The sequence below is a fragment of the Lentilactobacillus sp. SPB1-3 genome, assembly GCF_026913205.2.
Taxonomy (GTDB): domain Bacteria; phylum Bacillota; class Bacilli; order Lactobacillales; family Lactobacillaceae; genus Lentilactobacillus; species Lentilactobacillus terminaliae.
The window spans coordinates 1,211,099-1,268,769 of the sequence record NZ_CP168151.1; the positions used below are offsets into that span (position 1 = coordinate 1,211,099).

Annotated in this window: 55 protein-coding genes and 1 other annotated feature (2 of these 56 running past the window's edge); of the genes, 5 read left to right on the plus strand and 50 right to left on the minus strand. The window is 37.6% G+C overall.

What is annotated here, in order from left to right; genetic code table 11:
• From alaS to O0236_RS06260, 33 genes are all read right to left on the minus strand, one after another.
• Positions 1 to 619 carry the 5' portion of an alanine--tRNA ligase gene (gene alaS / locus O0236_RS06100; RefSeq protein WP_268913221.1) on the minus strand. 2,024 nt of this gene lie to the left of the window's left edge, so the window shows 619 of its 2,643 coding nt (coding positions 1-619); its start codon is at positions 617 to 619; its stop codon lies off the left edge, out of view.
• 275 nt (positions 620 to 894) lie between these two features.
• Entirely contained in the window at positions 895 to 2,253 is a 1,359-nt protein-coding gene (locus O0236_RS06105) for a DEAD/DEAH box helicase (protein ID WP_268913222.1), read from the minus strand.
• An 8-nt stretch (positions 2,254 to 2,261) separates the two neighbouring features.
• Positions 2,262 to 3,209: a DHH family phosphoesterase gene (locus O0236_RS06110; RefSeq protein WP_268913223.1), complete on the minus strand. Its 948-nt coding sequence runs from the start codon at positions 3,207 to 3,209 to the stop codon at positions 2,262 to 2,264.
• A gap of 70 nt (positions 3,210 to 3,279) precedes the next feature.
• Positions 3,280 to 4,368, minus strand: a complete 1,089-nt coding sequence (gene dinB, locus O0236_RS06115; protein ID WP_268913224.1) for a DNA polymerase IV — start codon at positions 4,366 to 4,368, stop codon at positions 3,280 to 3,282.
• Between the two features lie 82 nt (positions 4,369 to 4,450).
• Positions 4,451 to 4,846 (minus strand): preprotein translocase subunit YajC, encoded by a 396-nt coding sequence (gene yajC, locus O0236_RS06120; RefSeq protein WP_372791795.1) that lies wholly within the window; start codon positions 4,844 to 4,846, stop codon positions 4,451 to 4,453.
• A 90-nt stretch (positions 4,847 to 4,936) separates the two neighbouring features.
• Positions 4,937 to 6,079 (minus strand): tRNA guanosine(34) transglycosylase Tgt, encoded by a 1,143-nt coding sequence (gene tgt, locus O0236_RS06125; RefSeq protein ID WP_268913226.1) that lies wholly within the window; start codon positions 6,077 to 6,079, stop codon positions 4,937 to 4,939.
• An 18-nt stretch (positions 6,080 to 6,097) separates the two neighbouring features.
• Positions 6,098 to 7,153: a tRNA preQ1(34) S-adenosylmethionine ribosyltransferase-isomerase QueA gene (gene queA, locus O0236_RS06130; RefSeq protein WP_268913227.1), complete on the minus strand. Its 1,056-nt coding sequence runs from the start codon at positions 7,151 to 7,153 to the stop codon at positions 6,098 to 6,100.
• Between the two features lie 7 nt (positions 7,154 to 7,160).
• Complete coding sequence (ruvB, locus tag O0236_RS06135; protein WP_372791798.1) at positions 7,161 to 8,156, minus strand: Holliday junction branch migration DNA helicase RuvB; 996 nt, start codon at positions 8,154 to 8,156, stop codon at positions 7,161 to 7,163.
• Positions 8,157 to 8,193: 37 nt separating this feature from the next.
• Positions 8,194 to 8,799 (minus strand): Holliday junction branch migration protein RuvA, encoded by a 606-nt coding sequence (gene ruvA, locus O0236_RS06140; RefSeq protein ID WP_268913229.1) that lies wholly within the window; start codon positions 8,797 to 8,799, stop codon positions 8,194 to 8,196.
• A gap of 52 nt (positions 8,800 to 8,851) precedes the next feature.
• The gene (gene mutL, locus O0236_RS06145) at positions 8,852 to 10,816 is read right to left on the minus strand and encodes a DNA mismatch repair endonuclease MutL (RefSeq protein WP_268913230.1); all 1,965 of its coding nucleotides are present in this window, start codon (positions 10,814 to 10,816) and stop codon (positions 8,852 to 8,854) included.
• A gap of 9 nt (positions 10,817 to 10,825) precedes the next feature.
• On the minus strand, positions 10,826 to 13,438 hold the full coding sequence (mutS, locus tag O0236_RS06150; RefSeq protein ID WP_268913231.1) for a DNA mismatch repair protein MutS: 2,613 nt from the start codon (positions 13,436 to 13,438) through the stop codon (positions 10,826 to 10,828).
• A gap of 12 nt (positions 13,439 to 13,450) precedes the next feature.
• Positions 13,451 to 14,248, minus strand: coding sequence for a TIGR00282 family metallophosphoesterase (locus O0236_RS06155; RefSeq protein ID WP_268913232.1), 798 nt, complete (start codon positions 14,246 to 14,248; stop codon positions 13,451 to 13,453).
• A 101-nt stretch (positions 14,249 to 14,349) separates the two neighbouring features.
• Positions 14,350 to 15,930 (minus strand): ribonuclease Y, encoded by a 1,581-nt coding sequence (rny, locus tag O0236_RS06160; RefSeq protein WP_268913233.1) that lies wholly within the window; start codon positions 15,928 to 15,930, stop codon positions 14,350 to 14,352.
• Positions 15,931 to 16,142: 212 nt separating this feature from the next.
• Entirely contained in the window at positions 16,143 to 17,216 is a 1,074-nt protein-coding gene (gene recA, locus O0236_RS06165) for a recombinase RecA (RefSeq protein ID WP_268913234.1), read from the minus strand.
• Between the two features lie 93 nt (positions 17,217 to 17,309).
• Positions 17,310 to 17,780, minus strand: a complete 471-nt coding sequence (locus O0236_RS06170) for a nicotinamide-nucleotide amidohydrolase family protein (RefSeq protein WP_268913235.1) — start codon at positions 17,778 to 17,780, stop codon at positions 17,310 to 17,312.
• A gap of 68 nt (positions 17,781 to 17,848) precedes the next feature.
• Positions 17,849 to 18,430, minus strand: a complete 582-nt coding sequence (pgsA, locus tag O0236_RS06175) for a CDP-diacylglycerol--glycerol-3-phosphate 3-phosphatidyltransferase (RefSeq protein ID WP_268913236.1) — start codon at positions 18,428 to 18,430, stop codon at positions 17,849 to 17,851.
• A gap of 21 nt (positions 18,431 to 18,451) precedes the next feature.
• Entirely contained in the window at positions 18,452 to 19,456 is a 1,005-nt protein-coding gene (locus O0236_RS06180; protein WP_268913237.1) for a helix-turn-helix domain-containing protein, read from the minus strand.
• Between the two features lie 79 nt (positions 19,457 to 19,535).
• The gene (gene yfmH, locus O0236_RS06185) at positions 19,536 to 20,819 is read right to left on the minus strand and encodes an EF-P 5-aminopentanol modification-associated protein YfmH (protein ID WP_268913238.1); all 1,284 of its coding nucleotides are present in this window, start codon (positions 20,817 to 20,819) and stop codon (positions 19,536 to 19,538) included.
• The gene (gene yfmF, locus O0236_RS06190; RefSeq protein WP_268913239.1) at positions 20,806 to 22,083 is read right to left on the minus strand and encodes an EF-P 5-aminopentanol modification-associated protein YfmF; all 1,278 of its coding nucleotides are present in this window, start codon (positions 22,081 to 22,083) and stop codon (positions 20,806 to 20,808) included. Before yfmF ends, yfmH begins: the two co-directional genes overlap by 14 nt.
• Positions 22,084 to 22,208: 125 nt before the next feature.
• The gene (locus O0236_RS06195; RefSeq protein WP_268913240.1) at positions 22,209 to 23,066 is read right to left on the minus strand and encodes an amino acid ABC transporter substrate-binding protein; all 858 of its coding nucleotides are present in this window, start codon (positions 23,064 to 23,066) and stop codon (positions 22,209 to 22,211) included.
• Between the two features lie 4 nt (positions 23,067 to 23,070).
• Positions 23,071 to 23,709, minus strand: a complete 639-nt coding sequence (locus O0236_RS06200) for an amino acid ABC transporter ATP-binding protein (protein WP_268913241.1) — start codon at positions 23,707 to 23,709, stop codon at positions 23,071 to 23,073.
• 11 nt (positions 23,710 to 23,720) lie between these two features.
• On the minus strand, positions 23,721 to 24,374 hold the full coding sequence (locus O0236_RS06205; protein ID WP_268913242.1) for an amino acid ABC transporter permease: 654 nt from the start codon (positions 24,372 to 24,374) through the stop codon (positions 23,721 to 23,723).
• A 447-nt stretch (positions 24,375 to 24,821) separates the two neighbouring features.
• Positions 24,822 to 25,628, minus strand: a complete 807-nt coding sequence (gene minD / locus O0236_RS06210; protein WP_268913243.1) for a septum site-determining protein MinD — start codon at positions 25,626 to 25,628, stop codon at positions 24,822 to 24,824.
• Positions 25,621 to 26,310 carry a septum site-determining protein MinC gene (locus tag O0236_RS06215; protein WP_268913244.1) on the minus strand — a complete coding sequence of 230 codons (690 nt, stop codon included), beginning with the start codon at positions 26,308 to 26,310 and terminating at the stop codon, positions 25,621 to 25,623. The genes minD and O0236_RS06215 overlap by 8 nt, the downstream gene beginning before the upstream one ends.
• Positions 26,311 to 26,336: 26 nt before the next feature.
• Complete coding sequence (gene mreD, locus O0236_RS06220; protein ID WP_268913245.1) at positions 26,337 to 26,864, minus strand: rod shape-determining protein MreD; 528 nt, start codon at positions 26,862 to 26,864, stop codon at positions 26,337 to 26,339.
• Between the two features lie 15 nt (positions 26,865 to 26,879).
• The gene (gene mreC / locus O0236_RS06225) at positions 26,880 to 27,728 is read right to left on the minus strand and encodes a rod shape-determining protein MreC (protein WP_268913246.1); all 849 of its coding nucleotides are present in this window, start codon (positions 27,726 to 27,728) and stop codon (positions 26,880 to 26,882) included.
• Positions 27,729 to 27,799: 71 nt separating this feature from the next.
• Positions 27,800 to 28,804, minus strand: coding sequence for a rod shape-determining protein (locus tag O0236_RS06230; protein WP_268913247.1), 1,005 nt, complete (start codon positions 28,802 to 28,804; stop codon positions 27,800 to 27,802).
• Positions 28,805 to 28,941: 137 nt separating this feature from the next.
• Complete coding sequence (locus tag O0236_RS06235) at positions 28,942 to 30,264, minus strand: bifunctional folylpolyglutamate synthase/dihydrofolate synthase (RefSeq protein WP_268913248.1); 1,323 nt, start codon at positions 30,262 to 30,264, stop codon at positions 28,942 to 28,944.
• 88 nt (positions 30,265 to 30,352) lie between these two features.
• Complete coding sequence (locus O0236_RS06240; protein ID WP_268913249.1) at positions 30,353 to 33,004, minus strand: valine--tRNA ligase; 2,652 nt, start codon at positions 33,002 to 33,004, stop codon at positions 30,353 to 30,355.
• A 44-nt stretch (positions 33,005 to 33,048) separates the two neighbouring features.
• Positions 33,049 to 33,255: a binding site (T-box leader), on the minus strand.
• A gap of 26 nt (positions 33,256 to 33,281) precedes the next feature.
• Positions 33,282 to 33,791 (minus strand): thiol peroxidase, encoded by a 510-nt coding sequence (tpx, locus tag O0236_RS06245; protein ID WP_268913250.1) that lies wholly within the window; start codon positions 33,789 to 33,791, stop codon positions 33,282 to 33,284.
• A gap of 71 nt (positions 33,792 to 33,862) precedes the next feature.
• A complete protein-coding gene (gene thiI, locus O0236_RS06250; protein WP_268913251.1) occupies positions 33,863 to 35,080 on the minus strand; it encodes a tRNA uracil 4-sulfurtransferase ThiI in 1,218 nt (405 codons plus the stop codon).
• Between the two features lie 10 nt (positions 35,081 to 35,090).
• Positions 35,091 to 36,236, minus strand: a complete 1,146-nt coding sequence (locus tag O0236_RS06255) for a cysteine desulfurase family protein (RefSeq protein ID WP_268913252.1) — start codon at positions 36,234 to 36,236, stop codon at positions 35,091 to 35,093.
• A 109-nt stretch (positions 36,237 to 36,345) separates the two neighbouring features.
• Positions 36,346 to 38,049 carry a septation ring formation regulator EzrA gene (locus tag O0236_RS06260; RefSeq protein ID WP_268913253.1) on the minus strand — a complete coding sequence of 568 codons (1,704 nt, stop codon included), beginning with the start codon at positions 38,047 to 38,049 and terminating at the stop codon, positions 36,346 to 36,348.
• Positions 38,050 to 38,209: 160 nt separating this feature from the next.
• Between O0236_RS06260 and O0236_RS06265 the strand changes: the two genes are divergently transcribed.
• The 5 genes from O0236_RS06265 to O0236_RS06285 all read left to right on the plus strand — a co-directional run bounded on the left by O0236_RS06265 (position 38,210) and on the right by O0236_RS06285 (position 41,719).
• A complete protein-coding gene (locus O0236_RS06265; protein WP_268913254.1) occupies positions 38,210 to 38,668 on the plus strand; it encodes a GAF domain-containing protein in 459 nt (152 codons plus the stop codon).
• 197 nt (positions 38,669 to 38,865) lie between these two features.
• On the plus strand, positions 38,866 to 39,474 hold the full coding sequence (gene rpsD / locus O0236_RS06270) for a 30S ribosomal protein S4 (RefSeq protein ID WP_268913255.1): 609 nt from the start codon (positions 38,866 to 38,868) through the stop codon (positions 39,472 to 39,474).
• Between the two features lie 105 nt (positions 39,475 to 39,579).
• Positions 39,580 to 40,863: a replication-associated recombination protein A gene (locus tag O0236_RS06275; protein WP_268913256.1), complete on the plus strand. Its 1,284-nt coding sequence runs from the start codon at positions 39,580 to 39,582 to the stop codon at positions 40,861 to 40,863.
• An 11-nt stretch (positions 40,864 to 40,874) separates the two neighbouring features.
• Entirely contained in the window at positions 40,875 to 41,162 is a 288-nt protein-coding gene (locus O0236_RS06280; protein ID WP_268913257.1) for a hypothetical protein, read from the plus strand.
• 77 nt (positions 41,163 to 41,239) lie between these two features.
• Entirely contained in the window at positions 41,240 to 41,719 is a 480-nt protein-coding gene (locus tag O0236_RS06285; protein ID WP_268913258.1) for a universal stress protein, read from the plus strand.
• Between the two features lie 140 nt (positions 41,720 to 41,859).
• On the opposite strand, the gene O0236_RS06290 is transcribed toward O0236_RS06285, so the two are convergent.
• The 17 genes from O0236_RS06290 to atpA form a co-directional block, all read right to left on the minus strand.
• A complete protein-coding gene (locus tag O0236_RS06290) occupies positions 41,860 to 42,795 on the minus strand; it encodes a helix-turn-helix domain-containing protein (protein WP_268913259.1) in 936 nt (311 codons plus the stop codon).
• An 87-nt stretch (positions 42,796 to 42,882) separates the two neighbouring features.
• Positions 42,883 to 43,428, minus strand: a complete 546-nt coding sequence (locus tag O0236_RS06295; RefSeq protein ID WP_268913260.1) for a DNA-3-methyladenine glycosylase I — start codon at positions 43,426 to 43,428, stop codon at positions 42,883 to 42,885.
• A 32-nt stretch (positions 43,429 to 43,460) separates the two neighbouring features.
• Entirely contained in the window at positions 43,461 to 44,915 is a 1,455-nt protein-coding gene (locus O0236_RS06300; RefSeq protein ID WP_268913261.1) for a glycerophosphodiester phosphodiesterase family protein, read from the minus strand.
• Positions 44,916 to 45,057: 142 nt separating this feature from the next.
• Complete coding sequence (locus O0236_RS06305) at positions 45,058 to 46,182, minus strand: D-alanine--D-alanine ligase family protein (RefSeq protein WP_268913262.1); 1,125 nt, start codon at positions 46,180 to 46,182, stop codon at positions 45,058 to 45,060.
• Positions 46,183 to 46,282: 100 nt separating this feature from the next.
• A complete protein-coding gene (locus O0236_RS06310) occupies positions 46,283 to 47,140 on the minus strand; it encodes an SPFH domain-containing protein (RefSeq protein ID WP_268913263.1) in 858 nt (285 codons plus the stop codon).
• A 177-nt stretch (positions 47,141 to 47,317) separates the two neighbouring features.
• On the minus strand, positions 47,318 to 47,611 hold the full coding sequence (locus O0236_RS06315) for a glycine cleavage system protein H (RefSeq protein WP_268913264.1): 294 nt from the start codon (positions 47,609 to 47,611) through the stop codon (positions 47,318 to 47,320).
• 12 nt (positions 47,612 to 47,623) lie between these two features.
• On the minus strand, positions 47,624 to 48,823 hold the full coding sequence (locus O0236_RS06320; protein WP_268913265.1) for an FtsW/RodA/SpoVE family cell cycle protein: 1,200 nt from the start codon (positions 48,821 to 48,823) through the stop codon (positions 47,624 to 47,626).
• A gap of 19 nt (positions 48,824 to 48,842) precedes the next feature.
• Positions 48,843 to 49,067: a DUF2969 domain-containing protein gene (locus O0236_RS06325; protein WP_268913266.1), complete on the minus strand. Its 225-nt coding sequence runs from the start codon at positions 49,065 to 49,067 to the stop codon at positions 48,843 to 48,845.
• A 17-nt stretch (positions 49,068 to 49,084) separates the two neighbouring features.
• On the minus strand, positions 49,085 to 49,360 hold the full coding sequence (gene yidD / locus O0236_RS06330; protein WP_268913267.1) for a membrane protein insertion efficiency factor YidD: 276 nt from the start codon (positions 49,358 to 49,360) through the stop codon (positions 49,085 to 49,087).
• Between the two features lie 10 nt (positions 49,361 to 49,370).
• Positions 49,371 to 50,378 (minus strand): rod shape-determining protein, encoded by a 1,008-nt coding sequence (locus O0236_RS06335; RefSeq protein ID WP_329608916.1) that lies wholly within the window; start codon positions 50,376 to 50,378, stop codon positions 49,371 to 49,373.
• 128 nt (positions 50,379 to 50,506) lie between these two features.
• A complete protein-coding gene (murA, locus tag O0236_RS06340) occupies positions 50,507 to 51,817 on the minus strand; it encodes a UDP-N-acetylglucosamine 1-carboxyvinyltransferase (RefSeq protein WP_268913269.1) in 1,311 nt (436 codons plus the stop codon).
• A gap of 26 nt (positions 51,818 to 51,843) precedes the next feature.
• The gene (locus tag O0236_RS06345) at positions 51,844 to 52,074 is read right to left on the minus strand and encodes a DUF1146 family protein (protein WP_268913270.1); all 231 of its coding nucleotides are present in this window, start codon (positions 52,072 to 52,074) and stop codon (positions 51,844 to 51,846) included.
• Between the two features lie 128 nt (positions 52,075 to 52,202).
• Complete coding sequence (locus O0236_RS06350) at positions 52,203 to 53,996, minus strand: ABC transporter ATP-binding protein (protein WP_268913271.1); 1,794 nt, start codon at positions 53,994 to 53,996, stop codon at positions 52,203 to 52,205.
• 138 nt (positions 53,997 to 54,134) lie between these two features.
• Positions 54,135 to 54,551, minus strand: a complete 417-nt coding sequence (locus tag O0236_RS06355; RefSeq protein ID WP_268913272.1) for a F0F1 ATP synthase subunit epsilon — start codon at positions 54,549 to 54,551, stop codon at positions 54,135 to 54,137.
• Positions 54,552 to 54,564: 13 nt separating this feature from the next.
• Positions 54,565 to 55,977 (minus strand): F0F1 ATP synthase subunit beta, encoded by a 1,413-nt coding sequence (gene atpD, locus O0236_RS06360; RefSeq protein WP_268913273.1) that lies wholly within the window; start codon positions 55,975 to 55,977, stop codon positions 54,565 to 54,567.
• 26 nt (positions 55,978 to 56,003) lie between these two features.
• A complete protein-coding gene (locus O0236_RS06365) occupies positions 56,004 to 56,915 on the minus strand; it encodes a F0F1 ATP synthase subunit gamma (RefSeq protein ID WP_268913274.1) in 912 nt (303 codons plus the stop codon).
• A gap of 19 nt (positions 56,916 to 56,934) precedes the next feature.
• Positions 56,935 to 57,671: the final stretch of a F0F1 ATP synthase subunit alpha gene (gene atpA / locus O0236_RS06370; RefSeq protein ID WP_268913275.1), read on the minus strand. It continues 805 nt past the right edge of the window; only the last 737 of its 1,542 coding nucleotides appear in the window; its start codon lies off the right edge, out of view; the stop codon is at positions 56,935 to 56,937.

The window sequence follows — 57,671 nt, forward strand, 5'->3', positions numbered from 1 at the left end:
AGAATACAATGTTCCAAACTTCTAGATAGCGCTCATTTTCACCGCCAGGATAATTTTCTGGATCATCTGCGGCAAGATTGTTAAATGATTCTCCACGGTCATAGAAAATTTCTGAATCAGGCCCTGAAGGTCCTTGACCAATGTCCCAAAAATTATCTTCAACTTCGATGATGTGATCCGGAGAAACACCAACTTCTTCCCAGAATTTTTTGGCATCAGTATCTTTAGGATAAACAGTCATATAAAGTTTATCAGGATCCCAACCAAACCAATCAGGAGAAGTTAATAATTCAAATGCCCAAGTGATAGCTTCTTTTTTGAAGTAATCACCGACTGAAAAGTTACCAAGCATTTCAAATAAAGTGTGATGTCGGGGTGTCTTACCAACGTTTTCAATATCATTTGTACGAATTGATTTTTGAGAACTCGTCATTCGAGGATTCTTTGGAACAACAGATCCATCGAAATACTTTTTCATCGTGGCAACTCCAGAGTTGATCCACAATAATGTTGGGTCATCAACCGGAATCAGTGAAGCACTGGGTTCAATTGAATGTCCCTTTTCTTTGAAAAATTCCAAATACATTTGGCGAATTTGGCCACTCGATAATTCTTTCATTGTATAATTTCTCCTTACCAAAAATAAAACACCGTTGCATTTAGAAGAGACGCCTCATTAAGGACGCGGTACCACTCTAATTGCAACGATGTTTCGTAACCACTTTTTATTTCCTATAACGTAGGATTTGCGTTTGACATTAATTTGAAGATAGCATTCAACGAGGTCAGTAGTTTTTCTCATCAACCAAAACTTTTCTTAAAAAGACCATAGCTAAACATGTTCTTCAGTCACAAAAATTATACTTTTTTGCCAATAATCTGTCAATAATCGCTCTAACGATAACGCGTTGAGCTTTGCTTCTTTTGCTTTCGCTTAGCACGTTGTTCTTCACGCTTCTTAACTCGACGATCCATTTCGTCTTTACGAGCAAGATTCATCTTAATTCGGCGTTTATACCCAGGCTTGATGTTCTTTTTCTTCTTCTTGATCATTCCGATCATTGTGGGATCAAGTTTCTCTTGCTTCTTCTTATGAGTAGCACGACGATTACGATCATATGTGTCAATTACTTCATGATCCTTAACCGCTTTAGGCTTAAATTTGATACCCATAGTTTCCAATTCACTGATCTCATCCTCTTCATCAGGGGTGTAGAGAGTAATGGAAATTCCTGACATACCGTTACGACCAGTTCTTCCAACACGGTGAATAAAGAACTCTAAATCATCTGGAATATCATCATTGATAACGTGAGAAACTCCTTCGATATCAATTCCTCGAGAAGCCAAATCAGTAGCAACAACGAATTGAAATTCAAGTTTCTTGATTCGACGCATTATTTGTTTACGTTCTCGAGGTTGAATTCCACCATGAATCATGGCAACTTTTAAGCCCTGACCCTTCAAGAACGCAGCAATTTCTTCAACTCGATTTTTGGTATTAGCAAATACTAACGCTAAGTATGGTTCACCGATGGTCAACAATTCATAAATCAACCGGTTCTTATCTTTTCCCTTTGTAGAAATCAACCAGTTATCAATCGTTGGACTGATAATTGTGGAAACTGGAATTTCTTCTACGACCGGATTGTTCATGTACTTCTTCAAAAAGATGTTTACCTTTTGAGGAATAGTTGCTGAGAATACCATCATTTGAACTTCTTTACCGAAGCTGCTAGCAATCTTATCAACGATATCCAAGAATCCCATGTCCAAAGTCATGTCAGCTTCATCAACAACAAATTGATGAGCGTTATGAATATCGAGATGTTGACCAGCAATCAAGTCCCAGATTCTTCCGGGGGTACCAATAACGATATCTGGTTGTTCATGCTTTAATTTTTCAATTTGGCGATTCTTATCAGTTCCACCAACGTATGATCCGATGGTGATTTGAGTATCAGAATGATTAGCAAGTTGCTTAGCATCCTCGATTATTTGGTAAGCCAATTCCCGACTAGGTGTAGTAATAACGGCCTGAGTCTTATCTGAATTTGGATCCAATTTATTAAAAATAGGTAGTAAGAACGCATGCGTCTTACCACTACCAGTGGCTGATTGTCCCACTAAATCTCTGCCTGACATAACAATTGGAATTAACTTTGTCTGAGCAGATGTAGGTTGTTTAAAACCTTTTTCTTTTAAGGCTGCCATTAAAAATGGTTTGAGATTAAAATCTGAAAATTCTGTCATATATTCTCCTATTTGCTTTCGGAAACTAATGTATCTAACTTCTTCATAAATTCGTTAATTTGTTCTGCATTCTCTACGACTGCACCACTTGCTAATTCGTGGCCGCCACCGCCATACTCTTTGGCCAATTCATTAATTGCTGGTCCCTTTGATCTCAAGCGAATTCTAAATCCGCCATCCTTTTGTTGAACAAAGATTGCCCAAGCATCCACATCAGTAATTCTTCCTGGCAATGGCACAATAGCAGATGTGCTTTCATCCCCAAGATTAAATGGTTCGAGTACTTCATCAGTTAATACCAAATAAGCAGCACCACTATCAAGAATATTTAAATTCGAGTATACATATGCAGAAAGGCGAGCCAGCGGAATATCGATTTCATCCTCGATTTGATTTACTTCGGCTGCGCTGAAGCTATGACCGGTTAATTTACTAGCAACCTCGAATGTATGAGAAGAAGTGGCAGGATACATAAATCTACCTGTATCGCCAACAATTCCAGCATAAAGGACTCTCGCAGCGTTATCAGTCATTTTTAATTCATCACTATTAGCATCAAAGAAGTCATAGATGAGTTCCGATGTACTTGATGCTTGATCTTCGATCCATTGAATATCACCAAAGGCATCATCATTTGGATGATGATCGATCTTGATCATGGCCTTACCAGTTGAATAACGCTCATCATCAACCCGAGGCTGATTAGCGGTGTCAACTATAATTACCAAGGCATCTTTGTACTGATCATCTGTAACTTCATCAACTTTACCTATCCAGTCAAAACTGGCATATTGCTTACCAACACAGAAAATATTTTTTTCTGGGAAAGAAGCTTTCAAAATTTCAGCTAAACCCATTTGTGAACCGATCGCATCAGGATCGGGACGTTTATGTCGATGAATAATTATTGTCTGATATTGCTTAATTAATTCGAGAATTTGTTTTTTTTCAACCATCGTTATTACCTCTCGCCTTTTAATAGAACACTTTAGTATATCTTATTTGATTAAGAATGTTAAAGCAAACTTACTTAAATAAGTCTAAATTTTCATAACTTAAGTCATCAAGGTTTGTAATCGTAATTCCGAGTAGCCGAACACCCCTGTCAGGACTGACTTCCGGAACTTCTTCCAATAATTCAGTAGCCAGAGAAAAAAATTCAGTTTCATCATTATTAATATATCGGTCAAAGCTAATTCTTTTTGTATAAGTAACAAAGTCAGAGAATCTAATTTTTAATACTAATGTTTTGCCATGCTTTTTTTGTTTAATGACTTCCCTCGCAACCAGCTGAGAAATTTTGCTCAATGCAGTTTGCACCTCATCATCAGTAACTAGAACAGTTCCGTACGTTCTTTCCTTGCCGATTGATTTTCTAATTCGATTGGCCTCAACAGGACGGTTATCAATTCCGCGAGCCCGTTCATACAAAACGTGGCCGAATTTACCAAAATATTTAATTAAATCCAATTGCTCCCATTCTAACAAATCAGCCCCATTATTAATTCCTAACTCATGCATCTTAGGAACCGTTTTTTTACCAACTCCACGAAATTTTTTAATTGATAGGTTGGCCAAAAATTCTAAAGCATCTTTATGGTCAATAATCGTAATTCCCGCAGGTTTAGCATAATCAGAGGCTTCCTTAGCCAAAAATTTGGAATACGATACCCCCACTGAACAAGTTAGCTTAGTTCTTTGCCAAATTTTAGTTTGGATCTCTCTAGCAACTTGGATCGGATCATCTATTTCAAGCTTATTTTTAGTGACATCTAAATAAGCCTCATCCAGCGCATAAGACTCAACAATGTCAGTATACTCATTAAACACTTCATGAATAATTGCAGAGTATTTTCGGTAAAAATCAAATCCAGAAAATCGAAAAACTGCATTTGGGCATAACTTTAGTGCTTCCATGGAACTCATCGCAGAATGAATACCATACTTGCGAGCATTATAACTAGCCGTTGCCACCACACCATGACCACCAGTTTTTCTGGGATCTTGTGCAACAACCAACGGCTTATTTTTTAAAGTTGGATCCAACAACTCCTCGATTGAGGCATAGAAGGCGTCCATATCAACATGAATTATTTTACGATTTTTATTTTTCATTATCATCAACTCATAGTTAGTTTACAAGAACGTGTGTTCTTTTACAAGCAAAAAAAATAAGCATTTCTGCTTATTTTCTTAATTATTTAGTTTCATCTGAATTGTTGTCTTCTGGTTGATCAGAAGATGCTGTTTTACTGCTATCAGTTGATTCAGAATCATTAGCAACAGTTTGATCATCAGCAGGTTGTGCTGGTTCACTTACAGTGGCATTGTTGCTAGCAGCTGGTGCTGCAACAGCAGGTTGTTTGATTTGAGCAATTGCACTTAAATCAAATACCAAGTAGATACCATCACAATCAAGTGTAACTGTTTTTTCTGTATTATTTATTTCATCAACAACCCCGTGTAAACGGCCAATTGTAACAACTTGGTCCCCAGGCTTTACCCGAGAAAGTTCCTCACGACGCTTTTGTTCTTGCTTACGTTGTGGTCGAATCATAAAGAAATACATTAAACCAAATAACACAACAATCATTAAGATTGAGTATACTGAACTATTCAATTATTTCACCCCACTTATTCTCATACTTTCAACTTTAACAAATTAACTCGAAAAGGTCTACACCTAAAAGTTTTTTGGATTTGGTTCATTGTATCCATATTGTTCGAATACTTCCGCCCTTAAATCCAAAAGATTATCGTCAATAATGGCTTGTTGAACCCGCTTCATCAAGTTAATCAGGTAATGTAAATTATGCAAAGAACATAAACGCATACCAAATGTCTCATCCGCCTTGATCAAATGGCGGATATAAGCTCTAGTGTAATTTCGACAAGCATAACAATCACATTGATCATCCATTGGAGTAAAATCGCGAGCGTACTTAGCATTTTTCACAACCAATCGACCATGTGACGTCATGACTGTTCCACGTCGAGCGATTCTAGTTGGTAAGACACAATCAAACATGTCAACTCCGCGGATAACTCCATCGATCAGCGAGTCAGTTGCCCCGACACCCATCAAATAACGTGGTTTATTTTCCGGTAATAGCGGAGCAGTAAAATCTAGAACCCGGTTCATTTCGGATTTAGATTCACCTACTGATAAACCACCTATTGAATATCCTGGAAAATCCAGTCCCACCAAATCACGAGCAGATTGTTTTCTTAGGTCTTCAAATCCCGCACCTTGAACGATACCGAATAGTCCTTGCCAATCTGGGTTCTTATGGGCCTTTAGGCCTCTTTCGGCCCAACGGGAAGTCCGTTCAACTGACTTTTTGACATAATCATAACTTTCAAAATAAGGTGGACATTCATCCAAACTCATCATGATGTCAGGCCCTAAGGCATTTTCAATTGCCATTGCTTTTTCTGGAGATAAAAACATGTTGGCACCGTTAATTTCGTTCTTAAAAGTGACCCCTTTTTCGGTGATATCACGATTTTTAGCTAATGAAAAGACTTGAAATCCTCCAGAATCGGTCAAAATTCCCTTGTTCCAATTCATGAACTTATGAAGACCGCCAGCCTCTTCGACGATGTCCTCACCCGGTCTCAACCAAAGATGGTAAGTGTTGGCCAGAATGATAGTAGCGTGCATATCTTCAAGTTCTTCAGGTGACAATGTTTTTACAGTAGCTTGTGTTCCAACTGGCATAAAAATCGGTGTTCTGAAAGTACCATGAGGGGTAGTTATTTCCCCAAGGCGGGCGCCAGTGTGCTTTTCTTTCTTGATTAGGCGATATGTAATCGCTGGTTGCATAAAAGCATCCTCCTAAAATTAATGAATGTACATAGCATCCCCAAAACTAAAGAATCGATACTTTTCTTCAATTGCGTGATGATATGCATTCAAAATATTATCTTTACCAGTAAATGAAGCGACTAGCATAACCAGAGTCGACTTTGGCAAATGAAAGTTCGTAATAAATGAATCGACGACTTTCCATTCGTAACCTGGCTTAATAAAAATATCAGTCCAGCCTGAATCAGCTTTGATTGCACCATTAAATTTTGAGCCAATTGTTTCCAAAGTACGAATTGAAGTCGTCCCAGTGGCAACGATTTTACCACCACCATCTCGCACAGCATTTAAAGCTTCAGCGGCTTCATCACTTAATCGATAAAATTCACTGTGCATCTTATGGTCCTCAATGTTTTCTTCATCCACCGGCCTAAAAGTTCCTAAACCAACATGAAGTGTTAAGTAGACTAGCTTGACACCTTTGTCTTCTGCTTTCTGTAAAAGCTCTTTAGTCCAATGAAGACCCGCGGTTGGTGCAGCAGCGGAGCCCATTTCCTGGGCATATACGGTTTGGTATCGGTCAGGATCGGATAACTTTTCTTTAATATATGGCGGAAGTGGTGTTTCACCAAGCTCATTTAAGATTTCAATGAAAATACCGTCGTACTTGAATTCGATTTCTCGACCACCGTGATCTAATTCTTTAGTAACAACCGCAGTGAGTTTTCCATCCCCAAAAGAAACTGTGGAACCAACTTTGAATTTACGCGCTGGCTTCATCAATGTCTCCCATCGATCCCCTTCGATGTTGTGTAATAGGAGAACTTCAACATGACCACCAGTGTCCTTCTTTTCGCCATATATCCTAGCTGGCATTACTTTAGAGTTATTCATCACTAGAGCATCACCAGGATTTAAGTAATCCAGGATATCATAAAAATGACGGTCTTCGGTTGCTCCTGTCTGACGATCTAAGACTAATAATCTAGATGTATCTCGATTTTTAATTGGAGTTTGCGCAATTAATTCCTGTGGTAAATCATAGTTAAAATCTTCGAGAGTATATTTGTTTTCCAACTCGTCTTCCTCCATGGATTAGCTATTTATTAGGATTTTCAGGATATCCCAGATGTTCATATCCCTTTGCAGTTACCATTCGGCCGCGGGCAGTTCTTTTAAGAAGGCCAATTTGCATTAAATATGGTTCATACATTTCAGCAATCGTATCAGTTTCTTCGCCAATGTTGGCAGCTAACGTGTTTAAACCAACAGGACCGCCATCATAATATTCAATCATCGTTTTTAATAGTTTCAAATCAGTGTCATCTAAACCAAGATTATCTACTTTTAATAAGTTCAATGCGTATCGGACAATCTCAATATCAATGCCATCTTTACTTGAAACTTGTGCGAAATCTCTGATTCGTTTTAACAACCGATTAGCAATTCTGGGCGTTCCCCGTGACCTTAAAGCAACTTCATAAGCCGCGTCACTAGAAATTGCAATCTTAAAAATATCCGCCGTTCGTTTAACGATGTTATCGAGCTCCTCAGGGCTGTAATACTTCATATGGGCAACTATCCCAAACCGATCCCTTAACGGTGCTGAGAGAGCGCCTGCTTGCGTTGTCGCACCAATAAGGGTAAATGGAGGCAACGGAAAGTGAACTGGGTGTGCACTAGGCCCTTGACCAACGATAATGTCGACGAAGAAGTCCTCCATTGCAGAATAGAGCATTTCCTCAACGATTTTTGGTAATCGGTGAATTTCGTCAATAAATAAAACATCACCGGGCTGAAGTTCATTTAGAATTGAAAGTAAATCTCCCGGTTTATCAATGGCGGGACCACTGGTTGTCCGAATATTTACCTTCATTTCATTGGCAATGACCATAGCTAAAGTGGTTTTACCTAGTCCTGGTGGGCCATAGAGTAACACATGATCTAATGACTCTTCTCGCTGAGTTGCTGCTTGAATGTAAACCTGTAGTTCATTTTTAATATCGGATTGACCAATGTATTGATTCAATAGCTGTGGTCGCAACGACATTTCAATTGCTTCTTCATCAGGATTCTCAACGTCAGAAGATATTATTCGTTCATCATTTGTATCACTCAAAGAAATTCACCTCCTACTTCATTAATAATTTAAGACCTAAGCTTAGATATTCGTCAGTTGATAGGCCCTCTTCGACCGCCATTTCATCTTCAATCCCGCTAACTTGTTTAGAAGAATAACCAAGCGCCGAAAGAGCTAGAATGGCGTCGCGTAATTCCGTACTCTGTTGCTTATTGGTGGCATGAGATTCTTCAACAGGATCGTCAAATAAGCTAGCTTCAATGTCACCAAGCTTGCCTTGTAAGTCTAAGATGATTTGTTGGGCTGTCTTCTTACCAACCCCAGGAAATTTAGTTAAGAATTTAGCATTTCCTTCGTTGACCGCACTGATTAATCCAGTTCGGTCATTCCCAGCTAGGATTGCCAATGCACTCTTAGGACCAATGCCTGAAACAGCAATTAATTTTAAAAACAATTGTTTATCTTTAGCATCAAAGAAGCCAAAGAGCAGCAAAGCATTTTCACTCACTGACTGGTATACATAAACCCGCACATCCGGTGTGCCCACCTCAAAATGGTATGGGTCAGCCGTATAGATGTAGTATCCAATTCCACCTGTTTGAACAACAATATGGTCTGGAGCAACATCTACGATCATTCCTTGAATAAATTCAAACATGGTATTCCCCTGTCTCTAAAATTTGTCCATTAAATTGTATCACATTAGCATTTTAAATCATTGATTCCTTGGTGTTATGTGGGTCTTGAATTCTCTTAAACATTTTTTCAATATCTTCATTGGTGAATTTAACCAAAACTGGTCGACCATGAGGACAATTATATGGATTTTCACATTCAGGTAGTCGTTTTAGTAGGGCTTTGGCTTGTCGCTCGTCAAGATGATGGTTAGCTTTGATTGCTCGCTTACAACTCATCATAATGGCTGTTTTTTCTCGAAATGCAGCAACCGAAATCTTTTGATCATTCAAAATCCAATCAATCATCTCTTTGAGCGTTGATTCTTCTTGCCCTTCCTTAAACCACATTGGATGATGATGCACAATAAAACTGTTTTGACCAAAATCTTCCAGATAAATACCTAATTCTTGGAGAATAGATAATTTTTCCGTAATTAACAGATAGTCAGTAGTTGAGTAATCTAGAATGATTGGTACCAATAAATTCTGCTGGTCAGGACTTACCTCGCCAATTTTCTGACGATAATATTCATAGTTAACTCTTTCTTGCGCAGCATGCTGATCAACTAAAAACATCCCTTCAGCGGTTTCCGCAATCAAATAAGTACCATGAACTTGACCGATATAATTTAAATCAGGAAATCCTGATTCAAAGTGATTTTCATCAATCTCTGCCAAACGTTCTTGTTGTGGCTTTAAAGGTTGAGAGTCATTAGCAATTGATAATTCTGATGGCGCTTGAATATCCACAAAAACTGGCAATGAGTCCGGCTCATTAGCTAACCGGCCTTCAAATGCATGTACTTCAGAAGTATCTAGCTCACGTCTGTCATTAACGATGATTGGTTCTGTTAATTCATCCGGCAACTCATAAGGCCGAGAATCCTCTTCAGTAACTTTGACCGGCTGGGTAACAGTACTTGAAGCAGTTTCATTCGTATCCACCAAAGTCGTTTCAACAACAGAGCTTGTCGGTACAGACTGTTTGAATGATTCAGCTGCGTCAGGAATCAGTCGCTTATCTGCCAAAGCCGTTGAGATAGCCTGATAAACAAGTCTTGATATTGCAGTCTCATTGCTGATACGGACTTCTTGTTTTGTTGGATGAACATTAACATCAATCAATGCTGGATCGACATTCACTTCAATTACAGAAATTGGGTATCGCCCAATCATTAGTTTTGAACCATATCCAGAAATAACGGCTTTTGTTAACCCGAAATTCTTAATGTATCGGCCATTCAAAATCAAGGATATATAGTTTCTAGAAGCGCGAGTTAATTCTGGTAAACTTACGTATCCATTAACCTGAATGTCTAAATCACTGGCGGATATCTTAACCATCTTACTAACCGTCTTCATTCCATAAATCGCTCCTAACACCTGTAAGAGGTTATCTCGACCAGATGTTCTTAACAATTCTTTACCGTTGCTAGTGAGCGAAAATGCGACCTCTGGATGACTAACAGCCAAACGGTTCACCATGTCTGAAATTCGAGCTAATTCAGTGTTAGGGGAGCTCATATATTTTAGTCGGGCTGGAGTGTTATAAAACAGCGAAGAAACCTCGATAGTAGTTCCCTTGCGGGCCTCAGCTGGTTTTTCACTGACTAATTTGCCACCCTGGTAATCAACTTCCACACCTTCGTTACCCGTGGAAGTTTGCATCCTAACCTTAGCAACTGATGAAATAGATGGTAATGCTTCTCCTCGAAAGCCTAAACTTCTAACTCGAAACAAGTCTCGTTGCTCACTGATCTTACTAGTTGCGTGACGTAAAAAGGCAGTTTTTACCTCAGTAGGATCTATCCCATCGCCATCATCAACTATCTTAATTAGCTTTAAGCCAGAATTTTCAATAGTTATATTGATTTCAGTACTATTGGCGTCAATCGCATTTTCAACTAGTTCTTTCACTACTGAAGCTGGCCGTTCAACCACTTCTCCAGCAGCAATTTGATTAGCTAGTATAGTTGGTAATTCATGGATTTTTGCCATTCTGCTCACCTAGTCCTTTTTTATCCTCTGCTGCCATTTATATACTTGATTCATAATTTCCATTGGTGTTTTCGACATCAAGTCTAGTTGTTTGATTTGATTGATAACAGTTGCCTGCTTTTCATCAACCTGATCCATTGGGAACAACGAAATTTGTTCTTCCTCAGCATGACCGTTATTGATTGATGTTTCGACTTGCGGTTCATTCGTCGCTGCTTTAGCATCCAATGTTTGATCATCGTTATTCTGCAAATTATCCAAAATCGTTTCAGCTCTGCCCAATAACGTTTGTGGCAAACCAGCCAACTTGGCCACGTGAATACCATATGACTTATCAGCGGGGCCCATTTGAATTTTATGGAGAAATACTAATTCGCCATTAGCTTCAGTCGCTCCAACATGCACATTTTTTAACTGTTTCAAAGTTTGATCCAAAACAGTTAATTCATGATAATGAGTCGAGAATAATGTCTTGGCACCAATGTTATTGTGCACATATTCAATAATTGCTTGAGCAATTGCCATTCCATCATAAGTTGCAGTTCCTCGACCGATTTCATCAAACAAAATCAAACTATTAGGTGTCGCATGTTTAATAGCATCATCTGCCTCTTGCATCTCAACCATGAAAGTACTCTGTCCAGATATTAAATCATCTGCAGCACCGATTCGTGTGAAAATCTGGTCGAAAATTGGCATTTTGGCACTCTTAGCTGGCACAAAGCAGCCAATTTGATTCATGATGACCGTTAACGCCAATTGACGCATGTAAGTACTCTTACCAGACATGTTAGGACCAGTGATCAATAAAACGTTCGTATCATCATCCAACTGGACGTCGTTAGGAACATACTGCTGATGTCCCAATACTTTTTCAACAACTGGATGGCGACCGTCTATGATGTCAACTTCATGACCTTTGATTAAAGTTGGTTTAACAAATCGATACTCTTCTGACACAGCCGCAAAGCTTTGTAGTACGTCAACCACAGCAATGGCATCAGCAAGTCGTTGAATGTCACGAATAGCTGCCTTAATCTGATCTCGAACTTCAACAAATAATTTATACTCTAAATTTTTACTCTGCTCCTGAGCTTCAAGAATCATAGTTTCTTTTTCTTTTAACTCAGGCGTGGAAAATCTTTCAGAATTTGAAAGAGTTTGTTTTCTTTGATAACGATTCTCAGGAATCTTGTTTAAATTACTTTTTGTAACTTCGATATAATAGCCAAAAACGTGATTAAAGCCAACTTTTAGCGTACTGATTCCGGTAATTTGACGCTCTTTAGCCTCTAAGTCAGCTAACCATCGTTGAGCATTGTTAGTTGCATCACGATACTGATCCAACTGTTCGTTATACCCATCTTTAATGACCCCACCGTCCGTCACGGAAATTGGTGGTTCGTCAGCGATTGCCCGATCAATTAGATCAACAATATTATCCAATGGCACTAATTCTTTTAATAAATCATCAAAATCACTAGTGGCAACTTGTTCCAATATATATTGAACCTTAGGAACTTGCATTAAAGATGACTTCAATTGAATCAAATCACGACCATTCACGCTACCAAACGCCACTCTACCAGATAAACGCTCTAGATCATAAACGCTAACTAATTCGTCTTGTAACTGATTACGCTCAAAAAAATGATCAACTAATACTTCAACGATATTTTGCCGTTGCTCGATTTTAGCCTCGTTAACAAGTGGGCGTTCGATCCATTGCTTGAGCATCCGGCCACCCATCGCGGTTTTAGTTTGATCAAGAAGCCACAACAAAGTACCTCGCTTTTTGCCAGTACGAATGTTTCTAACCAGCTCTAGGTTATATTGAGAATTATGATCCATCTCTAGGAAATCAGATGGTTCATACATTTCTGCACGTTTTAAGTGATCAAGACTCCGCTTTTGAGTAGTTTCAATATATGAAAGCAGCAGTTTTACTACCTGCTTCACTACTTCATTATCAATATCCTGGCTTAAATAACTAGTAGCTGAGTTAGTCGGTAAAATTTCTTGATGAGAAATCAAAATTCCCAACTTCGTCAATGTTTCAGAAATTTCTGTGGGTAAGTTATCACTTAAGACAACTGTTTCTTTACTGGATAAAGAAACCACTTCATTAACTATTTCATCAGTTGTGCTTAAATCGGCCGCTTTTAGTTCACCAGTTGATAAATCAGCGTATGCAAAGCCATAATGCTGACTGCCACTATCGTATGTCAGAGCAGTTAAATAGTTATTGTCCTTCGCGTTTTGACTGCCCGTTTGAAATTGGGTTCCTGGTGTCACTAACTGAATTACTTCTCGCTTAACCATTCCCTTAGCCAACTTAGGATCTTCCATTTGTTCACAAATTGCGACTTTATATCCTTGATCAACTAAAATGTCGATATAATTTTGAACTGCTTTATGTGGCACTCCACACATTGGTACAGGGTTTTTAGAACTCTTATTTCGGTTAGTCAGCGTCAATTCCAGGATTTGTGATCCCTTGATGGCATCTTCATTGAACATTTCATAGAAATCACCTAGTCGATAAAATAAAAATGCATCAGGATACTGATCCTTAATTTTTTGATACTGCTCCATCATCGGAGTAACTTCAGTTTTTGCCAATCTAAACTCTCCTTAATCCCAGCCATTCTCCATTCGATTGATGGTTTCAATATGAGTGGCATTACCTGTTTTTTCATCAATGTCGATAATACAACCACTGATAATTCCTTGACTATCTTCATCAACTTGGAATCGAGCTGGTCGTTGATTAATAAATCTATTTATAACACTTTTTTCCTTCATGCCAAGCATTCCGTTCGCTGGACCGGTCATCCCTGCATCAGTCAAAAAGGCGGTTTTCCCATTTAAAATTCTAGCATCATTAGTTTGTACGTGGGTATGCGTACCAACAACTGCAGATACTTTACTGCTTAAGTACTTAGCAAATCCTAACTTTTCGCTAGTCGCTTCAGCATGAAAATCAATAAAGAATGCGTCAGCATCGCCATTCAGTTCATCAACTAATTCATTTGCTTGTGTGAAAGGATCATCCAAATTATCCAAGAAAACGCGACCCTGAAAATTCATAACAGCTAATCTGAAACCATTCACATTAATAATCGTATATCCTCGTCCGGGAACATCGTTTCCAGGAAAATTATATGGACGAATCAATCGTTTCGCGTCATCAATGAAATCAGTTAGCTCTGGGTTACCCCAAGCGTGATTTCCAAGAGTAACCACGTCAACTCCTGACGACATCATTTTTTTATAACCACTTAGGTTGATTCCTCTTCCCATTGGTGTTGAATTTTCACCATTCACAATAGTGACTTGAGGTCGATGTTCCTGTTTTAAACTAGGAACATAATCTTGAATCATTTTTATTCCTTTATTTCCAACAACATCCCCGATGAAAAGAATCCGCATGCTTTAATTCCTCATTACTTTCTATCAATCCAATTTAGTTTAATTAACAGTTACGATTTTACCATTTATAAAAGAAAAAAGACCAGTCAACAACTGATCTTTTACTTTGCGTATTCAACTGATCTGACTTCTCGAATTACCGTGACTTTAATATGTCCCGGATACTTCATTTCAGATTCAATTTTTTGTTTAATGTTTCTTGAAAGTGCAATTGCCTGAATATCTGAAACCTCATTTGGTTTAGCAATCACTCTGATCTCTCGACCAGCTTGGATAGCGTAACTCTTTTTAACTTCATCAAAACTATCAGTGATTTTTTCCAAACTATCTAGACGATGAACAAAGCTTTCCAAAGATTCGCTGTATGCACCTGGTCTAGAAATTGCAATTTTTTCTGCTACAGCAACCAATTCAGAAATAATAAATTCTGGTTGATTACCTTCATGGTAAGCAGCAATGGAATCAATGACCACTGCGCTTTCATGATATTTCTTCGCTAAATCTACACCAACATCGACATGTGAACCTTCAACGCCGCTGTCAGTGGCTTTACCTATATCGTGTAATAATCCTGCGCGTTTAGCTAAAGTAACATCCTCACCTAATTCAGACGCTAATGCGCCAGTTAATCTAGCAACCTCAATTGAATGACTCAGCAAATTCTGACCATTAACAATCTTGAAGTTTAACTGACCAACTAGCTTAATCATGTCAGGACCCATGGAATGGATTCCTAGCTCGAACAGCGCTTCTTCACCAATTTCTTGGATTCTCTGTTCAAGTTCCTTACGGCTCTTATCAACCATCTCTTCAATCCGAGCTGGATGAATTCGACCATCTTTGATCAATTTTTCGAGAGTCATTTTGGCAACTTCTCTTCTAATTGGATCAAAGCCACTGAGGACAACCGCTTCCGGAGTATCATCGATAATCAAATCGACTCCAGTAAGGGTTTCAAAAGTTCGAATATTACGGCCTTCACGACCAATAATTCTACCCTTCATATCTTCGTTAGGCAGGTTAACAACTGTGACAGTTGTTTCAGAAACGACATCCGCCGAACTTTGTTGAATTGCATCAACGATTAAGTTTTTGGCATTTTCATCAGCTTCAGCAGCAGCTTTATCATAGCTTGCTTTGACCATGCGAGCCTTTTCATCTGCTAACTGTGCATCAGTTTCCTTCAAAATCAGATCTCGTGCTTGTTCGCTTGATAATCCAGCTACCTTTTCAATCTCTGATTGCCGCGCTTCAATAAGTGAGTTTGCTTCTTTTTGTTGTAACAGTAACTGCTGTTGTTCTTTATTAATTTTTTGCTCTTTCCGGTTAAGACTGTTCTCCCGTTTTTCAAAAGAATTATCTTTTCTGTCCAGAGCCTCTTCACGTTGCAACAATCTATCTTCCTGCTTTTGAAGTTCTGAACGACGTTTTTTCAATTCGTTCTCAACGTTACTTCGATAACGATGATTGTCTTCTTGGGCAGTTAATTTTGCTTCCTTAACTAATGTATCAGCCTGCTTTTTGGCTTCTGCAATAATTTCGTTAGCACTACTGTTAGTAGCTTGTTCTTCACGTAATTGATTCTTCTTTTGGATGTTTGTGCCCATCCGAAAACTAATAAATCCAACAATACCAACAACAAGAATAGCGATGATTGCGAGGATTATTCCAGCCAAATTCATGGCTTCACCTCCAAATCATCATAAAATGATTATAGTATTAACCAATAATAAGATGTTATTTGATTATTGACACAACTATCATTCTAATGTGTTGTTGTGACAGTGTCAATCATCTTATAGTTTTAACTAACCTATTATTACAATAATCAAAAAAGCGCTGATCAAAATAGATCAGTGCCTTTTTAGCATAATTTAATAACTAAATGATTATATTATTTATCAGTATCTAAATCTAATGTTTCATCTTCAACAGTTGCATCAGTTTTTGCTTTACCACTGCTACCATCATCATCCACATCAGGAATACCATATGCATCACGAACCTTAGTTTTAACCTCTGCATAAATGTCAGGATGATCAACTAAGTATGCCTTAGCATTTTCACGACCTTGGCCAATTCGTTCCTCACCATATGAGTACCATGAACCGGATTTATTAACGATATCCTTTTCAACAGCCATATCAATTAATTCTCCAGATTGAGAAACACCTTGACCGTACATAATATCAACTTCAGCACGTTTAAATGGTGGCGCAACCTTGTTCTTAACCACTTTGATTCTAACTCGGTTACCAATGATATCAGTACCATCTTTGATTTGTTCTGCTCTTCTAACTTCAAGTCTGATAGTTGAATAGAACTTCAATGCTCGTCCACCAGGAGTTGTTTCAGGGTTTCCGAACATAACACCAACTTTTTCACGAATTTGGTTAATGAATAACGCAATTGTTTTAGTTTTATTAATCGTTCCAGATAATTTACGAAGTGCTTGTGACATCAATCTAGCTTGAAGTCCAACATGGGTATCACCCATTTCTCCTTCGATTTCAGCACGAGGAACTAAAGCAGCAACTGAATCAATAACTACGATATCAATTGCTCCACTAGTTACCAAAGCATCTGTAATTTCTAGTCCTTGTTCACCTGTATCAGGTTGAGACAATAGTAAGTCATCGATATTTACGCCTAAATGAGTGGCATAAACTGGATCAAGTGCATTTTCAGCATCAATATACGCTGCAGTTCCTCCACGCTTTTGAACTTCGGCAACTGCATGCAATGCCACCGTAGTTTTACCAGAACTTTCAGGTCCATAAATTTCAACGATTCGTCCCCGAGGGTATCCACCTACTCCTAAAGCTTCATCTAAAGCTAAAGAACCAGTTGGAACAGTTGAGATTTGAGTATCGGCTTTATCGCCCATTCGCATGATGGAGCCCTTACCGAACTCTTTTTCAATACCCTTTAAAGCCTTATCTAAGGCAGCTTTTCTTTGGTCAGCCATTCGTTACCTCCCATTTTCCGTCAGGAAATGATTACTAGTTCACTATACTAATGATTCATCAAAAAATCAACAAAAATGCGAACAAAAGTTCGTTTATTTTTCAATTTCTGACAAGATCAACTTTAAACCTTGATTCACACACTCTTCTCGAATTTCATTTCTAGAACCGCTAAATTTGAATTCACGAGAATATACTTGGTCATTCGGTAAAGCAATACCAATATAAACAGTCCCAGCGGCTTTACCTTCTAATAAATCTGGTCCAGCAGCTCCGGTAAAAGAAATCCCGATATCTTTTTGAAGAATAGTTTTGGCTTGGCTTGCCATCCAAACGGCAGTCGGACCGCTAACAACACCATAAGTATCAATAACTTCTTTGGGGATACCTAAAACTTGTTCCTTAACCTCATTCGAATACGTCACGAAGCCACCTTCAAAAATGGTTGAGACCCCCGGAACTTCTCCAATAGTGCTTTGAAAAAGACCAGCAGTTAAGCTTTCGGCTGCAGTGATTGTAATATTTTTATCAATTAATAATTGAACAAGTTGTTCTTGAATTGTCATGTTTGCGCCTCCTAAAGTTATAGATACGAAAAAAAGAAGATAATAGCTTATCTTCTTTTGCAAAATTTTTAAAAAGAATCTGAAAAGATACTACGATTTTGTACAAAGTAATCAATTCCTGAGTAAATCGTGAAAAATAAACAGATGTATAGCAAGATTTGTCCGATTGGGAAATTGATTGCTGTAAAGAATACATTGTTTAAAAGCAAGAATATGATAGCCAACATCTGAGTAGTTGTTTTAATTTTTCCAGGCCAAGCGGCAGCAATGACTTCTCCGTCATTTTCAACCACAATTAATCGCAGACCCGTCACTGCCAACTCTCGACAGACGATGATAGCAATTACCCAAGCGGGAGCCATATTTAATTCCACCAAGAAGATAAATGCAGTCATAACTAACATTTTGTCGGCTAGTGGATCAGCAAATTTACCAAAATTGGTAACCAAATGGTTTCTTCGAGCTATTTGACCATCCAAAAAATCAGTGATCGAAGCCACAATAAAAATCAGCGTAGCTATCAGACGAGCACCTGTTAGTACCGTTCCACCAACCGCAAATGAGCCCATTGTAATCGGAGTTGCTAACACTAAGATAAAAAATGGAATCAATATAATTCTAAAAATGGTTAATTTATTAGGTAAATTCATTTTAATTCCCCATATCTTTAATTAATATCCAGTAGTGGTACCTGTACCAGTTGTATCAGAATTTGTACCAGTTGTACCGTCAGTGGTAGTCCCATTTGTCGTGTTATCAGTTGTTGATGATGTGTTGTTAGAACTATTAAATTGCAAAACTACGTTTCTAACTTGGCTGGTTGAACTAGGAAGCTTCATTTGCTTACCAGAAACAGAAATATTAGTTGCTGGAGCATTACCAGAGTTAATTGTGACTGATGAAGTTCCCGATGGCAATGTCACAGTGTGACTTTTACCAGAGGCCAATGTATTCTGCCATAACGAACTACCATCTGCTGTTACAGAAATCCAAGCAGAGGTGTCAGCACCATTTGCCTTAACAACGGCTAATTTGATGGCAGGAGTCTTTTTAGCACCTTTAACTTGGTAGGTAACATCGCTGCCAGAAGCTGAAAGTTGTTTGAATGTGACTGCCTTGGAACTGGTTGTAGTTGCTTTCTTGGCTGGTGCCTTCTTAGTACTACTTGAAGAATTAGTTTTTGCACTTGAATCTGAACCGGAAACTGATACTTTACTAGTTTCAATTTCCGTCTTATTCGTATTGTGTGTGCTTTTTGCAGCAGCTACCCAGATTGCGATCAAAATAATTAATACGATAATTGAAACAACCACGATTGGAATATAGCGTCTGATTTTTTCACTTCGTTCATCAGCTTTTCTTTGCACAGAACGAGTTTGCGGATTATCATCATTCACCCGATCAACATATTCTGGAGCCTCAGTGTCTGGTAAATTATGATTAAATTCATTTAACAGTTCCTGTCCATTAAGTCCAACAGAATCTGCGTATTGCTTTACAAATGCCCGGACGTAAAAATCTCCAGGTAGTGCATCAAAATCGTTCTCTTCAATTGCCATCAAGTAACGTTTTTGAATTTTAGTGTTCTTTTGCAGATCATCAAGAGTGTATCCTTTGGCAACTCTTGCATCGTGCAATTTTTGTCCAATTGTTTCAGATTGGTTTTCGTTATCCATACTGACTCTCCATTGCTTTTTTTATCATTATTTTCAGTATATCATATGATTTCCATCAAATTTGACACTTAAAAATTATTTAAACTTTCTTTCCAATTGTCACACAGCCTGGCGTATAATTTGCCAAAAAGTCAGCGCTAATTTGCTTAATATCTTCAAGCGTCAACTTGCTAATTACTTCAATTTCATCATATACCGTTTGCGGACCATCCCCAAACCCATAAAATTGATTGGTAATGGCCTCAGGTGAATCCATCATCGCAATATAATTGCCAAGCAGTTCTCGCTTTTGTAGTTCAAACTCTTCTTGTTTGGTATCAATTAGTGCAGGTATCTGATCAACAATATCATGTAACTTACCAACAAGTTGTTCAGGATTATCTGTATCTCCAGCTAGCATCACAAATTCAAACCCTCGCTCGACTTCTACTTCAAATGAGAACGAGTCATCAATAATTCCTTGATGATACAGATCATCATACTGGACAGAATTTTCGGAAAAGAACAAGTTCATCAATAAGCTCAACCCTAATTCGTCTTTTAGACTGATAGTTGATTGACCCTTCTTTAAGTTAATATTGCCACGAAGAGTAAATGATGCTTTAGGTCTTGAAACATCCATCGATAAAATGCGTGTTTCACCTGTTTCATTCTTTGGCTGAGGATTAATGAATTTGACATCCATATCTCGCTTAGGGTACTTCGCTTGGTTAGTTTTAACTAATTCCATGATTTCATCGGGTATTAAATTACCGCTAATCATTAAAGTCATATTTTCTGGACGGTAAAACGTGTCATAGGCCAAATTTAAATCATCAACTGTGATTTCTGATAACGATTCTTCCGAACCGGCAATATCATCAGCCAGAGCAGTACCGGGATACATCGATTGCACACTGGTAGTAAATAGTTGGTTATCTGGATCATTCTTGTACATATTAATTTCTTGAGCAATAATCCCTTTTTCGCGATTTACTTTTTCTTCAGTGAAATAAGGTTGCATTACAAAATCGAGAAGTAACTCTAAGTTTTCGTTAACGTTGTCTGTTGAAGAAAACACATAGTTTGTTTTGGTGAATGAGGTGTAGGCATTAGAACGACCGCCATTTTTATTAAACAATTCAAACACGTCATAGTCTTTCTTATCAAACATTTTGTGTTCCAAAAAATGTGCGATTCCTGCCGGCTGATTAATCAGCTTGCCGTCCCTAACAAAGCTTGTATCTGCAGAACCATAGTTAACACTCAAGACAGCAGAAGTTCGTTTAAATCCAGCCATAGGGTTAAGAAAAACCTTCAATCCATTTGGCAACGTTTCAGATAAAATTTGCTCATCAAAATTTGGATAATTAATTGTCTTCATCGCGCTCACCATTGCCCTTCAAAGAATAGACCGCCCTTAGTTTTAACTTATTAGCTAATTCAATCAGTGCTTCAGTCCTAACGGCATTGACACCATCAATATACTTAGCATCATCTGTATCTTCATTAACAATTTCCTTAATGAATAATTTTCCTAATTGAGAACCTAAAGAATCAGCACTTGATTTTCTTTGATCGATCAATGATTGTTTAATTCCATCAACTACTGCATTGTCAATGTTTCCACCAGCAATTTTATCAATTGACTCAGCCACTAATTTCTCAACTAAAGCTTGATTTTGAGGTAAAATCCCCGCTGAAACAGTTAGCGAGCCATTTAACGAATTATATGAAGATGAAATATCATAAGCGAGACTCTGCTTTTCACGTACATCAGTAAACAATACAGATTGAGGCGAACCTCCAAGTAATTGATTAAAAATTACAGCTGGAAAGTATAATGGATCACCGGAATAAACTGGTAATTCATAACCCATGGTTAAAACGGTTTGCTCAATATCCAAACTCTTTTCGTCACGAAGAACCTGACTGCTTTCTGGTAATTTAACAAACGGGTCCAAACGTTCAAATTTATGATTTGAATCAGGCAAAATCTGCCTTAATTCATCAACAAAATCCGATTCTACGTGCCCACCAACAAACGCCATTACATTAGCATTTACTAGTAACCATTGATAGAACTCATAAACTGCAACAGAATCTAAACTTGATAACTGGTCTGTTGTACCATACAAGAAGCTGCCATGATTGATATCATTTGGAAACATCAATTTTTGCAACTGAATATTAGCGTAGTAATCACGATCCTCAATGATTGAGTTGAAGTAGTTTAACAAGTTGGCTTTATGCAATTCGAAGAAGGTTTCTTCAAATCGATTATTATCAGTTAAAGGATGGTTAATAACTTCATCTAGAAAGCCAATAATTGCTGTACCGACATGCTGATTATCAGGTAAGTACTTATCGTTAGGAAAACTAATATTGATTCTTAGCGTGTGAATATCGCCATAACGAAGCACAGTGACTCCAAAGCTAGCACCAAACATGCGGGATAGTTGTCTGGAAACTTCGGTTTCACTAGAGTACTTTTGAGTTGCATTGCCTAATAATTCACTCAACATTGCCATCTTAGCGAAATTTTTAGCATCCGATTTCAAATTAAAATAAATCGAAAGTTTAGTATTTTTAAATTTATCAGTGTCGTAAGTAACAATTTTTAAGTTGTCTGATTTATTTTTGTCCACAAGCATCCTCCTTGGATGAATCACAGATTTCATACTAAATTAACCGCGTGAAAATCTCAACCGTATTTTGACAAATAAATAAAAAAAGAGCAACTTATGAAGCTCTGTCTAAGTTACTCTTTGGGTTATTTATCTTCTTTTACTAATGGCGATGACACTTTTTGACCGAACCACTTTTGATCAATTCGTTTTAGTTTCCCATCTTTAGCTAATCGCTTTAGACCTTCATTAATCTTAAGTCTTAACTTGGTATCACCTTTGCGAATTCCGACTGCGTAAGATTCTTTCGGGAATTCACTCTTAACGATTTTATATGATAACCGATTTGATTGGTGAGCAATGTAGTAATCAGCATAAATACTATCGATCAACAATCCCTGAATTCTATTGGAGTTCAAGTCAATAAAGGCATCTGTAAATGAATCATATAGAACTGGTGAATTGCCTTTAATTCGATCCTTTAACAACTTAGGTTGATTATCAATATCCATTGCCCCTGCAGAACCTGTTTGCACCCCAGCAACTTTGCCTTTCATGTCGGCAAAACTATTTATGTTGTTTCGTTTTTTAGTAACCAGTATTTGATCATTAATTAAGTAAGGTGTACTAAAATCGATTTGTTTTGATCGCTCTGGAGTAATCGACAAACCATTCCAAATTAAATCAATTGTCCCATTTCTCAACTCAGTGATATTCATGGACCAGTCAATTGGTTGAAAATCTACTTTAATACCATATTGTTTAAAAACTGCTTTTGCTAGGTCGACATCATAGCCAACAATTTTGCCACTCTTGGTTTGATAACCCATGGGCACAAAACTATCGTCCAAACCAATGACGATGCGTTTACTTTTCTTAACAGTTGCCCACGTGTCTGGACGAGTCTCTAATTTTTGTCTTGACTCGATTCGGCAACCAGATAAAAACATTGGCATTAGCAACAAGACGATTGCCAGCATGCTTTTGACGAATTTTCTTTTCATCCAATCATCCCTTCAACTGTTCAACTCGCAAAATATTATCAGCTATTTTTTCGGCGAAATCCATATCATGGGTTACAACGATTTGTGTCATACCTTGTTGCTTCAAATCAATAATGATATTAGCAACTTCATCACGTAACTCCGGATCCAACGCTGAAGTTGGTTCATCATAGCAAAGGACCTTCGGATTCATGGCTAAAGCTCTAACGATGGCTACTCGCTGCTTTTGACCACCAGAAAGTTGGTAGGGATAAAGATTTTCCTTACCAGCCAAGCCTAATCTAGCCAATAAATCTTTGGCATCTTGTTTTACGGTTTCCGTGTTGGCTCCCTTAACTAATCTTGGGGCGAGGGTAATATTATCTAGCACAGTTAAATTAGGAAATAATTGATAATCTTGAAAGACGACGCCGATAATCATATTTTGTGGATTTGCATCGGTTGGATCAAATTCCTGATCGTCCCAATAAAAGCTTCCAGAGTCAACTCGTTCCAATCCAGTAATACAACGCAATAAGGTTGTTTTTCCGGCACCAGAAGGACCAACCACTGACAAAATATCTTGATCATTTACTTTGACGGATAAATTGTTGATAATCGTGCGACTACCAAATCGCTTAACTAAATTTTTAACTTCTAACATCGATAACACCCCTATCTCCAAACACTAGATTTCTTTTCAATTAATCGTAAAACAACGGTACATACAGCTGTTAGCAATAGATAAATCACACCTGCAAACAGCAGTGGTAACAAGGTAACATCTCTAGCACTGGCAACGTTTCCGGCTCTTAGCAAATCTCCTAAGCCAATTACGTAAACCAATGAAGAATCCTTGATCAAGTTAATGACCTCATTACCAATTGAAGGTAAAACAATCTTGAAGACTTGAGGAATAACGATGTATCTAATCGTCTGCCAATAGGTTAGACGTAATACTCGTGCACTTTCAAATTGTCCTTTAGGGATGGCTTGAAAGCCTCCTCTAAAGATTTCGGCGAAGTAAGCTGTGTAATTCAAAATAAAAGCAAACAGTGCGGCTTCATATCTTGGAAAAACAATTGCGAATGGGTGCATCAATGGCAACCCATAAAATACAATAATTAATTGCAACAACAGTGGTGTTCCCCGCATCAACCAAACATAAAAATTAATTAACCAAACCAAGGGTTTAAATTTGCTGATCATGCCCAGACCGACAATCGCTCCTAATGGAACTGCGGCTATCAGTGTCCAAAAGAATACTGACAAAGTCATTTTAGTACCAGATAATAGCGCTGGTAATATTTGTCCTAAATAATTTAACATAATAAATTCCTCCATAAAAAAGTCCCCTTGGTAAATAAACATACCAAGAGGACGATGGTTTTCGCGGTTCCACCTCAATTTGTAACGTATTCACATACATTACCTCAAGAAGTTTAGTTATTTAAAACAAAAAACGCCCTCTTAGGCTACTAAGCCTAAGAGGGCGAATAATACCGCGGTTCCACCTCATATTTGTCTACAATTGCAGACCTCAAGAGTTTAAATAACTAAACTTCAGCAATAACGTGCTCACCGTTCTTCCCTACACCATTACTGGTTTCAAGAAAATAACTCCCAGATGTGAACTAAGCTAGCTTAACACCCCATTTTCAGCTTTCAAGGGCTCTCTGTCGTTAAACGTCACTTAGATTTCTGATCAACGTTTTTATTCATGTCAAAATGTTAACTAAATAATACTTAATGTCTTTCCATTCGTCAAGACATTAATTAATTCTTTTTAAACCAACCAGTAAATTTTTGCCAGAAAGAAGGAGCAGATTCTTCCTTCATTTCCATCAATGGTACGGATTCACCCGTAATTCGACGAGCAATATCACGATATCCTTGACCAGCAGGGTTATCAGAATCTAACACAATTGGTTCACCACGATTAGAGGTTGAAATAACCGCATCATCATCAAAGACGATTCCTAATAATTCCACGCCTAAATGATGAGTGATTTCATCAATATCCATTACCGAACCGTCTTTCATCATATGAGTTCTGATCCGGTTAATGATCAATAATGGTTCCTCTTGAAGTGGATGAGTTTCTAATAATCCTACGACTCTATCAGCATCACGAACAGCTGAAATTTCTGGTGTGGTAACAATCAATGCTCCATCAGCACCAGCAATCGCATTCATGAACCCAGTCTCAATTCCGGCAGGACAATCAATTAAAACGTAATCGAAATCAGGTTTTAATTCATCAACAATCTCAACCACTTGATCGGCAGTCAAAGCAGTTTTATCTGCGTTTTGGGCGGCAGGCAATAAATAAAGCATGTCGTCAAATCGCTTATCTTTGACCAAAGCCTGAGCTAACTTGGCTCTTCCTGAAGCAACATCGACGATGTCATACATAATTCGATTATCTAATCCTAATACAACATCAAGGTTTCTCAATCCGATATCTAAATCCATTAAAACTACTTTTTTACCCATCATGGCAAGTGCAGTTCCGATATTGGCAGATGAAGTCGTTTTACCGACTCCACCCTTTCCTGAGGTGATAACTAACGCTTTACCCATTATTGATTCCTCCAATCTGGTTAAAGAACTTTGGGTTGATCTCACTTACATTTTCAACTTCGCCATAATCCAAAATATGCAAATCATTAACATATGCAACCGTTGAACTGTTGATCTTGTCGCTATGAGGTGAATCATCTAGAATTTCAAATTGCTCACCAATTCTCACTTGTTGAGCGTTATGTACATCCCCAATGATCAATTTATCTTCAGCATTGGGGTATCCAGCTTGAATAATTCCAGCAACACTACCAAGCACAAACAAATTACCACTAACGAATAGTTTACCACCTTCGTGAACGTCCCCTAAGAAGAGAACATCCCCAGTAACTGTTTCAACTTGCCCATTCCGGATTGTTTTATCAAGAATATGAACAGTTTGTTGCTCAATCATTCGTCTGGATTCTTCTTTTGTTACTACTTCTGAAATAATCTTATGAATTGAAAAATCAGGATAATCCGCAAATACTTTTTCAATCTCTGAACGTTCTTCAGCACTAAATAACCGTTTTCCAGTTGTTACCTCAAAAGCAATCTTTTGCGGTTTAGTGGATGCTGTTTGAGTTTTTAAACCATCCAGTAATTTGACTAATGATTTAAAAATATCGTCGTATGCGGCACGATCACTCAAAATTATTTCATAGCCATCATTACTACCTTTTAATACTGCTGCGTCTGCCAACGTTGATCTACCCCCTATAATTCCAATTATCGTCTGCGTTCAGCATATAACGACTCGATTGGAAAATAACAAATCGCAAAGAAAAACAAGTTCAATGCCAAAGTTGGCGCCAACGCATTTACCAAAAAGGTCGTAGCAGATGGATCAACTTGGCCGACAAAAATATTAGCTAAGAAATTCAAACTGATAGCTATGGTAATGTCGATAAAAAACACTAAAAATCCACTAAAGAAATTACGTGGCATTAGCTCGTAAATTGACTGACCAATATAAACCACCAGTGGGAATACAAACACGTATACCCCAAGTAAACCAGTGTAATAAAGGTCAAACACAAAACCAATAATAGCTGCCCACACGATTACGTGAGTAGTTTTTAATGAGTTGGTAAAAAAAGCTGTCATACTCAACCACATTAAAGTTAAATATGGAACCATTGAATTCGGAGTGGCGTATAGCCAATTAGAAAACACCTGACTGATTGAACCATCCAAATAGAACATCAGCACTAAACCAATCACAAAGACAACAGAAACCGGAATTCTTCTTCTCACTATACCAGCCCCCAATTACTTTTTAACTGCAACAGTAACTATTTGAATATCGTGTAAGTCAGCTGCTGGTTTAATGTGGATTTTTTTAGCTAGACCATAATCGTCCTTGCTAACGTTATCAACTTTACCAATGTAAATACCTTGAGGAATCACTCCACCAAGTCCTGATGTTGATACGCTATCACCCTTGGCAATATTAGTCTTAGAAGTGATATTACCCATAGTTAATTCACCAGTATCGTCACTATAACCAGTGATAATTCCGTTTAAGGATTTTCCGCCTGTAGCATTTATTTGAACGGCAAATCGGTTCGAATTTTCAGAAGTATTAGAAATTAACACAACTTTACTGTTAGTTTTATTAACCTCTGAAACAGTTCCAATAAGACCCTTACCAGCGATAACCGGCATATTCTTCTTGATTCCGGCTGCTTGACCCTTGTTAATTATCAATTGGCTAGCCCAAGATGAAGGTGTTCTGGCAATCACTGCGGCGTTGATCTTGTTGTAACTAGTCATCGTTTCACCAACTCTTAATTGACGTTTAAGTTGTTGGTTTTCCTTTTCCAATGCTTGATCTTTAACCTGAGTTTGAACTAATTGATCAACTTTTGATTTCAATTGTTCGTTTTCTTGGTACGTATTTAACAAATTCTTCATCGATACGAACCCATCTTGAATTCCATTCATAGGTGTGGAAACAAAACGATCACCAAAACCAACGATATCATTCCCAAATTGTTGAACGATTGGTGGCGTGCTGCGCTTATTACGCACAGACACAGATAAGGTCATCAATCCGAAACTAACGATCAAGCATATAATAATTATTACCAACTTTCGGTTGGAAAAGAACTTTTGCATAATTGCCTCCATCAGCTAATCGTTCATAAAATAAGCCCTAAGATTAACCTAAGGCTTAAACGACACTATTATTATTTTTTCTTGATTACGTTAATGTTCTTCAATGATTCACCCGTTCCAACAGCTACACAATCCAATGGATCATTAGCGATAGTTACAGGAACTTGAGTTTCATCAGCGATTACTTCAGAAAGGTTCTTCAAAAGTGCACCACCACCAGTAAGAACGATACCATGATCAATAACATCGGCAGCAATTTCTGGAGAAGTTTCTTCCAATGTTTCTTTGACTGTTTCGATAATTTCTTCAACAGACTCTGAAATGGCCGAATTAACATCTGAACCACTAACCTCAACAGTTGTAGGCAATCCGCTAACTAAGTCACGACCACGAATAGCAACTGGAGATAATTCCTTAGCGGCCTCAGCAGAAGCTGAACCAATATCCCACTTCAATTGTTCTGCAGTTCTTTCACCGATCAACAAGTTATACTTTTGACGAACATAACCGATAATCGCATCGTTTAACTTGTCTCCAGCCATTCTTACTGAACGACTTGAAACAATTCCACCTAATGAAATCGTTGCAACATCAGTGGTACCGCCACCGATATCAACAACCATTGATCCAGTTGGATCCATAACTGGCAAACCAGCTCCAATTGCTGCAGCGAAAGGTTCTTCAATGACATAAGCATCTCTAGCACCCGCCACACGAGTAGCATCGATTACTGCTCGCTTTTCGACAGCAGTAATACCAGTTGGAACACAAACCATTACATAAGGTTTTCCAGATGAATGACCTAATGCCTTTTCAATAAAGTATTTCATCATTGCAACAGTTGTATCGTAATCTGCAATAACTCCATCTTTCATTGGTCTTACTGCTTGAATACTACCGGGAGTTCTTCCAATCATTGCTCTAGCTTCTTCACCGACTGCAATGATTTCACCATCTTTTGTACCCTTAGCGACAACTGATGGTTCACGAAGGACAATCCCCTTACCATCAACGTAAACGATCGTGTTAGCAGTACCCAGATCGATTCCGATATTTTTTTCTCCTAATCCGAACACGGTATTCCATCCCTTCAATTCATAAAAAAGTTTTTATTAGTTAATTTGCAATTTAATCTTTAACGAAATAAGTATAGCATATCAAAGTCAAAAATAAATTGTTTCCAAAAAATCAACGTATTATCTTAAAACAAACCTTAAATTTGCTCATGATATTTTAGCAAATAGGCTCTAACTTCTGAAATAAAGTACAACGAACCAGTTACTAACAATAGGTCATCAGAATTCATTTTTTCCTCAGCTTTCATAATCGCTGACTTGAAATCTGGTTGATAAGTAACAGCGACTTTTTTATTAGCTTCTTGTTTTTCAACCAGATTTGCGTCGAATAATTTCCGATTCATTGGTGTTTGGAATGTGGTTAAAGTAATTTCAGCATTCTTAACCTGCGCCATCTCACTAACTATTTCTTGGGCCTGCTTATCAGCTAACACAGCAATTATCATATAAATCTTGCCTTTAGAGTAACTATTATTCAACAATGTTGTGAGCTGCTTTGCTGCAGGGACATTATGAGCACCATCAATAACTATCGTAGGGTTAGTTGATATGCGTTCAAATCTACCTGCCCACTGCGCATTAGCAACTCCTTTAAGCACACTGCTGATTGCCGCTTTCTTCTTCAACAATTTGCAATATACAAAATACAATGAAATCGCAATCGCTGCGTTCTGAGCTTGATAATCACCTAACAGTTGTGACGTCAACTGTATGTCAGCGTCGAATCCAGAATATTCAAATGACTGTTGCCAGTTGTCTACTTTAGGAGTAGAAACATCAAATTCTTTTCCCAAAGTAAATAGTTGACTGTCATGGTTGGCAGCTGTTTTAGCAATGACTTTCAAAGGATCACTTTCCAACTTGCCAATGACCACGGGTACATTAGGTTTAATTATTCCTGCCTTTTGAGCTGCAATCTCGCTCAAGGTATTACCTAAAATTTGCATATGATCGTACCCAATTGATGTAATTGCTGATGCAAGTGGTGTAACCACATTAGTAGAATCATACAGACCACCTAATCCAACTTCTACAAGGACAATATCAGCATGCCCTTCAGCAAAATAAGAAAACATCATTGCGGTGATGATTTCAAACTCGGTTGGGCCACCCTCAGGCAATGTGTCGTCTAATTGATCAACCACAGGTTTAACTAGGTTGGCTAACCTAAGAATTTCATCATCAGCAATTGGTTGGCCATCAACGCTAATGCGTTCATTGAACTTAATCAAAAACGGTGAAGTATAAGTTCCAACGGAATAGCCATCCGCTTGCAGAATGTTTCGCAAATAAGTTAGCGTTGAGCCCTTACCATTAGTTCCTGCAATGTGAATTGCCTGAATTTTTTGATGTGGGTTGCCAAGTAATTCTAAAAACCGATTCATTCTATCAAGTGTTGGAATTTTTTTAAACTTGGTTCGGCCATGAATAAAAGCCAATGCCTCTTCATAAGTTTTCAAATAAATTACCCCTTAAAAAGAGCCGTAACAAAACCAATTTGTTACGGCTCCGTTATTAATAACTTTTAATAACGTACAACACAGTTTATTATAGTTGGCTTTCGATTTGAGATAAACGTTGCTTAGCAGCAGACAACTTGTTTTGGTAATCAGCTTGCTTTTCACGTTCCTTTTCAACAACGTCCTCAGGAGCATTATCGACAAAACGAGCATTGCCTAATTTCTTTTCAACTCGTGTTACCTCGGCCTCAAAGTTTTTAACTTCTTTAGCAACTCGGTCTCGTTCTTCACCAAGGTCAACTAATTCTGCCAAAGGAACATAGATAGTAGCATCAGTGATCACAGATGTCATTGCTAAATCAGGGGCTTGAATTTCATCAGCAATTTGCAATTCTTTATCGTGAGTGAAGCGATCAATGTAAGGTTTGTTTTCTTCGAAAATGGCCTTCAAAGTTGCACTCTTAGTTGAAATCAACAAATCAATTGGTGATGACATAGGTGCATTGGCCTCTGAACGAATATTTCTAACTGCCTTGATCAAATCGATCAATGAATCCATGTCTGATTCAGCTTTAGGATCATTCAAGTTATCATCGACAACTGGATATGCCGCCTTAACGATGGTATCGCCTTCGTGTGGCATTGATTGCCAAATGTTTTCAGTCACGAATGGCATGATTGGGTGAAGTAACTTGAGTATCTTATCAAGCACGTAAGCTAATACGTTTTGAGTGTTTCGCTTAGAATCTCCATCCTCACTAGCCAAAGCTTCCTTACTCATTTCGATATACCAGTCACAGAAATCGTTCCAGATAAAGTCATATAGAGCACGACCAGCTTCACCAAAGTTAAACTTATCAAACTCACGAGTAACGTGACCAATGGTTTCGTTCAATCGACTTAAAATCCACTTGTCAGATAGTTCCCATTCTGACTTATCAGGCAATTCAGGCTTGGTAATGCCATCTAAATTCATAATTACGAATCGACTAGCATTCCAAATTTTATTAATGAAATTCCATGCAGAATCCATCTTGTCATAACTAAATCTTAAATCTTGACCAGGAGTTGTCCCAGTTGATAGGAACCAACGAAGTGCATCGGCACCATACTTGTCGATAACATCCATTGGATCGATTCCGTTACCTAATGACTTAGACATCTTTCGACCTTGTTCATCACGAATCAAACCATGCAAAAGAACATTTTTGAATGGTCGTTTCTTGGTGAATTCAAGACTTTGGAAAATCATTCTTGATACCCAGAAGAAGATGATGTCATATCCAGTAACCAATGTATCAGTCGGGAAGTAACGTTCGAAATCTTCTGTATCATCAGGCCAACCCATAGTTGAAAATGGCCATAAAGCAGATGAGAACCAAGTATCTAAAACATCAGAATCTTGTTCCCAATTTTCGATATCTTTAGGTGCTTCTTCACCAACGTATGTCTCACCTGTTTGTTTGTTGTACCAAGCTGGGATTTGGTGACCCCACCATAGTTGTCGAGAAATAACCCAATCATGAACGTTTTCCATCCATTGAGTGAAGGTATCCTCAAATCTTTCTGGGAAGAAACTTACACGGTCATCAGTATCTTGATTCTTAATAGCTTGTTCAGCCAATGGTTTCATCTTAACGAACCATTGAGTAGACAATCTGGCTTCAACTTGAACCCCAGTTCTCTCTGAGTGACCAACTGAATGGACGATTGGGTCAATGTTGATCATTAATCCTTCATCCTCAAGGTCTTTAACCATAGCTTCTCTAGCTTCAAAACGATCCATACCAGCATACTTGCCGGCATTTTCATTCATTGTGGCATCATCGTTCATGGTGTTGATACGTTCCAAGTCATGACGGTTACCAACTTTAAAATCATTAGGATCATGGGCTGGAGTAATTTTAACCATCCCAGTACCAAATTCTGGATCTACGTATTGATCCGCAATTATCGGTACCTCACGGTTGATCAATGGTACCAAGACCTTTTTACCAACTAAATCCTTATATCGTTCGTCACTTGGATTAACTGCAACAGCAGTATCACCCATCATCGTTTCAGGACGAGTAGTGGCGATTTCAATATAGTCCTTGCCATCAAAAGTTGTTCCATCCGTGAATGGGTACTTTACGTGATAAAAAGCACCTTTGTCATCTTGATGAATAACTTCGATATCTGACAAAGCCGTTCTGGCTTGGGGATCCCAGTTAATAATGTATTCCCCACGGTAAATCAAGCCTTTGTTATAAAGTTGAACGAACACCTTACGCACGGCCTTAGACAAACCATCGTCAAGAGTGAATCGTTCGCGAGAATAATCAAGAGAAAGTCCTAATTTGCCCCATTGCTTTTTAATAGTAGCAGCAAAATCATCTTTCCATTCCCATACTTTTTCAACGAATTTTTCACGTCCCAAATCATACCGGGTAATGCCTTGATCACGAAGCTTAGCTTCAACCTTAGCTTGTGTTGCAATACCCGCATGATCCATTCCCGGAACCCAAAGTGTGTCAAAACCTTGCATCCGCTTTTGGCGAATTATCATATCTTGGAGAGTAGTATCCCAAGCATGCCCTAAATGAAGCTTTCCAGTAACATTAGGAGGAGGCAATACTATTGAATATGGTTTAGCCTTTTTATCTCCACTTGGTTTAAATACATCATCTTCGAGCCACTTATCGTAACGACCTTGTTCAACCTCTGTTGGGTTGTACTTTGTCGACATTTCCTTTGTCATTTCATCGCCTCTTTCTCAAAATAAAAAGCACCTCATCCTAAAAAAATTAGGACGAAGTGCTCGCGGTACCACCTAAATTGGGTTATTAAACCCCACTTAATATCGAATAACGGTCGAACTAACCGATCCACCCTCATTATCGAATGGATTGCTCACAAGCTACCTTCACACTATATTGACTAAACGTCTCCCACCAATGACATTCTCTCTTGAAATCGTCTATAGGTTACTCTCTTGTTCATTGCAGATTATAAATTATATAATAAGCGACATTTGTCTACTCGTCAATCCGATTTGCAACTTTATTCAAAGCTGCAAGTGCTTTAGCATAATCTGGTTCATCATGTAATTCGTCAACGATTTGTCGATAAACAACGGTCCCAACCTTATCAACAATAAAAATTGTTCTAGCTAAAGCACCAAAGTTTGGCAAATAAACTCCCATGGCATAGCCAAGTGAAAGTTGTTCATCAGAAAGCATTCGAATATTTTCGACTCCTTCTGCAGCACACCAATCTTTTTGTTGTTCAACTGTATTATTAGAAACTACTACAAATTGAGCGTCAGTATAATGATCAGCTTCTTGATTAAACTTACGTGTCTCCATAGAACAAACCGCAGTATTAATATCAGGAATTGTTGAAATCAACGTTACTTTTCCTAATAGATCAGCAGTCTTAACTTTATTACCGTTTGCATCTTCCAACTTAAACTTGGGTAATTTATCACCATTCACTGGTGGATTCCCATAAAGTTGTTCTTCTTTGCCGCTAACAGTTATTTGCATATTAAAACACTCCTTAGTAATCAAAGGTTATGTCTACTTTAAAATAGAAACTGCAAAACTACCAGTAAATCCTACAAAAGTTCAGCAAAAACATCTGCATTTACGTTCATATAATCTTCATCAGGCTTAATATCAAAGATTTGCATGCCAGCCATAGAACGTTGCATTAATCCATCAACGTCAATGTACTGTTCAAATTTCCGTGACTTTTCCAAATCTGGACGAGTCTTAGGTGCAGGTGGTGTAAAGATAGTACAACAGTCTTCAAATGGTAATACTGACAAATCAAAGGTATTGATATCCTTAGAAATTTCAATAATATCAGTTTTATCCATGGAAATTAATGGTCTGAGCACTGGCATTGAAGTGACGTCATTGATTGCCATCATACTTTCAAGAGTCTGTGAAGCCACTTGACCCAAAGCTTCACCATTAAAGATTCCGGTACAGTGACGATTCTTGGTGATTTCAGCAGCCAATCTCATCATCATTCGACGTTGAATCGTCATTAAATAACCTTCAGGAACTTTTTCCTTGATGGTTTCTTGAATTTCAGTAAATGGCACAGCAATGAATTGAATACCACCAGAATATTTAGCTAACACTGAGGTCAATTGCTTAGCTTTAGCTAAAGCTTGCTCACTAGTGTATGGAGGACTATAAAAATGAATCATATCAATTTTAACGCCACGCTTCATTGCCATGTATGCAGCAACTGGAGAATCAATACCACCAGAAAGCATCATTGATGCACGACCACCGGTTCCAACTGGCAATCCACCAGCACCTTTGATTTTTTCAGATGATAAGTAAGCGCCGTTCATTCTTACTTCAACTCTGATTTCAATATCTGGATTCTTGACATCGACTTTAATTCCATCGACATTTTCAAGAATGTAATCACCCAACATATTGTTGATTTGATCCGTATGGTATTCAAAGCTTTTATCTTGTCGGCGAGTATTGATTTTAAATGTCTTGCCGGCAGAATATTGTTCTTTAACCATTTGCAAGGCAGTATCTTTGATTGCATCCATCGTTTTAGCGATTTTAATTGATGGATAAAAGTTTTCAATTCCAAAAACTTGCTTAAGGCTTTCGATAACAGGCTTGTCATCTTGACCATTCAAATCAACGTGAAGCCGGTCGCGTTGTGCCTTAACCTCAACTTCACCATAATTAGTCAAAACTGCGCGGACATTTTTGCCAAGTTGTTTGATAAAATCCTTACGATTCTTACCCTTGGTTGATAGTTCGCCATAACGAACCATGATTTCCGTATACTTCATTAATTAACTCCTAACTTAACTTATCAAACTCTGTGTAAAGTTCATCAAACACCTTGATGAATTCATCAGCTTCTGCAACTGTATTTTGATCGCCTAGTGAGATTCTCACTGCACTAGTTGAAATACTTTCAGGAACATTCATCGCTGATAATGTACTTGATGCAAGATGTTTCTTAGAAGAACATGCACTAGTAGTTGAAATATAAATTCCATGTTCTTCAAAGGCGTGGACGATTGTTTCTCCACGAACGCCTTGAATTGCAAAACAGAGGATATGAGGTGCAAATTGATCACTATTTTTAGAAAAAATGATGACCTTATCAAAATTGGCGATATGAGCTGAAACTCTTTGCTTAATTGCCAATTCCGTTTGGTTGGCTGTCTTTTCTTTGTCCAAAAGCAATCTTAATGCTTTAGCCATTGATGCGATGGCTGGGACATTTTCAGTTCCAGAACGTTGATTCTTTTCTTGTCCACCACCATTCATCAATGGTGAAATTCTCCGGCCTCGTCTAGCATAAATAAAACCAGTACCACGAGGAGCATGAAATTTGTGACCAGAAAATGTCACAAAGTCCACCCGATCGTTCATTACCATATCCTGAATTCCCTTACCGATTCCTTGAACAGCATCGATATGAAAATGTATCTTAGGATAGTCTTTTAAAACATCTGCTGCGGCCATTAATGGTTGAATCGTACCAATTTCATTGTTCACAGCCATAATGGACACTAGAATGGTGTCAGGTCTAATAGCAGCCTTCAAATCATTAACGTTAATTCTGCCTTCATCGTCTACGGGTAAATAAGTGACTTCGTATCCCAATTGCTTTAACTGTTCCATAGAGTTATGGATAGCAGGATGTTCTACTGACGTAGTAATTAAATGTTTCCCGTATTCTCTTTTTTCAATAGCAGTTCCTTTAAGGACCCAGTTGTCCCCTTCAGTTCCACCACTCGTAAAGTAGATTTCATCTGCGTGCACTTTTAGCAAATCGGCAATTTGTTTTCGAGATTGTTCAAGTAACTGAAATGCTTGATCACCAAAATTATGCAAACTAGACGGATTACCCCAGACCTTTTTACTTACTTGATCGTAAGTATCCACTACCTCGGGTAACGCCTGGGTTGTTGCACTATTATCAAAATAAATCATTTGAAACCTTCTTCTCTAAATTTATTGGTTCGACTCCAATAAGTTAGCTTAGATGATGATACAACAATTTGACCAAAATAAAAAGCCAATTGTTCATTGGCTTTTTTTCTTAATCGTCTGTGCGATCATAGTATTCATTTGCTAATTTATCAAAGCTTCCGGGCTTTTCACTTTCAAGAGCTTGGCTGATCACTAATAAACTTTCATGATAATTATAGTTACGGTCGAATAACTCTTGAGCCTTACGACTGGCCTCAGCAATAACGTCATTACTAGCTACATAACGATTTGAAAATTGCAAAGCTTGCTCAGCAAGTCGAGCATCATCAACCAGTTGTTTAGTAGCTTCTTCTACTGAATCAACATCCGATTCGATCATAACAACTTGCTTAGAGATATCATCTACATTTACTTTCGGTAAATTCAAAGAATCATCCAATTGCTTAATTTCTTTGATAACATTCGAAAAAATTCCAGTATATTCATCAGGTAATCCTGGTAAATTAAGATTATCAACTCTACGCTTTTTATTACGCATTTCCAAATCGAAGTCCCTTAAGGAATTTCTGGCATCAGATTCTCTTGCTGGAATGGTAATAATTGATTGATACAACTTCTTCTGTGATTCTTCGATTTGTGATAAATCTCTAACCATTTTTTCTTGTTGCTCAGCAATATCTGAATATATCGCACTGCCTTCAGTAATTGCTGCTTGTTGACGATCAAATTCCATTTGAATCGTATGAATTTGTTGGCCATATTGTCGATTGATTTCAATTTCTTGATGATTTAAATCATAAGAAACTGACAATCGCTTTAACTTGGTATCCAAATCATCGTTTTGAGTGGTAACGTGATCCAGATATTCACCCAACACCTTGTTCTCTCGAGTAACGATGTTCTTAGCTTTTAATTCACGTTCAAGGCGTTCATACAAATCATCGATATCACTGGCAATATCGTTGTTATTCTTTTGAACCAATCCAACATTTAATTTACGTAATTCCTCTATGTTATTGGTTTGTTTGGCCCTTAAAGCTTGAATCTTATCTAGAATATTATCACCTTTGAAATTATAACGTTGACTCTTCATCTCGTGATACCCTTCAGTAATTTCATCAAGTTGTTCAGTGAATTCAACATTCAATGTATTATACAATCCGGGTATCTTATCAATGTCATCAGAAAGTTGGTTAGTTGAATTATTTAAATCAGATAATACTTCTTCTGCCCCATTTGGATCGCCCTTATCAGTCAAACTAATAAATTCATCGTATGTGCTCTCAACATCTTCAAGCATCTTTTCTAACCCATCGATACTAGGGCCAAATTTTTCGTTATCTTCGAGAAGAACTCTTCTATATTCTTCATTCTTCTTTTTTAACTCGTCGATTGCTAGGTGATGTTGTTTGTTAAGATCATGTAACTGTGCCAATTCAGCTTGAATTTCTTTGATTTCACCATTGGCCTGTTCGATTAATTCATTGGCCTTTTTCCAATCATTTCTTGTTTTGATAAAGTTGATACCTTTACCGTCTTCCTTAACCAATTTGATTTGCTGATCAATTTCTGATAACAAAAGATTGTTATACTTTTGGTATCTATTATAAAGCTCATCGTATTTCTTTTGCGATTCACCTGTCAGATTCATCTGTTGAGCTAATCGAAATTCGTCATCTAGAGGAATATCATCAAGCTTTCTTTTATTATCGTATACCTCAGTAGCCATTTTGATTGTTTTCCGTTGATAAAAAACAAACCCCAAGTAGCATCCCCCGGCAACTATAATGATTCCGATTAGAAGTGTTAGCATTAATTCCATCCTCCGACATTAAATATAAAAACTTATAGTAAAATTTTGAAAAAGCCTTTATTATGTATTAATAATTACCAAACCAAAAATTAGTCCTAAGTTGAATTATAGCATAGTCAATAATCATGAACAGAATATTTTTAAAAGTGAGGACATATAAATGTTAGAAGCAAGAAATTTAGTAAATCAACAATTAGATGCACTATTAACTGAAGAAACGGATGTTATCGCTAATATGGCAAACGCCGCAGCTTTATTACACCAAACTCTTGAAGATATTAATTGGGTCGGTTTTTATCGATACGTTAAAGAAAACGACGAACTAATTCTTGGACCTTTTCAAGGAAACGTCGCTTGCATGCATATTAAAAATGGAACTGGTGTCTGTGGCACCGCTCTAACTAATCGTGAAGTATTACGAGTTAGTGATGTCACTAAATTCGCTGGTCACATTGCATGTGACGCAAATTCACGTTCAGAAATCGTCATCCCTCTATATAAAGGTGATCATATTTATGGAGTTATCGATATTGATTCACCGATCGTGGATCGTTTTTCTGAAGAAGATGAAAAGGACTTGACTGAGTTCGGTGAAGTATTCTTGCAACATGTTGACTAATGTTGCGATATTTAATACAATGTAACTTGTGTAAAATAATGCAGCGGTAGACGGTAAGCTCGTCAACATGTCATTGCCTCAATGGTTCTATTAGTAACCCACTCGGCTGCTTGGGCGAAAGTTGCAAAATGACATGCACGAATATTAAATCTACAAATGGGTTATTTTACTCCAAAAAAATATTGGAGGAACTTTTTATGTCTAGATATACAGGTCCAAGTTGGAGAATTTCACGTCGTCTAGGAATTTCTTTATCAGGTACTGGTAAGGAACTTGCTCGTCGCCCTTACGCACCAGGAGATCATGGTCAAGGTCGTCGTGGTAAACTTTCAGAATATGGTTTACAACTACACGAAAAGCAAAAGCTACGTTTCATGTACGGCTTGAGCGAACGTCAATTCTCAAACCTATTCACTCGTGCAGGTAAGATTCGTGAAGGTAAGCATGGTGTTAACTTCATGGTATTACTTGAAAGACGTTTGGATAACATGGTTTACCGTCTTGGTTTAGCTACTACTCGTCGTCAAGCACGTCAATTAGTAAACCACGGTCACATCACTGTTGATGGTAAACGTGTTGATATTCCTTCATACGAAGTTTCTGAAGGCCAAGTTATTTCAGTTCGTGAGAAGTCAAAAGATCTTCAAATTATTAAGGATGCAGTTGAAGCTGTTGTGGGTCGTCCACAATATGTTCAATTCGATGCTGATAAGCTTGAAGGTTCATTAGTTCGTCTTCCACAACGTGAAGAACTTGATGCAGATATCGACGAATCACTTATCGTTGAATACTACAACAAACTATAATTTTCATTCGAATTTCGAAACCGTTTCGCATTTGCGAGACGGTTTTTCTTTTCCCCTAACAAAATGTTATAATCACATGAGTTAATTTAAAATCGAGGACATAAAATGCAACAACCTTTAGCTTATAGAATGCGTCCTACTAAAATTGAAGACATCGTTGGTCAACAAGACTTAGTAGGACCTGGAAAAATAATAAATCGAATGGTCAAAGCAAAGATGCTTTCCTCAATGATTCTGTATGGTCCGCCTGGCACTGGCAAAACCAGTATTGCCAGTGCCATTGCAGGCTCAACAAAATATGCATTCAGAACTTTAAATGCTGCGACTGATTCAAAAAAAGAACTTCAAGTCGTCGCTGAGGAAGCTAAGATGAGTGGAACCGTGGTTTTATTACTAGATGAAATTCATCGACTAGATAAAGCCAAGCAGGATTTCCTATTGCCCCTCCTGGAAAAAGGCGCAATTATTTTAATTGGTGCCACTACTGAAAATCCTTATATCAGCATCAATCCGGCCATTAGAAGTAGAACCCAAATTTTCGAAGTGCATCCATTGACTCCCACTGACATCAGTAAAGCCATTCAAAGAGCTTTAAAAGACACTGAAAATGGCTTAGGAAACTTCCATGTTACTTTAGACGATGACGCTCTAGATTTCATGTCAAAAGCAACTAATGGCGATTTAAGAACTTCTTTGAATGCATTAGAATTAGCAGTTAAATCAACAGAAGAAATTGACGGAAAAATTCACATCACCCTACCTATCATTGAAGAATGTCTTCAAAGAAAATCACTTTCTTCAGATAAAAATGGTGATGCCCACTATGACGTTATCTCTGCTTTACAAAAATCGATTCGTGGATCGGATACGGATGCTGCTTTGCATTACGCATCACGATTGATTGCGGCTGGTGACCTTGTATCGTTGATGAGACGTTTGTTAGTAATTGCCTATGAAGACATTGGGCTTGCCAATCCGGCTGCGTGTGCGCGTGCCGTGAGTGCCGTGGACGCTGCCCGTCAGTTAGGATTACCAGAAGCACGGATTCCAATTGCCAACGCCATTATTGAACTGGCACTAAGTCCTAAATCTAACTCAGCAATGAGTGCCATTGATGGTGCCTTAGCAGATGTGAAATCCGGTAATTTTGGTGATGTGCCAGATCATTTAAAAGATGCTCATTACAAAGGCGCAGCTGACTTAGGCCATGGTGTGGACTACAAGTATCCTCACGATTATCCAAATGACTGGGTCAATCAACAATATTTACCGGATAAGATTAAGCATGCTCAGTATTACGTGCCAAAAGAAAATGGCAAAATCGAACAACGATTAAAAATACAATATGAACAATTACGGGAAGCAACCCGTTCCAATAAAAAGAAATAAGGAGCTTATCCATGATTATTGACATCTTAGTTTTAATTATGATTTTCATTTCATTTTTTATGGGTAGTTATTTACTAACTCATGCCAACCAAACATTATTTGGACTGGATTTATCACAAGATAGCGGTTTGAAACGATTTGTGCAAATTTCCGGAATCATTTTTCTAATTTTGGGATTAATGGCTGTCATTGCTTTAAGCATCAACAGCACGATTTTAATTATTGTTTCTTTGATTCTCATGGTAATTTTTGCCTCAACCACTCAAGCTGTTTTAGTTTTTAAAGTAACCAAGCGTTAATTCTCCTAGTTTATTATTTGTATTTTGAATCAAATAACGTACAATTAAAGTATAAATAAGAATTGGGGTGGATACTTATGCTACAACAATACAAACACATTTTAGTTCCAGTTGATGGATCTTACGAAGCTGAATTAGCTTACAAAAAAGGCGTGGCAGTTGCGTTAAGAAATAATGCAACTTTGCATTTAATTCACGTCGTGGATACTCGGGCATTCCAAAACATTTCTAGCTTTGACACATCAATGGTCGAGCAAGTTACGGATACAGCAAAGAAAACTTTGGATAAGTACGTTGAAGATGCCAAAGCTGCTGGACTACAGGACATTGACTATTCTATCGAATATGGTGCTCCTAAATCAGTTATCGCAAAAGACATTCCTGAATCACTAAATATTGATTTAATCATGATTGGTGCAACTGGATTAAATGCCGTCGAAAGATTATTAATTGGCTCAGTTACTGAATATGTAACAAGAACAGCATCTGCCGACGTTTTGGTCGTTAGAACTGATCTTGACAATAACCCCGCAGTTAATCCAAATAAATCTAAGTAATTAAAAAGATATCTGAATAAATGAATACCCTAAAACTAAAGATAAGTTTAGTTTTAGGGTATTTTTTCGTTCAAATAAAAAAGGGTCGATATTTAGCGAATAAAGTACGCCAAACGCCGACCATTTTTATTTGATAGTTACTACCGAATCATCGTTGGTCGCCCTTCTCGAGGACGAATTTTTTCTAGAAACATTTCGAATAACTCTTGATTGCCATTCTTCACTTTATCCACGATAGCTTCGTTACCATCATAGTATGCGAAAGCATATTCCATCAATTGACTAATGGTCCCGTCCACATGTTTGCCACGAGCAAACAATGATTTAGCCTGAAATTCATAAATTTCTGCCAATCTATACATAGTTAACGGCTGGGCAGAATCACTTGGTAATTCACAATTTTTTTGAAAAGCAATAATCTTTTCTGTGAATTTCTCCACCAATTCATATTCTTCCAACTCTAAACAAACTGCTAATACATCCAAATAAATATCAGTGACTGACTCGATAGTCGCATCCTGATCATCTTTTAAATCAACTAACTTCTTAGCAGCTCGTTTTACATTCTCTAACGAATGTTTTTTCAATCCCATTTGTTTATAAACCAGTCCCATGCCCAAACAACACCAGGCAACATATAGGTCACCCACGTGTTTGTGGTAATGAGACAAGCATTCCGTGAATTCAACCAAAGCTTCTGTGACATCATCCTCAACAAATAATTTGCTGAATCCTTTAAAACAATGATGAATGCCTTTATAGGTTGGGTTCTCTAACAACTTTTGATTAACTTTATCGTTGCCCTCAGTGGCTTCTTGATAGCAATGTTTTTGTAAATGCCTGCCAATATAGTCAAAAACAGTCTTTCCATAACTACCGTTTTCGACTAATTTCGTTAATTCTAAACTAAGTCGTTTGCAAAGCTTAACAGCGACATCACCTCTTGGATAGATGTTATTTGCCTCAATTTGGCTGATCATCCCTTGAGAACAAATATCTTCAGCAAGCTCAGTCTGAGATAATCCCAGTTCCAACCGTCGCTTCTTAATTGATTCGCCGCAGTATTTAGAAGACATACATTAGTTCCTCGCTTATATTTTTAATTAGGTAAAATAATCGAACTTAAAAAGTATATTATAGCCACCATAAGTTTGCAACGATTTTTATTTTCTAAATGCACAATCAAGGATATGATCATTCACTACCCCAACGGCTTGCAAAAAACTATAAGTTGTTACTGGTCCCATCCTTTTCAAACCCATTTGCTTAAATTGCTGGACATATTTATCAACGAAAAATCGCATCTCATCTTGTCCAAGATCATGACTTAATCTATGATCGATGGGCATATCGTTAGTATTTCCCCAGACAATCTCTATGAATCGGTCCACATCTGCACTAATTACCATAGCGTTATGCAAAACCGCATCGATTTTTGCATGGTTACGAATTATATTTTTGTCGTTATATAAATCATTCCACTTTTCTTCAGAATAATTAGCAACATCTTGAGGGTTAAAATTGGCAAACGCACTCTTCAGACCGAGTTCGAATTTTAGAACTGTCTGAAATGATAGCCCTGCTTGAAATATTTCTAGAACCAACGCATGGAATAGTCCATTGAAATCATAGACAGGTTTTCCCCACCTGCAATCATGGTAATACATTAACTCAGGACTTTTATTTGCCCATTCGCATCTAGTTGTCATTACTTTTCACCTCAACACTAAATACGAAATAATTACGCGTAATCCCACACCTTATTTAAAATTAACAACCAGGCATCTTTCTTTTGATTAATATCGACGTGTTTCAATAAACTGGCTCGATCTGTAACCTGTCCTTGAACACCTAATAATTTGGCAGTCTTCATTGCCATCACACTATTATTAGTCCAACTAAAAACTGGTCGGCCAACACTTTGGCATTGTGCTATAAGATAATCATTCATAGTGACTCTCTGAACAGTATAGAAATCCGGTTTAAGCTTAGTAATATCGAACACATTCAACATAGTCACTAAACCAACTTTTATTCTGGGTTGAAGAGACTTGATTTGCATCAAATACTGATAATCAATTGAATGAACCATGTTATGTTGTTGAGCCATTTGTTTACCGAATTGTTTAACGAAAGCAAATCCCATATTCTTACTTGAAATATTAGTAGCTTTCAATTCCACGATTAACTTTTGACGTAATTTGCCAGCCTTCTTCAGATAATCACCGAACAAATCAGTTTGTTTATGCTTCTGAATCTGTTTGAGAGTTAATGAATTGACTAATTGCAATTTACCCTGGATATCAATGGTGTCATCGTGTTGACAGATAAATTGATGATCCTTGGTTTCTTGAATATCCATTTCAATAAATGGATACCCCTTACCACCATTTTTATTTAATGATGAAATTCGATTATATTCACCATTGCCATCAATGACTCCCCTGTGAACGACAATTTTGTCATTATTTCTGGCAGTCACTAGCGGCTTTAATGTGGATTGAATTCCACAGACAATTAACCAGCAAGATCCGAGAGTAAGAATAACATGCCAATTATTGTGAACTTTTTGTTTAACATCAGAAAGCCCGAATATTTTTAGACAGATTCTCATTTGGTAATAATTAACGAGAACCATTATTCCAGCATTAATTAATGTTAAACTTAAACCGCCATTAAACACCCGAGCAATTCCAGCCATCACAAAAATAATTAAAAATGTGCCGATGACTAATTCGAACAGTTCAAAAATCAATTTCAACCACTCTTTAAATAGACTCTTTCCTGAATTTTTACGAAATGCATCATGTAACGCAGTACTTAAAAAGAATAAAGCTGCTAAATAAACTATTACACCAATTAAAATCAGAATCCGACGATTTATCGTCAACCAGGTTAGCATCGCTCCAGTAACTGGAATATTCATTTTTAATGGCGTAAAGATCCCCATGATTCCAGTTGGCAAAATTAATATCAGAGAAATAAAATATAGTCCGAAATTTTTATATGATGACGATCGATCATCGAGTTTATTTCTAAGTGATGTGACTAGCCCCGCCTGAATCAATAATGAAATTAAAATAATAATAAATGTGACCATCGGGCTGTTCAACACACGGCCAATTATTAAGTTAGTAACAATCGCTACTAAAAGTATACTTGTAAGTTCCAACTTATCTTTGAAATTAACTGACACCTTATCACTACCTAATTACGTATTTAAATTAATTGTATCAGTAACCTTTTGTCATAAACAAATTTAATTGCATAAGAAAACGGCCACGAACAATATCATGAAGATAATGCTATGGCCGTTTATTTATTTTTTGATTGTAAAATTAAACATTTTGATCTTTAGGATCTAGTGGTTTGAAATCGTATAGAATCTTTGAACGATATTCAAATTCATCAATTGCCAATTGAATTAAACGATCAATTAAATCAGTATATGAAATTCCTGAAGCCTCAAATAGTTGTGGATAGAGACTGATGTTAGTGAACCCTGGTAAAGTATTTACTTCACCAACATATGGTTCGTCATTCTTAGAGATCAAGAAATCGATACGTGCAAGTCCCTTGAGTCCAAGTGCTCGATAAGTAGTCAATCCCATTTCAGTAATTTGAGTAGCTAATTCATCAGAAATAGCTACTGGAATGTCGAACTTAACTTCACTAGCATCAACGAACTTGTTGTCATAAGTATAGAATTCATCAGTTTCAGGAACCTGAATTGAGCCAACTTTAGATGCAATTGGTTCACGGTTACCCAAAATTGAGATTTCTAATTCACGGGGACCTTCAATGGCTTCTTCAACTAAAATCTTGTCGTCATAACGGAATGCATCACGCATTGATTCATCGTATTCTTCAGCATTTTCAACTTTATGAATTCCCACTGATGATCCTTGGTTAGCAGGTTTAACAAACAAAGTGCTGCCAAGTTCTTTAGATAATGATTCATAACTGTATTGATCAGCAGTTAATGGTGTTACTAATTCGTATCTAGTATTAGCAACTCCAGCTAGTCCTAGAATCTTCTTGGTAATGTCCTTATCAAATGACATTGCTGATCCAAGAACCCCAGTACCAACATAAGGCTTGTTTAATAATCTAAGAAGTCCTTGAATTGTTCCATCTTCACCTAGATTACCGTGAATGATTGGGAAGAATACCTCGACCCCTTTAGCATTTTGCAAGTTAGCAATTGGTGCTAATGGATTAGTTAGATCTAGCTTAGCCATCTCATCTTTTTCAACTGCAGCTTCAGATTCACCGTCAAACACGCGCTTTGAACCTTCATCACTTAGAAAGTAACCACTACGAGTCATCAAGAATAGACTGATATCATATCTATCCTTGTCCATTGCATCGTAAATATTGTGAGCAGAACGTTTAGAAACGTCGTGCTCTGAGGAATTACCACCAAAAAGTAAGGCAATGTGTTGCTTTTTGTTATTTTCCATTTTTTTCATCCCATTCGTATATATTTCAGAAACTTAAGTATACCATTAAACGGCCCACTTTGCATTTCTAAAATCTAATCTGACATACATAATTGATTGATTAGTCTAACGAATCGGTATTAATAACATTTTGCGTCCCTTTATCATTAATGATTGACACAAGGACATTATTAACCAGCTGTAAGCGTTTATCATTAGTAGTTTCAATCTTAAGATCGTTTTCTATTTGAGTAACAGCATCTTCAGCTATTGAAACTGCCCCTTCAACAATAATTTTTCTAGCAGATAATATTGCAGTAGATTGTTGACGTTGAAGCATCGCACTAGCAATTTCCGTGGCGTATGCAAGATGCGTTAATCTAGTTTCAACAATACTGATACCCGCCACGGCCAAGCGTTCTTGTAATTCAGCTTTTAATGCCTCTGAGACGTCGGTTGAATTCCCTCTTAATGTTAATTCTTTAGTATCATCATCAAAGCTGTCATATGGATACTGACTAGCAATGTGTCGAATTGCTGATTCGCTTTGAATCTCAACAAATTGCTCGTAAGCGTCAACGTTGAACGATGCTTTAGCGGAATCGACAACCCGGTAAACGATAACAGCTGCAATTTCCACCGGATTACCCTTTAAATCATTAACTTTGATGATTGAACTATTAAAATTACGAACTTTTAATGAAATCGGTGCCTTGTTAGTTAATGGTACGGTCATATATAGGCCAGCACTCTTAATCGTTCCAATGTATTGGTCAAAGAACGTTAAAACCTTAGCTTCATTGGGTGAAATGATTGTTAAGGAACTGGCAAACAAAATATCTGCAACAATGATAATGATTGCTAAAATTATCGTCAACGCCGTTCCTAAGTATGCCAAATAAGAACCTATAATCAAAACAACAATTGCACCCAATAATCCTGCATAACCATTTACGTGAAATACTGATTTTTCTTTCATAACTACATCCCCTTAATACATCCATCATAATCCATTAATAGAAAGAACAAAAGTAGCGTGTTTGAGATTCTCTTATGGCTTATCAACGAAAATAAAAAAGCCCTGATTCAATTCATACCACAATTTGATATGTCTTGAATCAAGACCATTTAATTTAAATATTTAATTTGATAAAAATTACTTTTCAATCTTAGCAACCCAAGTAGAGTTTTTGTCTGAATTATTTAAAATACTTGGATCATTAGCAGCATCTTCGTTAATTGCCACCACAGTTCCCTCAACTGGACTAGGAATGTCAGAAACAGCTTTATCGGCTTCAACGTTAATTAACACATCAGTCTTAGTTAAGCTGTCGCCAACCTTAGGCAATGAAACAAAAGTGATATTGCCAAGCTCGTCTTTACCTTCATCGGTCAAACCAACAGTAACTACGCCATTATTTTCTTCCATCCAATAGTACTTTTCATTCATATTCGTTCACCCCTATGAGAATTCTTTATCGTCACCAAACATATAACTCTTATTATGATACTGCATTGACATTATCAAACCAATTCCAATCATATTACCGATTAATGCTGACCCCCCAGCACTGACGAACGGTAAGGGAATACCAGTCAATGGAAGTAAACCAATGCTCATTCCGATGTTTTCAAACACATGGAAGAGAATCATCATGATGACTCCAGTAGAGATATTAGCATAAAATACGTTACGAGTATCAAACGTAACTTTGATCATTTGGTAAATCAACAAGAAATAAACAAAGATCAATAAACAACTACCAATAAATCCAAAGTTTTCACCAACAACTGAAAAAATCATATCTGATTCACGAACAGGAACATAGACATGAGAATTATTGAAACCAGTACCAGTAATTCCACCGGAACCAATAGCTTTCATACTTTGCCATAACTGATATCCTTGATTACTTGTATCCGCATTTGGATGTAACCAAGTATCAACTCGTGAAAATTGATAGGCTTGAAAACCAATCTTTTCAAGTAACTGTCTTCCAGAATCTGGAATAACCAATGCCAAAGCTCCACCACCAATTGCGACAACGATTAGAAAGGCTGGCATGATTATCTTCCAAGTTACCCCAGAAACAACTATTAGACCCGCCAAAATGGCGAAGAACACCAACATAGTACCAAAGTCATTTTGTAACTTTAATAATACGGCAACTGGGATAGTCCAACCAATTAATTTGCCAATTAAAATCCAGTCACTTCTGGTGGATTTTACTGAATAGTTATCATTATGATCAACTATTACTCTACCCATCATCAATATATACGCTGGCTTCATAACCTCAGATGGCTGAAACGTCAGAGGTCCTAATTGGAACCAACTTTTAGCACCGGTCTGTAAGAAGTAAGTTCTACTATACAAAACTAAGACCGCAGCTAATAGGAAAATTCCCAATCCATAAGCGTAAGGGGCAACTTTCCATAACTGCTCTGAGTCAAATTGCATAATGATAACTACTGCTACCGTTCCAATCGCATACCATACAAATTGTGATGCTACCTGCTTAATAACACTCGTGCCACCGGTATCATGGGATGCGGCAACATAAATTGAGCCAAGGCCAACAAGCGCTAGAATCAATACACAGAGAATAATTCCCCAATCGATTCGCGACTTATCATCAGAATTTCTTCGACTTGTCTCCAAAACAAACCCTCCTTAAATTCTAATGATGTAAATTAAAATGCTTAATTAAGGTTGTAACGCCTTCATCAAAACTCTTAACATGGAAAACATCTTGGTCTAGATTGATAACTTCAAACTTGTTATCTTCCAGCTCACGAATGCTTCCGATTGAATCCTTGCCCACCATCAATTCAGAAATTGGTTGGCCGGCACTATTTTTTGTATCGTTAATATCTACGTTAATTGACTTATTTGCTTTACTCATTTTTTCTCCTTGGATAATTACTTTAAGTTCATGGATCTGCGATATTTGTCCCTAGCATTTTTATTTCTAAAAATAGTGAACTTATCTGGGACCGGATCATAGCCGCCTTTAACAAATGGATGACATCTGAGAATCCGTGCGATTCCCATAATCGTGCCCAAAATAGCGCCATGTTTGTTGATAGCACCTAACATGTAATTACTACATGTCGGATAGTATCGACAAGTTGGTGGGAATAAAGGCGAAATATATCGCTGATACCAATGAACTAAACCAATTAGAATATGCTTCAAAATATCCCTACTATTCTTTATTTGACTTTGGCTTAGGATTTTTTACGTAGTGCTCAAGCAAAACCCCGGCACCTTTAGCAACGTTATCTAATGGATTCTCTGAAATGATTACTGGAACAGTCAATGCGTCAGCAATTACTTGATCAATATTTTTAAGTAATGCACCACCACCCGTGAGCATAACCCCACGATCAACAATATCAGACGCAAGTTCTGGTGGAATTGATTCCAACACTTCTTTTGCACCGGAAATAATCAACTGAACAGTATCCTGAATTGCATCGGCAATTTCATTAGATGTAATGTTAATTGCTCTAGGCATTCCAGTAACTGCATCACGTCCACGAACTTCCATTTCGGTTTTATCCTCAGGATCTCTCTTAGCAGTACCAATTTGGATTTTAATATTTTCTGCAGTATGCTCACCTATTACCAAATTATGGTTCTGTTTGATATAAGTAACAATTTCAGTATTCATTTTATCACCAGCAACTCTGATAGACTTGCTAGCAACGATATCACCTAAAGAGATAACGGCGATGTCTGAAGTTCCACCACCCATATCAATAACCATGTTGCCTTGTGGTTTCCAAATATCCATTCCGGCACCAACTGCAGCAACTTTTGGTTCTTCTTCAAGATAAACTTGTCCGCCACCGGCTTTTTCTGCAGCTTGCATAATGGCATTTCTTTCAATTTCAGTTACGTTAGTTGGGGCACAAATCATGATCTTTGGCTTAGACATGAATCCCTTAACATCAAGTTTGTTAATGAAATACGTAAGCATTTCTTCCGTAATATCAAAATCAGAAATAACCCCATCCTTAAGTGGGCGAATTGCACGAATATTACTTGGAGTTCGGCCTACCATTCGGTACGCTTCTTCTCCAACTGCTAATACTTTATTAGTTTTAGTGTCGATTGCGACTACTGAAGGTTCATTTAAAACGATTCCCTTCCCTGCTAAATATATAAGCACATTAGCAGTTCCTAAGTCGATTCCTATGTCTTTTGCCATCATGAACTCCCTTTCGAAAACTATATAATCTCAATTTGTAATTATAACACATCCAGAGTGTCGATTTACTATTAGCTTTATTGCTTTTTGGTAAAGAAAAAGGATGAGAATAATCTCACCCTTAAAATTTAATCATGCTCAACTAGATTTTTCAGAACGACTTTATTCTCATCGTCGACATTAACTCTTTTAATTTCTGCACCTAAACCAGCAAGCTTCTTGTGAAAATTATAATATCCACGATCAAGGTATTGTAAATTTCTGACTTGTGTATAGCCATCAGCAACTAAACCGGCAATGACTAAGGCAGAAGCAGCACGCAAATCGGTTGCAGCAACTTCTGCACCAGAAAATTGTGTTTTTCCTTCCATAACGACCGTTCGACCACTAATTGTGTACTTAGCATTCATCCGTCTCAATTCTTCCATATGCATAAAACGATTTTCAAAGACAGTTTCGGTCATTGCACTATCACCGTCTGCCAAAAGCTGTAAAATCGTCATCTGTGGTTGCATATCTGTAGGAAAACCCGGATGAGGCAATGTTTTAACATCAACCGGTCGCAGCGTGCTAGGTCCAATTACTCGAATACCATCATCTTTTTCGACAACAGTAATCCCCATTTCGCGCATTTTTAAAATTAATGGACGGTTATGTTCAGCAATAGCACCTTGAACAAATACATCGCCTTGAGTAGCAGCGGCAGCAATCATAAACGTTCCTGCCTCAATTCTGTCTTGAACAACTGCATGTTCAGTTCCATGAAGGTGGTCAACACCTTGAATTTTAATTTGTTCAGTGCCTGCACCACGAACATGAGCACCCATCTTATTCAGGACATTCACTAAGTCCACAATTTCAGGCTCTCTAGCGGCATTATGAATAGTTGTAGTCCCCTTAGCTAAGGTAGCAGCCATCACAATGTTTTGAGTAGCTCCGACACTTGGAAAATCAAGGTAAATTTCAGCTCCAGTTAATCCATGAGGCGCACTAGCTTCAACGTAACCATCATGCTGTTCAATGTTGGCACCTAAGGATTCAAAACCTTTTAGATGCAAATCAATTGGACGGGAACCGATTGCACATCCACCTGGCATAGCCACTTTGGCTGTGCCTAATCGTGCCAACAATGGTCCCATGACAACGATTGATGCTCTCATTTTAGAAACATAGTCAAATGGTGCCTCACTGGACACTTTATTACTGGCATCAAATTTAATCGTATTATTATCTTCGTCAAAGTCTACTGAGATGTTTAAAAACTTTAAAACTTGATTCATTGTGTAAACATCAGAAAGCAAAGGCACATTAGTAATAATGTTTTCCCCTTCACTAGCTAAAATAGCGGCCGCTTGAATTGGCAACACTGCGTTTTTTGCGCCATCAATATGTACGGTTCCCTTTAATGGACGTTTTCCATGAACAATTATCTTTTCCAAAAACCATAACCTCCCACAATAACCTACTATTTAATCAAAAATACAAGATTCCTGATATTATCAATCAACGACAAAAAGAACGAACTTACCATGTATCCTAACGCTACTGATAATAGCACAATTAGTAGCTTACCTGGTAATGCGCGGATTGGAATATATCTTTCTATATGAATCTCATTTATGCTCCAAAATGCCAAAAAAATAAAGAAAATATACAAAAACAATGTGATTAATGATTGTAAACCGAACATTGACATTATGGCACCCCCAATACTCACTCAATACTAACATAATTACCCGTCAAAGTCCCTTAAATTTAGCCATTTCAAGAAAATATCTAGACCAAAATAAAAATCACATTCCGATTTGGAATGTGACATTGATTTTATTCAAATTGTGCGTTGTATAACTTAGCATATTCTCCATTTTTCTTGATCAATTCATCATGGGTCCCTTGCTCAACCACGTTGCCATCATCAAGCACGACGATTTTATCAGCACTATGAATCGTTGATAATCTGTGAGCAATCACTAGAGATGTTCTTTCTTCAATTAACATACTCATGGCATGTTGAATGGCTTTCTCAGATTCATTATCTAAACTAGCTGTCGCCTCATCCATGATAATAATTTGAGCATCTTTGAGTAAAGCTCTAGCAATAGAAATTCTTTGTTTTTGACCACCAGATAGCTTAACTCCTCGTTCGCCAATTTGAGTATCCATACCGTCAGGTAAAGAATTGATGTACGTATCAATATCAGCTAGTTTAGCAACTCGCCAAACCTCATCCATAGTGGCATCGGACTTACCATACATAATATTATCTCTGATAGTGCCATCGATCATAAAGACATCTTGGCTAACAATGGCAATATTTTGTCGTAAAGACTTAATTTTTAAAGTTTTAATTGGATCATCATCAAATAAAATATCACCATCTTGAATATCATACAAACGATCGATCAATTTAGTAATGGTGGTCTTACCAGATCCTGAATGACCCACTAAAGCAGTCATTTTACCAAGTTCAACATCAAATGTCACTCCATGCAAAGTTGCGTCGTGAACGTTGTCCTTATGGCTCTCATCATAAGAAAATGAAACATCTTTTATTGAAATTCCCTTCTTCAACTCTGGAAAATCAATTGCGTCTTTAGATTCTTTGATATCTGGTTGTAAATGCATGATTTCGGTAATCCGGCCAAAGGAAACTAAAGACTGTTGCAATTGATTCAGTAGCATTGTGAATGACCTGATAGGATCTTGTAGCATTCCAACATAGGTAATGTAGGCAACCATTTGTCCAATCATCAACTGCTTATTCATAACAAAGTAAGCACCTAGTAACAGAACGATTGCAGTACCCAAATAATTCACAAAGTTAATCAAAGGTGAAAAAATAGCTTGGTTTTGTGCCGCTTGAATCAAATTTTGTCGGTTTTTATCAGCTACTTTGGCAAAACGGTTTTCTTCAATTTGTTCACTGGTATAACTCTTGATCAAAGAAATCTCAGTTAAAGTATTCTGCATTTGATTAGACATTTGAGCCTGTGACAATCGAGCTCGACCGAAGGCATCATGAATTCTCTTTCTAAAAATCCGATAGATTAAGAACATCAGCGGAAAAGTAATCGTAACAGCAAGTGCCATTTGCCAATTAACAATGAAGATAAAAACGTAAACCCCAATAAAAGTGAACATGCCGCCGACCATCGACAACATATTCGCGGATATCAAACTTTGTAGGTTACTAATATCATTAGTCAATCGAACCATTAAGTCACCAGTTTTGCTTGATTCGAAGAAATGTGTATCAAGTCCTAAAATATAGTCGTAAAGGTCATTTCTTAAATCATAAATAGCTCCCTGACTCATAACACTCATGTAATACGTAGAAAAATAGTTCAAACCTCCTAAGATAACAGCACTAACAAGTAATAGAATAATAGATTGCGCTAATCGGCCAAGATTTCGACTTGGAATAACTTTATCAATAATGTACTGAGTAATTTGTGGTAACACAAATTGCAGACCTGTAATCAAAACCAGTACGATAATGTTTGCAATTAAAATTCCCCGTTTTTTTAACACTTTAGAAAAAACAAACTTAAACATCTGCCCCATTGTGACATCATTATCTGTTGAAGCAGATCCGTCAGCTGGATTATTTGCAGCCATTACTATCCCCCCTTATAAAGATTAATATCTATAACACAATTATAACTAGCACTAAATCATTCACAAGTATCTTGTCTTACAAGGAGCCCACTTAAAAAAGCGCAAAAAAAAAAGCCGAATAAAATTCGACTTTTACAACTACTTATTAGCAGTATTAATTCGATTAATCGCTCTTCTAAGTGCAACTTGAGCTCTGAGAAGTGAATCCTTGTCTTGAGCCTGTTGGGCTTCGGCAATCTTCTGTTCAGCACGTTTCCGTGCATCCTCAGCACGAGCAACATCAATGTCATCTGAGCATTCAGCAGTGTCAGCAACGATTGTTGCAACATTGTTAGAAAATTCCAAAAAACCGCCATTTACAGCAATGGTGTCCTCTTTGCTATCATACTTAACTCTAGCTTCATCAACAGCTAAAGTAGAAATGACAGGAACGTGATTTGCCATGATACCAATTTGACCATTTTTAGTTGAAACAACTAACATTTCAGCAGAATGTTCATACACTTTTCCATCAGGAGTAACGATACTAACGGTAATAACTGAATTATCAGCCAATTAGAACCCCTCCTTAATTACTTGCTGCTTTTTGCATCTTCTTAGCATTCTCAACGACATCTTCAATTGCTCCACAGTTACGGAAGGCATCTTCAGGATAGTCATCATACTTACCATCAAGAATATCCTTAAAACTACGAACTGTGTCCTTAACAGAGACATACTTACCAGGAAGACCAGTAAATTGTTCAGCAACTGAGAAGCTTTGAGACAAGAAGAACTGAATTCTACGTGCACGGTTAACAATTGTCTTTTCTTCATCAGACAATTCATCCATACCAAGAATTGAGATAATATCTTGTAGTTCACGATAACGTTGTAATACATGTTGCACTTCACTAGCAACATCATAATGTTCTTGACCAACGATTTGTGGATCAAGGGCACTTGATGTTGAAGCAAGTGGATCAACAGCGGGATAAATACCTTGTTGAGTTAAAGAACGTTCCAAGTTGGTAGTAGCATCCAAATGGGCGAAAGTAGTTGCAGGAGCAGGGTCGGTATAATCATCGGCGGGCACATAAACAGCTTGAATAGATGTAATGGCACCTTTCTTAGTCGATGTGATCCGTTCTTGCAATTGTCCCATTTCAGTAGCCAATGTTGGTTGGTAACCAACGGCAGAAGGAATACGGCCTAACAAGGCAGAAACTTCTGAACCGGCTTGAGTGAATCGGAAGATGTTATCGATGAACAATAGCACATCAGTACCTTCTTCATCACGGAAGTACTCAGCAATGGTTAAACCAGTTAACGCAACACGCATACGGGCTCCAGGAGGTTCGTTCATTTGACCATAAACCATCGCAGTTTTTTCAAGAACTCCTGAACCTTTCATTTCAAAGTACATATCGTTACCTTCACGGGTACGTTCACCAACACCAGTAAACACAGAAATACCATTGTGTCCTTGAGCAATGTTGTGAATCAACTCTTGAATAAGAACAGTTTTACCAACTCCGGCACCACCGAACAATCCAACTTTACCACCACGAGTGTATGGTTCAAGTAAATCAATAACCTTAATTCCTGTTTCAAGAATTTCAGTTGATGGATTTAATTCATCATAGTTTGGAGCTTCACGGTGAATTGGCCAACGCTTAGCGTCTGAGCCAAATTCTGGACCGCCATCAATTGTTTCACCAAGAACGTTGAAAACTCGACCAAGAGTTTCCTTACCAACCGGAACACTGATAGATGCTTCGGTATTTTCAACATCCATTCCACGACGAAGACCATCGGTCCCATCCATGGCAATGGTTCTAACAACACCATCACCCAAGTTCAAAGCAACTTCGACCACTAAAGTCTGATTTTCGCTTTCCTTGATGTTTAAGGCAGTGTTAATTGCGGGTAATTTATCGTCCAAGGAGAATTCAACGTCAACAACTGGTCCGATAACTTGTACAACTTTACCAGTACTCATTTAGTTAATTCCTCCATTAATTATTTCTATTGACTAAGAGCTTCCTGACCACCAGTAATTTCAGTGATTTCAGTAGTAATTGCGGCCTGACGAGCTCGGTTATATTGTAATTCCAAGCTGCTAATTAAGTCATCAGCATTATCTGAAGCTGACTTCATAGCAGTAGAACTTGAAGCATGTTCAGATGTCTTAGCATCCAAGATTGCTCCATAAACCAAACTTTCAGAATATTGTGGCAATATTACGTTCAATACTTCTTTTTCTGATGGTTCAACATCATAACTTGCAGTCAATTCGTTGGACTCAATATCATTACTAGCGTCACTATCAAAAGATTCGCTATCAATTGGGAGCATCTTTTCAGCTCTAAAGTTAGATGTCAAACGGTTAACAAAATGTTCATAACAAACATATAGTTCATCGAAGGCTCCATTGTCGTACATCTTCGTTGCAGTTTTAACGATTTCTCGAACTTCGTTAAAAGTTGGGACATCACTAACGCCACGATATTCATACGAAACATTCCGACCTAACTTTTTGTAAAAGTCGGCACCATTACCACCAACGGCAAGGATTTGGATGTCATCGCTACTATTATGCTTTTCAATGAATGAGTTTGTTTCTCTGATTACATTACTGTTATAACTGCCGACCATTCCTCGGTCAGAAGTAATAACCATGTAAGCAGTTCTCTTAGTTGAAGATTGATCATTGTCAGCTGAATGACCAGAGGTTTTAGCCAATCCATCTAGAAAGTGAGATTGTGCTAAATGTAAAACTACCGATTTTACCTGGCTTGCGTATTGATCATAGCTAGTCGTATGCTTTTGAATCTGGTTTAACTTAGACTGAGAAACCATCTCCATGGCATTCGTAATTTGTCGCGTCTTCTTTGTAGAAGTGATCCGATGCTTAACATCGTTTAACGAAGCAACCATGTAATCTCACCCTCCTTAATTAGTCATTTGATGCAGCTTGAGTCTGATCAGCATGTTGAGTTGGTTGGAAGGTTTGCTCAAAGTCTTTGATTGCAGCATCCATATCAGCTTCTTCAGGAAGTTGACCTGTTTTTACAATGCTGTCAAGCAAGTCCTTGTGAGATTGATCGAAGAAATCAAATAATTCTGATTCATAACGAAGAACATCTTCGATTTCGATCTTATCCAAGAAACCATGGGTCAATGCGTACAAAATAACAACTTGTTTTTCAACAGGAATTGGTGAATGGATAGGTTGCTTAAGAACTTCAACAGTTCTAGCACCACGATCCAACTTAGCCTTAGTAGCATCATCAAGATCTGAACCAAATTGCGCAAATGATTCCAATTCATGGTATGAAGCAAGGTCCAAACGTAAAGTACCTGAAACTTTCTTCATAGCCTTGATTTGGGCATCCCCACCAACACGAGAAACTGATGTTCCGGCATCAACGGCTGGACGAACTCCAGAATAGAAACTATCTGCGTCCAAGAAGATCTGACCATCAGTAATAGAAATAACGTTGGTTGGAATATAAGCAGAAACATCCCCTGCTTGTGTTTGAACGATTGGTAAGGCAGTCATTGAACCACCACCTAATTCATCAGACAATTTAGCAGCACGTTCCAATAAACGTGAATGAGTATAGAAAATATCACCAGGATATGCTTCACGTCCAGGAGGACGACGAAGAATAAGTGATAACTCACGATATG

Excerpts from the sequence above, each read along its gene's own strand:
- O0236_RS06105 (WP_268913222.1), bottom strand. The coding sequence starts at position 2,253 with ATGACAGAATTTTCAGATTTTAATCTCAAACCATTTTTAATGGCAGCC.
- O0236_RS06110 (WP_268913223.1), bottom strand. The coding sequence starts at position 3,209 with ATGGTTGAAAAAAAACAAATTCTCGAATTAATTAAGCAATATCAGACA.
- dinB (WP_268913224.1), bottom strand. The coding sequence starts at position 4,368 with ATGAAAAATAAAAATCGTAAAATAATTCATGTTGATATGGACGCCTTC.
- yajC (WP_372791795.1), bottom strand. The coding sequence starts at position 4,846 with ATGATTGTTGTGTTATTTGGTTTAATGTATTTCTTTATGATTCGACCA.
- tgt (WP_268913226.1), bottom strand. The coding sequence starts at position 6,079 with ATGCAACCAGCGATTACATATCGCCTAATCAAGAAAGAAAAGCACACT.
- queA (WP_268913227.1), bottom strand. The coding sequence starts at position 7,153 with ATGGAGGAAGACGAGTTGGAAAACAAATATACTCTCGAAGATTTTAAC.
- ruvA (WP_268913229.1), bottom strand. The coding sequence starts at position 8,799 with ATGTTTGAATTTATTCAAGGAATGATCGTAGATGTTGCTCCAGACCAT.
- mutL (WP_268913230.1), bottom strand. The coding sequence starts at position 10,816 with ATGGCAAAAATCCATGAATTACCAACTATACTAGCTAATCAAATTGCT.
- O0236_RS06155 (WP_268913232.1), bottom strand. The coding sequence starts at position 14,248 with ATGCGGATTCTTTTCATCGGGGATGTTGTTGGAAATAAAGGAATAAAA.
- rny (WP_268913233.1), bottom strand. The coding sequence starts at position 15,930 with ATGAATTTGGCTGGAATAATCCTCGCAATCATCGCTATTCTTGTTGTT.
- recA (WP_268913234.1), bottom strand. The coding sequence starts at position 17,216 with ATGGCTGACCAAAGAAAAGCTGCCTTAGATAAGGCTTTAAAGGGTATT.
- O0236_RS06170 (WP_268913235.1), bottom strand. The coding sequence starts at position 17,780 with ATGACAATTCAAGAACAACTTGTTCAATTATTAATTGATAAAAATATT.
- pgsA (WP_268913236.1), bottom strand. The coding sequence starts at position 18,430 with ATGAATTTACCTAATAAATTAACCATTTTTAGAATTATATTGATTCCA.
- O0236_RS06180 (WP_268913237.1), bottom strand. The coding sequence starts at position 19,456 with ATGGATAACGAAAACCAATCTGAAACAATTGGACAAAAATTGCACGAT.
- yfmH (WP_268913238.1), bottom strand. The coding sequence starts at position 20,819 with ATGAAGACAATTAATTATCCAAATTTTGATGAGCAAATTTTATCTGAA.
- O0236_RS06195 (WP_268913240.1), bottom strand. The coding sequence starts at position 23,066 with ATGAAAAGAAAATTCGTCAAAAGCATGCTGGCAATCGTCTTGTTGCTA.
- O0236_RS06200 (WP_268913241.1), bottom strand. The coding sequence starts at position 23,709 with ATGTTAGAAGTTAAAAATTTAGTTAAGCGATTTGGTAGTCGCACGATT.
- O0236_RS06205 (WP_268913242.1), bottom strand. The coding sequence starts at position 24,374 with ATGTTAAATTATTTAGGACAAATATTACCAGCGCTATTATCTGGTACT.
- minD (WP_268913243.1), bottom strand. The coding sequence starts at position 25,628 with ATGGGTAAAGCGTTAGTTATCACCTCAGGAAAGGGTGGAGTCGGTAAA.
- mreC (WP_268913246.1), bottom strand. The coding sequence starts at position 27,728 with ATGCAAAAGTTCTTTTCCAACCGAAAGTTGGTAATAATTATTATATGC.
- O0236_RS06240 (WP_268913249.1), bottom strand. The coding sequence starts at position 33,004 with ATGACAAAGGAAATGTCGACAAAGTACAACCCAACAGAGGTTGAACAA.
- tpx (WP_268913250.1), bottom strand. The coding sequence starts at position 33,791 with ATGCAAATAACTGTTAGCGGCAAAGAAGAACAACTTTATGGGAATCCA.
- thiI (WP_268913251.1), bottom strand. The coding sequence starts at position 35,080 with ATGAAGTATACGGAAATCATGGTTCGTTATGGCGAACTATCAACCAAG.
- O0236_RS06255 (WP_268913252.1), bottom strand. The coding sequence starts at position 36,236 with ATGATTTATTTTGATAATAGTGCAACAACCCAGGCGTTACCCGAGGTA.
- O0236_RS06260 (WP_268913253.1), bottom strand. The coding sequence starts at position 38,049 with ATGCTAACACTTCTAATCGGAATCATTATAGTTGCCGGGGGATGCTAC.
- O0236_RS06265 (WP_268913254.1), top strand. The coding sequence starts at position 38,210 with ATGTTAGAAGCAAGAAATTTAGTAAATCAACAATTAGATGCACTATTA.
- rpsD (WP_268913255.1), top strand. The coding sequence starts at position 38,866 with ATGTCTAGATATACAGGTCCAAGTTGGAGAATTTCACGTCGTCTAGGA.
- O0236_RS06275 (WP_268913256.1), top strand. The coding sequence starts at position 39,580 with ATGCAACAACCTTTAGCTTATAGAATGCGTCCTACTAAAATTGAAGAC.
- O0236_RS06280 (WP_268913257.1), top strand. The coding sequence starts at position 40,875 with ATGATTATTGACATCTTAGTTTTAATTATGATTTTCATTTCATTTTTT.
- O0236_RS06285 (WP_268913258.1), top strand. The coding sequence starts at position 41,240 with ATGCTACAACAATACAAACACATTTTAGTTCCAGTTGATGGATCTTAC.
- O0236_RS06290 (WP_268913259.1), bottom strand. The coding sequence starts at position 42,795 with ATGTCTTCTAAATACTGCGGCGAATCAATTAAGAAGCGACGGTTGGAA.
- O0236_RS06295 (WP_268913260.1), bottom strand. The coding sequence starts at position 43,428 with ATGACAACTAGATGCGAATGGGCAAATAAAAGTCCTGAGTTAATGTAT.
- O0236_RS06305 (WP_268913262.1), bottom strand. The coding sequence starts at position 46,182 with ATGGAAAATAACAAAAAGCAACACATTGCCTTACTTTTTGGTGGTAAT.
- O0236_RS06310 (WP_268913263.1), bottom strand. The coding sequence starts at position 47,140 with ATGAAAGAAAAATCAGTATTTCACGTAAATGGTTATGCAGGATTATTG.
- O0236_RS06315 (WP_268913264.1), bottom strand. The coding sequence starts at position 47,611 with ATGAATGAAAAGTACTATTGGATGGAAGAAAATAATGGCGTAGTTACT.
- O0236_RS06325 (WP_268913266.1), bottom strand. The coding sequence starts at position 49,067 with ATGAGTAAAGCAAATAAGTCAATTAACGTAGATATTAACGATACAAAA.
- O0236_RS06335 (WP_329608916.1), bottom strand. The coding sequence starts at position 50,378 with ATGGCAAAAGACATAGGAATCGACTTAGGAACTGCTAATGTGCTTATA.
- O0236_RS06345 (WP_268913270.1), bottom strand. The coding sequence starts at position 52,074 with ATGTCAATGTTCGGTTTACAATCATTAATCACATTGTTTTTGTATATT.
- O0236_RS06350 (WP_268913271.1), bottom strand. The coding sequence starts at position 53,996 with ATGGCTGCAAATAATCCAGCTGACGGATCTGCTTCAACAGATAATGAT.
- atpD (WP_268913273.1), bottom strand. The coding sequence starts at position 55,977 with ATGAGTACTGGTAAAGTTGTACAAGTTATCGGACCAGTTGTTGACGTT.
- O0236_RS06365 (WP_268913274.1), bottom strand. The coding sequence starts at position 56,915 with ATGGTTGCTTCGTTAAACGATGTTAAGCATCGGATCACTTCTACAAAG.